Here is a 49104-nt window from a genome sequence, read left to right on the forward strand (position 1 = left end):
CTCCTCGATCTGCTCCAGCGCGGCCGAGTCGACGACGGAAAATTGCTCGTTCAGCTTCTCCTCCAAATTGATCTCGGTAAAGATCGACACTTTGATGCGAGCTTCCCCGCCTTCCATCGTTACCTTGAAGGTGGACCTGCGCGAGGTCGCGTAGACCATTACCGCGTCGGACTTGCCGCTAAGCTTGACCACCCCTCTGTAGCCGGCCGGATTCATGCCCTTGATCGACATGTAAGCCGCCATCTGGAACGGCTTGGTCGTCCCCTGCAGCTTGTCGTTCTTGAAATAAGCAATTCCCTTGACCTCGATGTTCTGCTGACTCTTCAGCTCGATGTAGGGGAGAAAGCCCTCCTGACCTTTTTTGGCTGCGTTGCTCCAGTACATGCCGACGTAGTTTTCGGGGAATTTGCCCAGCTTTACGGCGTTGTCCATCGTGGACAGCAGGTACAGAGCGGGAACGCGTTCCAGCTCGGGAGAAGCGCGCATCAGCCTCTCCGCCCTGCCCTTGCTGATCATCATCCAAGCCATTCTTCGGACCTCGGGATTGCGATGAAAATAATCGTTAATATTTTGCATCCCCCGACGGGCCGCATCCTCGGAGACGACGATAACGCGCAGATGGCCGAAAAAAATTCTTCCCGATATTTGCTGCTGCAAATTCATAATCGCATCGTCAAGCGTATGTCCTTCCGTGCCGATCACCCACACCGTCTGCTCCGAGCCCCTGCTCCCTCCCCCGTTCTCCCCGGGGCCAAGCGGAATTTTGCCGGGCAGGGCAATCTGCAAGGTCACGCGGATCATATCCGTCGCGGGAACCGGAAATCCTTCCGCCGTATGCGTAATCTCGTCCTCTTTGCGAGCCGCCTCCTGGGGAGCGGTATCCACGGACACCCCGAGCACGACGGCCCGCTCCTCGATCTCCAGACGATCCCAGCACCCTGTCAGCAGAGGAAGGAGCAGCGCCAGCAGCAGATGCAGCTTAAACAACCTAACCCGAAGATCGCCGCTCACTCGACTCCCCTCTCTTTTTCCGCAGGATAGCGACCAGAAGCAGAAAACCCGGATACACGATCGTGACGTACAAGCCGATTCTGCCCACGTTCTGAATGGTTTCGTACATATTAAGGATGTTATACGGCACCATCGCCATGGAGAAAACGACCGGCAGCAGAAAAAACGAGAACAGCTTGTGGTCGCGCAGGCGAAACAGCTTGCTCATCTCCCTGACCGCCAGAAAATAGCTGGAGTATAGCGTCGTGAATACCGCTGTCACCCACACGGCCAGAAAAGCGGCGTCGAGCCGTTCCAGCACGTTCGCGGGCAGCGAGGTCGCCTTGGCCAGCTCCAGCGTCGGCCACAGCAGATTTTTCGTCTCCTCCGAACCGAATACGCCCACCGTTGCCGCGACGATGATCACGTACATTCCGCCCGAGATGACAATGCCGGCCACGGCGGCCTTCATTGCCCCCTGGGGATGGCGCATGGACGGAATAACCGTCGTGATGATGAACGAGCCTTGAAACAGCGCCGCGATCGTCAGGATGCTGGCCGCCATGCCGTCGTGGGAATTGCCCCAGAGCGGCTGCAGATTAACCGCATCGGCATTTTTTAAGGATAAAGCGACGATTAGCAGAGCCGGCCCGAGCAGCAGCGGAAAATAAAACAGATGGATGTAGGCAAACGTCGTAATGTCGTTGCGGGTGGAGATCGCGGCCAACGCCAGCATCACGATAACCGTAACCTCCAGAGGCGTCTGCGTGAGCACCGACGTGATGACCACCTCTCCGAATTCCCTGGCCGCCAGCGAAGTCAGAATTGCGAAAAAGCCGATGATGCCCGCGCTGCCGATCCAGGACAACCACTTGCCGATAATGACCTCCCCGTATTCGACGATCGACTGGTCCGGAAATCTCATTCCTAGCCGGGTAATGAGGAACAAGCCGACGAACGCGAGCAGCCCCGCAAGCAGGGTCACAAGCGGAGCGCCCGATTCGGCCCCCCTCACGGCGAACAGCGGGATCGGAAGCACTCCGACGCCGATGATCGTGCTCGTTAAAATGGCGGCGACCTGGACCGTCGTAATTTGCCTGGCATGCTTCATCGTTTCTTGCCCCTTTCGTTTTCCTTCACGACCGCCGGCTCAAGCACGTTGTTCGGGGGTTCCTTCATCGCTTCGATAGACGCGTCGCTGATCCGGGTTTCATCCTCGGTAAACAGGAAGTGCGGCCGGGTTTTCATCCACCAGAGCGGACCGCGGAGGAAAAGATCCTTCATGCCCCAGCGGCTGCCGGGGACGAGCGGGCTCAAATACGGAACGCCGAACGACTTCAGCGACAGCAGATGGTTGGCGATCAGGATGAGGCCGATCATGACCCCGTACAACCCGAATATTCCGGCCAGCACAATAAGCGGAAAACGAAGCAAGCGCAGAGCCAGCGCCGCATTGTAAGCCGGAGTCGCGAAGGAACCGATCGTCGTAAGCGCGATAATGACGACGGTAATCGGACTGGCGAAGCCGGCCGCGACGGCCGCTTGCCCGACGACGAGCACGCCGACGATCGACAGGGCGCCCCCGACCTGCTGCGGGAGCCGAATTGTCGCTTCGCGGAGCACTTCCATCGAAATCTCGATCACCAGCACCTCCAGAATCGCCGGGAACGGGACGCCGGCCCGTCCGCCGGCTACCGCCACGGCGAATTCCGTCGGAATCAGCTCCGGATTAAACGAGATGATCGCCACGTAGAGCGAAGGGAATACGAGGGAGAAAACGAGAGCGATCAGCCTGGCCCAACGAACCGCGCTCATCATCAGGAACCGTTCGGTATAATCCTCCACCGTCTGATAGAACTGGCTGAATACGGTCGGCACGACCAGGGCCATCGGCGATCCGTCTACCATAATCGCGACCCGGCCCTCCACCAGATTCGCGACGACTTTATCCGGCCTTTCGGTATACTGCACCTGGGGAAACGGGGAGATTTGATTGTCTTCGATGAACTGCTCGATATAACCCGAGTCCAGAATCGCGTCGGTATCGATAATCTCCAGCCGCCGGATCACTTCGTCGACGAGCTCCGGGTTCGTAATGCCTTCCATGTAGCAAATGGCGACCTTTGATTGCGATCTCCGTCCGATCTCCATCATCTTCACGCGCAGATCCGGGGTTTGAAGGCGATAACGAATCAGGGAGATGTTGGTGGACAGCAGCTCGATGAAGCCTTCCCGCGGTCCGCGAATGACCTGCTCCGTCGCGGGCTGGTCGATGGAGCGCTTGTCGATGGTGCGCGTTCCGAACAGGAGAGCTTCCTCGACGCCCTCGATGACGACGGCCGTCTGGCCGCGGAGAATTTCGGAGACGGTTTTGGCGACAAGCGTCGTCGTGTGGACTTCGCTGTGGTACAGCGTCGTGTTCAAGATGAAGTCCCGCAGAAGCTCCCCCTCTCCGGGATGCCATTCGGCGTGCGGCGGACCATACATAAGCGGCTTTAAGATTTCCGAATTCAAAGTCGTTATGTCGATCATATTCGGATAGAAAAACATCGCGGCGGGATACCGCCCGAACACTTGGAATCTGCGAACCGTAAAGTCGTCGTTCTCTCCGAGCACGGCTTGAATCTGTTCGACCACGCGCTCCAGGTCGCCGTCTATCGCGGCGTCGTTCAGCCGTTCGGCGGAATACCGGGGAGGTTCTCCTCCCCCGCCGCCGTGAGGAGGCTTTCTTTTTCTTTTCCCGAACCGGATCACGAGATCTTTCACCGCCATTCCAGGATGAGGATTATTGAAAATGCAAGTGTTATTGTTTGGTATTTCTCCCGTTTTTAAACCTTCATGCTCCGCCGAACGCAAAGAAACCGCTCTTTGGCGAAGGGGCGGCGAGCAGCCCTTTGCGCTAAGAACGGTCTCTCAGTATATTCTTCAAGCAGGCTGAAGCAAATTCCGGCCGACCGGAATAGAGCCGTCGTTCAGCCCATCAATCGTGATCCGGAAAGGGTTTCGTTCGCCAAGCTCTGTTACAGGCTCCAGTCGAGCTTGACTTCCCCGCCCGTGCGCGAGGATTCGTAGATCGCGTCGATAATCAGGTTGCTGCGCAAGCCCGTCTCCGCCGAGGTCCAAGGCTGACGGCCTGTGCGGACGCAATCCAGGAAGTGACGGCTCAGGCGCACGCGGGCTCCCTCGCTATCCTCAGGAGTCGCAAGCGGCAGGTCGATCGTCTGATCGAACCGTTCGGTCAGGAACTTGCCCTCCGAGCCGCGAAGCGCGATTCCTCCGTCGGAGCCCATCAGATGCAGGAACGGAGCGCTGTCGGTGTCCATATGGACCGCCCAGCTGACTTCAAGCGTAAGCGAAGTGCCGTTGTCCATCTTGATGATCGCCGTAGCCAGATCCTCGACGTCGTACGTTCCGTTCCAGTCCGGCTTGCCCCAGGTTCCGATGCCTTTTTTCCTCGGACCGAACTCCGCGTAGGTGGAGCCGTATACCGATACCGGCTTGGGCTCGCCCATCAGGAAAAATGCCAAATCGAGCATATGAACGCCGATATCGATCAGCGGACCCCCGCCGGATTGATTGTGCTGCGTAAACCACGTTCCCCAGCCCGGAATGCCTTTGCGGCGATACCAGCCCGTCTTGGCCGTATAAATATTGCCCAGTTCGCCCCGCTCCACCTGCTCCTTCACTTTGAGAGAGAGCGACTCCCACCGCATCTGGTGAGCGACCATAACCGTTTTTCCCGTGCGTTTCTGCGCCCTGACGATTTCCTTGGCCGCCGCGGAGTCCAGCCCCATCGGCTTCTCGACGAGCACGTGCTTGCCGTTCTCCAGCGCCAGAATCGTCAGCGGAGCGTGAGCCTGGTTCGGCACGCCTACGATAACCGCGTCCACGTCCTCCCTGCGGATCAGCTCCTCCGGGGAAGGGGACACGACCGGAATTCCATATTGCTTGGCCCGCTGCTCCGCGAGCGGAAGATAAGCGTCGGTAATGGCGACGAATTCGCACTCCTCGCCAAGCTTGCCGAATTCCTGAAGATGAACGTTGCCGATGTTGCCCGCACCGATCAGACCGATGCGAATTTTGGTTGAGCCTGCTGCCATATCGAATGATTCCTCCAATGAATTGCGATTTAAGCGCTTACCTTCATCTTATCGATAATCCGCTGCCGCAGACAGAACCATTTTGGCTTTCTTCTTATGGTCTTTTGTTCGATAATGGCGGCTCTTCGCAGGGCGTGTATGCATACTCCGAGGAAAGCAGATATTGCCGAATTTTCGTGCCATGCCAGGAACTTTTGTGAAGGCGTACCGGGGGTACGTCAAAGGGTCGAAGCAGGGGGCGAAAAGGCGGTGAAAGATGCCCCCGAGCGGGTTTGCATACACGCCCTAGACTTTGTTATCGCGAAACGAGAAATAAATCAGGGAAATATCGCTCGCAAGCGGTATGAAATACTTCACGATCTCCGCGTCGAATTGCGTTCCGGCATGTTTCTGCAGCTCCTCCATCGCCTCGTCCAACGACTTGCGGCGGCGATAGGGCCGCGGGGACATCATCGTATCGAAGGCGTCGACGACCGAGCAGATTCTTGCGTTCAACGGAATTTCTTCTCCCTTAAGCCCGCGGGGATAGCCGCCGCCGTCCCATCTCTCGTGGTGACAGAGAACCAGCTGCACGATCTCGGCGTCGAGCTCTTCCTTCCCCTCCAGAATATCCGTTCCGAATTCCGGGTGGCGCTTGATCAGAGCCCACTGCTCATCCGTTAAAGGCATGGTGCTGTCCAGCACCTCGTTGGGAACGAGCAGCTTCCCGATATCGTGAATAAAACAGCCTCTGACCAGGTTCCGAATGCTTGCCGCGTCCAGCCTCATCGCCGAGGCCAGCTTCTCGCTCAGCAGGGCGACTCGAACGCAGTGACGGTACGTCTCTTCATGCTTGTACCGCAACAGCCTCATCTTCTCCGAAATGTCCGATTTGTGATCGAAATGATGGGGAAAATCTCCTAAAGCTCTAACGGCTCCTCCCATTTTCCAGCACCCGCCCTGATTTAATGTTCGCCAAGCTAGCCGATATAGACGACAATGCTTTACCAATTCGCGCCGATGTCGGACAATTTCTGTTATACGACATTCAAGAGGAGGATCAATACATGAATACAATGACGTCGTTGACATCGAACGCCGTACTTTCTTTGGAAGCCCGAGACGAATATGATAACGGTTCAAATAACCGCGACGATCGAATCGTTGAAATGTTTCTTGCCGTATGCGGGTATTCTTCCCATACGCTCCGCAATTACAGAAGAGCTATCCGGCTGTTTAGAGAATTCATTCCTCATTTGTCTCTTCGCGAGGCGACTTGGAGGGAGATTGAGGCTTACAAGCTGGGCCTGATGGGCGGAGCGGCCTGTTTCAGTCGCAAGCCTCTCGCTCCGGCGAGCGTCTCCGCTCTCATCGCACCGTTAAAATCGTTATATAAATGGGGAAGCGACGCCAACGTCGGCTTGTTCCCCCATAATCCGACCAGTTCCATTCGTCTTCCCCAGGTGCGGATAACAAGCCGCAAGCATTATTTGACCAAAGGAGAGGTCGGAAGCTTGCTCAACCAACTGCAATGCCAAAGCTTGCGCAATTACTTGATCGGCTTGTCCCTCGTTATGCTCGGGCTCAGAGTATCGGAGCTGGTCGCCGTGCAGTGGGGGGATTTCCATACGGATCCGCTGGGCAAAACGGTATGGCTGAACATAAAGAACGGAAAAGGCGGCAAAAGCAGAGACGTCAAAATTCCCGTCAGCCTGTGGCCGATCTTTCTAAATTACCGCGCTCAAACCCAACAAGAGGATTCGAAGCGGCATCCGGAATCGGCGGCGGTATTTCCGATAACGGCCCGACAGATCGAGCGAATCATACTCGACGCAGGCAAACAAAGCATTCAAGCAAAAAAGCCGACGCCTCACTGGCTGAGACACACGAACGCGACATTGGCGCTGCTTAAAGGCGCAACTCTCCAGCAGGTCCAGGAAACGCTCGGCCATACTCACATCAATACGACTCAACGCTATTTACATACGGTCGAACAGCTAAACAAAGCCGCTCCCGATTTTGTCGAAGAAACTTTGTCGGATTTTATCACTTATCGTTATCCAGTGGATAAATAAGGGATAAAAGAGGAAATAAAGGGTTGTAGAATTGAGCGAATTAGCCTAATATTTTAGGTGTCGCCAGAAATATTTGGGAATTGGAAGTTCTTTAGACATGGGGCAAATGTCGTATAACAGAAATTGTCCGACATCGATTTCAGCATACCCAATCGCAACTCAGGCCTCCATTCTATATTTGCCATATACGCTAAGGACTAGCATTAATCGTTCATTCCGCTCTTTATTTCTCGTTGCATTTCCATTTTCTGCTCGCGTCTCTCGCCATCGCTTATGTCGTTTTCTTCCGACCATTACATGCTCTAATTTTCTCCAAAACCGCAGCAAGTAAACTACGAATGAGACATTGACTCGCGAGCGCACCTTATAAAGCAGAAATTCCGGGGGGAATAGCAGAACCAGTCGTACATCGACGCTCTTATGGAGCCATTTTGGAGCGGGATACTCGAAAAAGTCGTACATCGGCGCTCCCATGGGGCCATTTTGGAGCAGGATACTCGAAATAATCGTACATCGGCGCTCCCACGGGACTATTTTAGAGCGGGATACTCGAAAACGTCGTACATCGGCGGTTGCTTGTCACTCTAGCCGCTTGTAACAAAAAAACGCCTGCGATCTCTCGCAGGCGTTTCATCGTTGTATTCGTTATCTGTCCAGCAGCACCAAAAATTCGGAGCGAAGCGCCGAGTTCGTGCGGAATTCTCCCCGGACCGCCGACGTGACCGTCTTGCTGCCGGGCTTCTTCACGCCGCGCGCGCACATGCACAAGTGCTCGCCCTCGACGACGACCATAACGCCGTGCGGCTGAAGCACCTCTTCCAGAATGTCCGCGATTTGCGAAGTGATTCTCTCCTGCACTTGCAGCTTTCTGGAGACCGCTTCAACCAGTCTCGCAAGCTTGCTCAGGCCCGCGATCTTCCCGCTGGGAATATAGCCGATATGCGCCTTTCCGAAAAACGGCGCCATATGGTGTTCGCACTGGCTGTAATAAACAATATCCTTGACGATAACCAATTCTTCGTGCCGCTCGTCGAAAGTAACGCCGAGTACGTCCCGCGGATCCACCGCGTAGCCCGCGAAGATTTCCTCGTACATGCGCGTGACGCGCGCCGGAGTCTCCAGCAGACCTTCCCGCTCGACATTTTCGCCGATCAGCTTCAATATTTCCCGCACATGGAATTCAATTTGCTCGCGGTTTTGGTCGACTTGCGCATTAGAGTAATCTTTGGCTCCCGCCATGTCAACGCCTCCCCCTGCTATCTGCGAAACTTCGGATTGTTGCGGTTCGTGTTCGTGCCTCCGCCCTGGTTCGTCTTGCCGCCGGAGCCTTGGTTTTTCATCATCTGCTGCGCTTTCGCAAGCTGTTGGCTGTTCATGTTATAGCCCATCTGCTTGGCCATCTTCTGCAGCATCTCGGGATTGCTTTGCATCTTGGTCATTTGCGAGCGCAGGTAAAATACCCCGATGATAAACCCAACGATCATGCCGACGATTAGCGTCACAATCGGAATAATATAGGACCACATTTGTCGAAAACCTCCGCGTATCATAAAATAAAGCCCCCCAAACGCCGCAATGCGTTGAGCAGGGCTGCTGTACTATGATAGCATGGCCGAACAGAGTGCGCAAACCGTAGCTTGCAGCGTTAGACGCACGGTCTTTCCGCCTCAATCGGCTCCGCGCCGGAGCCCCTGCATTACGTCAGCACGGTATCGATGAACACGGTCGGATGCTGAGCCAGGTCAAGCTCGCTGTAGCCGACCGCTTCTTCGCCTTCCTTGTCGATGATTCGCACGACCGGGCGTCCCGGGAGACCGCGATGCTGACCGACCACGACGCCCGTCTGGCGAGTGGACAGCCGAACCGATATGCCGTTCGGGTAGATCGAGACGATGCGCATGAAGTGGACGAGCACTTCATGGTCCAGCAGCGTGCCCGAATAAGCGTTCAGACGCTCGCAAGCTTCGTGCGGCATCAGCGGCGCCTGATCTCCGGACGGATAGATCAGATTGTCGTATATATTGGCGACCGCCGTAATTTTCGCGTAGGTATGAATGTCGTCTCCGGTCAGCCCCCTCGGAGCGCCGCTTCCGTCGATCGCCTCGTGATGCTGGAAAGCGACGTGCGCAATGAGCAGGCTGTACTCGCGCTTGTTTTTAAGCAAATCGAAGCCCCGCCAGGAATGATGCATGCGCCCCTCCTGAACCTCGGGAGCGCCCAGCTTGCCGATATCGTGCAGCAGCGCGCCCATCGCCAGCTCCTTAAGCTGGAGCATATTGAGCCCCATATTCAATCCCACCAGCGAAGCCATCATGCAGACGTTCATGGCGTGCAGGAACATCGCATTGTCCGCCGTCCGGATATCCGAGAGGTGAATCATAATATTCTGGTTTTGCATCACGTCTTCCAGCAGGTCGTCGATCGTCTGGCCGATCGCCTTCGAGCTGAAATTTTTGCCCGAGCGAAGCTGCTCGAACGTCTCCGACATCTGATGAATGACCGCCCGCTTCGTCTCCTCCGACAGCAGCTCCTCATGCGAAATATCGCGAAACATCGGATCGTCGATATAGATCGTCGTGACGCCCAACCGTTTAAGGGTACTGATCATATAGACGGTTAAATGTACGCCCGTGGAAAGCAGTATGGCCCCGTTGGAAGAAAAAATCGTCTTGCCCAATATTTGTCCCGGTTCAACGGTCTCTATGTCGACTAATTTCATCTTCTTCTCTCTCCTGCCTCTGTCTTGATGTTCGTTCCTTGATGCGCTTAAGCAATATTTCGGCAAAAAAGAAGAGGAAATGAAGGCAAGGACGAAGAATCGCCTCTCATTTCCTCGGAAATAATCTATTGGCCGTCCGTCCGTTCGAGCGCCCTGTCGATCGAAGCCAGCACCTCGGCGCTCTCCTCCCCTTCTCTCGCCTCTCGCAGCCCGTCCAGCGCCTCGGCTGTGCCGATCCGTCCGAGCGCCCAAGCGGCCGACTCCCGGAGCTCTGGCCGGGGATCGGCGCGCAGAACGGTCAAGATGTCCGGTACCGACTCCGCGTCCCGGAAGTTGCCCAAGCCGATCAGCGCGTTGCGCTGGATCGGCTTGCGTCCCCTCCACGCCGCCGAACTGGAGCCGAGCTTCTCCCGGAACTCGCGATTGCCCATCGAGAGCAGCGGGCGCAGCAGCGGCTTGACCACTTCCGGGTCGGGCAGCAGCTCGGCGTGATGACGGATGTCGATTTTGCGATTGACGGGACAGACGATCTGACAGGTGTCGCATCCGTATAGGCGGTTGCCGATCTTAAGCTTCATCTCGTCGTCGATAAAGCCTTTGGTCTGGGTGATGAAGGAGATGCAGCGCTGCGCGTTCAGCTGTCCGGGTCCGACAAGCGCGCCCGTCGGACAAGCGTCGATGCACAGCGTACAGTCCCCGCAATCGTCCGGCAAGGCGCTGTCCGGAGGCAGAGGCAGGTTGGTAATCGTCTCTCCCAGATACATCCACGATCCCAGCTCGGGATTCAGGATCGAACAGTTTTTGCCGCTCCAGCCGACGCCGGCCCGCTCCGCTACGGCCCGGTCCGACAACGCGCCCGTATCGACCATCGACACGAGCTTCGCTTCCGGCACCCGTTCGAGAATCCACTCCGACAGCTTGGCCATCCGCCTTCTAAGCGCCTGGTGATAGTCTTCTCCCCATGCGGACCGCGCCAGAATTCCCCGTCTTTTTCCCGGCTCCGACACGGGGGCGTTTTTCAGCTTCGACGGATAAGCGACGGCGATCGCGATAATCGACTTCGCGTCCTCCAGGTGCAGCGACGGGTCCGTCCGCAAATCGAGATCCGGCTCCTCGAAGCCCGATTCGTGTCCTCGCTCGCGATGGCGGATCAGACGCTCCTTCAACTCGTGGAAAGGCTCCGCGGTCGTAATCCCTACCTTGTCGATGCCCAGCTCGGGCGCGACCTTGAGCAAGTCCTCCTTCATTTGCAGCCAAAAACGCTTGTCCCTGTTCATCTCCGGACCGCTCACAGCTTCTTGATTCGGCTGATCGGCCAGACGATCAAGTCGGCCCGGCCCTGGACGAGCTCCCCGGACACTTCCTTGAACGCGCGGCTGTCCTTGCTTGCGCTGTGGTGGCGGTTATCCCCCATCACAAAATAATGACCCGGACTGACCGTCGTCGGTCCGAAATCGCCGTCCTCTATTTTCGAATCCGTGTACGGCTCCACCTTCAGCTCCCCGTTGAGATAAAGCTCTCCGCCGCGAATTTCCAGCTTGTCCCCCGGAATGCCGATAATCCGCTTGACCAGAAAGTCCTTGCCTTCTCCGCCTTCGCTCGGGTCCTTGAAAATAATGACGTCGCCGCGATCCAGATCCCCGATCCGCAAGGCGATTTTGTTCACGAACAGCCATTCGTTCTCGTGAAGGGTCGGCTCCATCGAGATTTTCCTTACCGTCGACAGCTGGAAGACATACGCCTTAAGCAGCAGCACGATCGCCGCGGCGACAATCAGCGCTTTCGCCCAATCCCACAGCTCCTTGCGCCATCCCGTCAACAGGGGACCGCGGCTTTTATCCGCCTTGGGAGCTTTCTGAACCTTGGTCCTGGAAGCCGAACGGCTTCTGCTGCCGGGAATTTCCGTATCCATTCCTTCCGTCATGTCGTCTCCCCCTCCTCTTCGGCGGTCATTCGCCTTTTCCACTGTTCATAGTAGGATCGAGCTTCGGCGTCGTCGAACGGGAACGAGCCGGCCGCGATCGCCGCTCGCAGAGTCCGCAGCTCCGCTTCGAGCCGCTCCTCTATCGCCTCGCCGTAACGATAGGTCTCTCTGTGCAGATCGTATTCGTCCCGGTCCAGCTCCATCGACGTCCCGTCCGGCATAACGACGACATCCAGATCGTAATCGATGTAAGTGAGCACACCTTCGTACCGGTACGGGGGGGAAGCCATATTACAATAGTAGCGAACGCCCTCTTCCTCCAGAAGAGCGACGACGTTATACCATCTATCGGGAAGAAAATAAGTGACGGCGGGGACGCGGCTCGACCATTCTCTTCCGTTCGACTCCTGCACCGTCGTATACTCGTTGATCAACACCCAGGTCTTCGACGGGTCCTGCCCCGCATGAAGCCGCTTGGCGGGCACCTGCCAATTTTCGAGCCATACTCTGTGCAGGGAGCCGTCATGCTTAAAGCTTTTGATGACGCACTTCGAATATTGCCAATCGGCGCTTTCCGTCACGCCTCTTCCCTCCTTGCGGTTCTGGTTGAAGGAGCAGCCGCCGAATACCTGCCCGTACCTTTGCGTAATATAAGAAAAGCATATCTCTCCGCCAAAAGCAATGGCGCCAAAGATATGCTTTCCATGAATCCGTTCGCTTGTTTCAGCCTGCCACGATCGCAAGCGGCTGAGTTAACTGTACGATATCGACGGATCTGATGCCGAGAGAGTCGTAGAAGGGACGAAGCAGCTCGTTGTGCTTGTCCTCGGCGATAAGAACCTTCAGAACCTTGCGCTGTTTGAACCGCTTGCCCATCTGAGAGACCAGCTGCCTTCCGACGCCCTGTCCTCTGAAGCTGTCCCGAACCGCGATGCGATAGACGTAGCCTTTATGATGGTCGATCGTTCCGATCAATACGCCGACGATATTCCCGGCCGATTCCGCCACGAGCACCAGATCGCTGTCCCAGGACAGCTGGCGGGCGAAAGCTCCCATCGTTTCCTCGCAGCATTCTTCCGACAATACTTCCTCCAGAAGCTCCGCGACCAATCTGTAGTCTGACAATTGGAAAGAACGAATCTGCATGCTGTCTTATCCTCCGAGCATTCAGTTTTACATCCAGTTAACAACGGTCTCTTCATTTTACGACAATTTGGCGAAAATTCTAGCTTTTTTATTAAAATAAGCTAATTTTTTTCGTAAAACTGCTAGATAGCGCGATGAAAACGCTTAATTAACAAGAAAACAACCTGTAACTTAATATAAATGCGGAAATTTAGGCGAAAATCGCTATAAACGGTGAATACAAGCGTTCGAGAATGGAAAGTTTAAAGAGGCTGCAATTCACACGAAAAGGGTTGCCTTTTGACCTCTTCCGGACTTTTTATACCTTTATGTTGATTTAATCGGAAGGATATTGGATAATAAAGATTGTGAGCGAATAAGCTACATATCGCAATCCCATTTTAGGAGGTAATTGACCATGGCACACGAATTACCGGCACTTCCTTACGCGACGAACGCGCTTGAGCCGCACATCGACGCAACGACGATGGAGATCCATCACGGCCGTCACCACAACACTTACGTAACGAACCTGAACAACGCGCTGAAATCCGCTCCCGAGCTGGAAAGCAAAAGCGTTGAAGATCTGATCTCCGACCTGAACGCCGTTCCGGAAAGCATCCGCACCGCGGTTCGCAACAACGGCGGCGGTCACGCCAACCACAGCCTGTTCTGGAAAACGATCAGCCCAAGCGGCGGCGGTCAACCGTCCGGCGCTCTGGCATCGGCAATCGACGCGGAGCTTGGCGGCTTCGACAAGTTCAAGGAATCGTTCGCAGCCGCGGCTACGACTCGTTTCGGCTCCGGCTGGGCTTGGCTGGCGCTCGGCAAAGACGGCAAGCTGAAAGTATACAGCCTGCCTAACCAGGACAGCCCGATCATGGAAGGCGACACGCCGCTGCTCGGACTGGACGTATGGGAGCACGCTTACTATCTGAAATATCAGAACAAGCGCCCGGACTACATCGCCGCTTTCTGGAACGTCGTGGACTGGAACGCAGTCGGCGCGACTTACGACTCGGCTAAGTAATCGGAATAAAGCAGGGGCTGTCCCCCAAGCAGAACGTACAGAATTATCGATGAACAAGAAGAAGCATCTATCTCCCGGAGACTGCCTCATGCGGTCCTGAAATCACCTTTTGACGGGTTTACTATTCCCATTTCAGGATCGCATAGCAGCGGAGGGAGATAGATGCAGCTTGCATCATTCCATCGATAATGGTTCGGTACGGCTCTCTTGCTTGGGGACAGTCCCTTTTTTAACTCCCTTAATGAACGACTTCCTCTTCAAGCAAACCGTTCAAATCCGCCGCGACCGTGTCGATCATGTTCACGAAGGAAGACAGCTCCTGCGAGCTTGCCGCTTGCTCCCGCGAGAACTTCACCGTCTCCTCGCTGCCGTGCTTGACTTCGTCGAGCGCCGAGCGAATTTCCTTCAGCTTGCCCTGAATCGTAAGCAGCGACTGCTTGGAGCTCGTCGCCAGCTTGCGGATCTCGTTGGCGACGACCTCGAAGCCGAGACCGGCCTCTCCCGCCCTGGCCGCTTCCAGCGCCGCGTTTAAACCTATCAGATGCGTCTGGTCGGAAATCTCCCGCATCGCCGTGCCCAACTGGCCGATTTCGTCGATGCTGCCCGCCAACTCCCGCACCTTCTCGTTGGAATTCTCCTGAACGGACGCCGTATGGGAAGCGTTCGAGGCCACGAGATTGCTGCTGGCGTTTAACTGCACCATCATCGAGGACAGCTCTTGCACGACGGAGCTCACCTTGGCCAACATATTTTGACGCGATTCGACCAGCTTCTCGATTTTCGCCTTCTCGTCTTCCTCGTAAGCTTCGAGCACGATCTGGGAATCGAGGTTGAACATTTTGCTAAGCGCGTGAACCGATCTGACCCAATCGTCGGGATCGACCCGTTTCAGATGCCTGGTCGCCAGATCCAAATACAGAATGTAGGTTCCCAAATACCAATTCGTCGTTAACCCGATTCTGGAGTGAACTTTTCCGATATACAGCCTCTTGTCGAAGAAAGCGTCGTCGAGCTCGCCGTCCGTCATCGATCGGAAGTACCAGCGCTGCGTCTCCTTGAGCCGCTCGATCGTACTGTTGGCGTTGATCAGCTCCAGCAGCTCGGGCTCCCCGGTAATTCGTTCGTAGAGCTCGTCCACCACTTGATCCGTGATTTCGGCGAACTGAACTTGCTTCGACTTCAGCAGAGCCAGATCGTCCTCCGAAATGCCGATGTAATTAAGTTGCTTAAATCTCGAATCGCTGACTCGAATCTAGCAGCTCCCTCCTGTCCATTGCCCCGATAGTTTGAGTAAAGCGCTTCCTCATCTACTAGAGTGGCTTGAAAAAGCCCTTTCGTCAAGCCCCGATCTCCTTCGGCAGGCGAACCGTTTATCCGCGCCGGACAAGCAGGAAATATTCCGTTAGCAGCTTGCGGAAAACGTTCGGCCAGGCATAGTTCTCGAACTCCTCGGGGCCGATCCAGCGGTAGCCGGTTCTGTCCGCCACGTACCGCTCCTCGAGAGCGGCGGCGCCCAGCACTTTGATTTTCCATACGAGATGGGTGAAAATATGCTGCGCTTCCCCTACAACCTCGTTCGACGCCTTCACGCGCACGCCATCCTCCGCCAGAGCCGCCTCCAGCAGCCCGGCCCCCTCGTCCAGCCGGTTCCAGATTTCCTCGTCCGGCGCCTCGATATGGGGCAGCTCCCACATTTGCGCCAGCAGGCCCGTCTCCGGCCGCTGGCGGACGAGCACCTTGCCGGCGTAGGCGCCGGTCCCCTCGATCAGCGCCGCCAAGCGGAAGACCGGTCTGGCCTTCTTCGCCTTCGTCTTTACGGGAAGCTCCCGCTCCCGGCCCTGCAGTCTGCCTTCGCAATGCTCTCCGACCGGACAAACCGGACACGAAGGCGATTTCGGCGTGCACACCATCGCCCCGAGCTCCATCAGCGCCTGATTGAAGTCCGCGGCCTGACCTTCCGGGATCAGCGACTGGGCCAGGCTCTCCATCGCCACCCGCGTCGCGGGACGGGCGATGTCGTCCTCCAGACAGAAGTACCGCGACAGCACCCGCATCACGTTGCCGTCCACCGCCGGCTCGGGCTGGTCGTACGCGATGCTGAGGATCGCCCCGGTCGTGTACGGCCCGACGCCCTTCAGTCCCGACACCTCCGCCTTGCCGCGCGGAACCTCGCCTCCGTAATGCTCGACCACCTCGCGCGCGGCGGCTTGCAGATTGCGGGCCCGGGAATAATAGCCCAGCCCCTCCCAATGCTTCAGCACGTCGTCCTCCGGCGCCTCGGCCAGATGCCGCAGCGTCGGAAACCGTCCCACGAACCGGTTGAAATACGGAATGACCGTATCCACGCGCGTCTGTTGAAGCATAATCTCCGACACCCAAATATGATAAGGATTCCGGCTTCTTCTCCAGGGCAGATCGCGCCTCTCCTTGCGATACCACCGCAGCAGGCCTTCGCCGAAATACCGTTTGTTCCCGATGTCCGTTAACTCTCCGGCTGCCGTCGCTTTATCCGTCAACGTCAATTCCCCTCTTCCCGGTCGGTACTTTCCGCTTCGGACGAAGCGGCGATGAACGCCGCCTGCTTGCGGAAGCGGCTGGGCGTCAGCCCCGTGTGCGCTTTGAACATTCTGGAGAAATAGTAGATTTGCATGCCGACCTGCCCGGCGACGGAAGAGACGTTGCTGTTCGGCTGCAGGAGCAGGTTTTTGGCGATTTCCATCCGCCGGAGATTGACATACTGAATTGGCGAATATCCGAGAATGCCTTTGAAGAACACAATAAAATAATTCGGATGCAGGTAAACCTGCTTGGCCATATTTTCGACGGTAATGTTGTCCCCGAGATGTTCGTCGATATATTTGAGCACCATGTCGATCTTCTGCAGCTCGTCGGTCGGCGCGTCGTTGTCGATAAGAGAAAGGCTGTCCAAATAGTAGCTGATCAGCTCCAGCATCGCCGCTTTGATTTTAAGCTTGGAGGTCAGGCCGTTGCGCGCCGATTCCTCGAACACGCGGACGAAAATTCCGGAGATCGCCGCCTCGTCTTCCACCTGGATATAGTACGGAATTTGCAGCGTGCGGTATAGATCCCGATCCTCGTAGCTGCTGCGAAAATGGCACCACTGCAGCGTCGCCGTCTCGCCCGCCTCCAGCACGATCCGATGAGGCATCCCCGCCAGCATAATGAACAGCTTGCCTTTTTCCAGCGGAATCTCCTTGTTCTGGGCGAACAGCTTGCCTGTCCCGGACTTCACGAACAGGAAGCGGTGGCAATCGTACACAGCATCCTTGTCCTTCAGAGACGAAGCGTCCAGCACGGTCTCCGCCGCGGCAGCCACTTCGACATGCATCTGCTCGAAATGCTTCATCATAATCGTAATATAATTCGTTTTCATCATTTAAGCCCCACTATCCGGATAGACTAATGTATTTCATCCCATTAGCATTCTTCCATTATACGTCACGAATAGATAGGCGTAAATTACCAGACTCCAAACTTCTAATCCAATAAATAACAGTCCGACCACAATAAGCTATCGGACTGTTGTCGCTATCGTTTTTCGATTAGTGCGGTAGCCGCCGCCATGGAACGCTCGTGCGTAATCGCGACATGCAGCCGGAAGCCCGAGCCTTCCCAGCCGAGACGGGCGATCGCGGCCGGGGACAACGTGCATTCCGGCTTGCCCAGCTCGTCCGGGAGCACCTCGATGTCCTGAAACCCGACCGCGGCCCCGATTCCGCATCCGAGCGCCTTCACGACCGCTTCCTTGGCGGCGAATCTGCCGCTGGCGTACTCTACGGCCCGCCGGGGCGGCAGCCCCTCCCAAATCTTGCGTTCTCCGGGGGTCAGCACCTTGTCGATAAACCTCGACCCGCTCCGTCCCGCGAGAATGTTCGCCATTCGCGCCAGCTCGACGACATCCAGCCCGATTCCGACGATCATGCCGCCGGTCAGATCCCCGGAATCGGCTGCCGCTTGTGCTGCGAGCGCAAGTAATGCTTCTCGAGAATTTCCCTGGCCTTCGGATCGACGTCCTTGCCCTCCAGGTAGTCGCTGTTGTCCTCGTAGCTGACGCCCAATTCCTGCTCGTCGGTCTGGCCTTCCCACAGCCCGGCGGTCGGCGTCTTGTCGACGACGCTCGCGGGCACGCCGAGCCGGCGGGCCACTTCGCGGATTTGACGCTTGTTAAGCGTACTGAGCGGGGTAATATCGACGGCGCCGTCTCCCCACTTCGTGAAAAAGCCGGTCAGCGCTTCGGAAGCATGGTCCGTTCCCACGACAAGCAAGTTCAAATCGAAGGCCAGCGCGTACTGGACGACCATTCTCGTGCGGGCTTTGACGTTCCCCTTGCCTCCGCGGCTGATATGACGGTGGATGCTCAAAGCCTTGAAGGCATGCTCGGTCTCCAGCGCGATCTCGTCGACCGCATCCTCGATGTTCGTCTCGACTTTGTGCGTCAGTCGGAACGCCTCGGCCACTTCGTAGCTGTGGTGGATGTCCTCCTGCTCTCCGTAAGGCTGGAATACGCCCAGCGTGATGTACTCCTTGCCCGTCTCCTGCGACAGCTCGTCCGTGGCGAGCTTGCACAGTCCGGCCGCCACGGCGCTGTCCACCCCTCCGCTGATCGCGATCAGCAGCCCGGTCGCCCCCGCCTGCACGACATAATCTTTCAGAAACCGGACTCTCCGCCTGATTTCCTCGTCGGCGTCGATCGTCGGTCTAACCCCGAGCTTCTCGATAACCTGTTGCTGAAGCGTCGTCATTTACGTCATCCTCCCTAAGCGCAAAAAATATCCCGGCGACTCGGGCGCGAGCGGCCTCTGCCTCCGGGAACGACTTCATTAACGGCAATAACGGTCGAAGGCATCGGTCAGATCGGCCGCGATCTCCTCCGCGCTGCGATTCTCAATCTGGTGCCTCTCGATGAAGTGCACGAGCTCCCCGTCCTTCATCAACGCGATCGAAGGCGAGGATGGCGGGTACGGCAGGAAATACTCCCGCGCTTTCGCCGTCGCTTCCTTGTCCTGTCCCGCGAATACCGTGAACAGATGGTCGGGAACGACGTCGTGCTGCAGCGCCTCGGCAACGCCGGGACGGCATTGTCCGGCCGCACAGCCGCACACGGAGTTCACGACGACAAGCGCGGTGCCGGCAGCTCCCGGAAGGTTCTCTTCCACTTCCTCGGGGGTTCTCAGCTCTTGAATGCCGACTCGCGTCAAGTCGTCGCGCATCGGTTGGATCATATCCAGCATATATCTTTCGAAAGACATCGACATCATAAGGCGCCTCTCTTTCCGTACGAGAATTGGCGGCATGCATATTCCGCTAAGCTTCATTATAACGCGCTGCCGCAAGCTCCGTCAAAGCCGATTCGGCAGTCCGCCGCCCATTCTCGCTCAATCGCCCTCCGTCCGCTACGCCGTTCAGGGCTCGTCCAGCACTTCCGGCACCGGATAACCCGTATCGTCATCCGGGTCGATGCTCGAGGCGGACGAATGCGTCGGGTGCGCGAACGGGCGGGACGAGGTAACGCCCCGCTCGAACAGCTCGCGGTTCTCGCTCGTCAGAAACCCGACATCCTTATAGGGATGCACCCACTGCTCTCCCGCCATGACGGACGGGTCCGTCTCCTCGCTCCACTGCTGCAGCGGGGAATTTTCGGACTCGTAATCGTGGTCCCCGATCACGACTTCGTGCTCGTTCACGAACGGCTCCCTCGGTCCGCGGCTTTGGCGGAATTCCGGGAGGAATTCGATCTCGAACGGATCCAGCGCCGGGTCGTCGCGGCCCGGCGCTGGCTTCGCTCCGGCATAGGGCTTGGTCTTCTTCCCGCGGCCGCTCATGATCAGGTGGAAGGACGGTTGGGACCGTCCAGCTTCTTGTCGTAGGCGGGAGATAACGGGGAAGCTTTGCTCTTGCCGCGGTCTTCGGCCTGCCGTCCGGACTTCGACGCACCTTCGTTTTTGGGCATGGGAACCTCCTCCTTGTCTGGTCGATTCACCCGTAGTGTAACCGAAACAAGGGCGGTTATCCGTACGGCCGAACGAGGAGTGATCCGGGCAGCAGGGCAAGAAGACGATTGCACCGTCGAACAATGGAGATGTGCGCAACCGGGACCAAGATACGATTCGCACCGTCGAACAATTGGGGGATACGCGCAGCCGGCAGCAGGGCACCCGCCTTACTTTGCGGCGGGCTTGTTGAAGGCGGCGATAAAGGTCGTCCCCTCGCCGACGGTCGATTCCACTTGGATTTTGCCGTTGTGGCGCTCCACGATGCTTAAGCACAGCGCCAGGCCAAGCCCGGTTCCGTTCGTCTTCGTCGTGAAGAACGGCTCGAACAGCTGCTTCAGCTTCTCCGGCGGGATGCCGACGCCGTTGTCGCTGACGCGCAGTTGGACGACGTCCGGCAGGTTCATCGTTTCGATCCTCAGCACGCCCTTATCGTTCATCGCTTCCATCCCGTTTCGCGACAAATTCAGCACGAGCTGCTTCATCTCTTTGCTGTTCATCGGAATCGACTCTATATTTTCGTCAATCCGCAAGTCGATGCTCTGGCCTCTCATGTTCGCGTCCGCCCAGATCAGCGGAAGCAGGTCGTTCAGCAGCTCGTTAAGATTGGACGGTTCCTTCTCGATGATACGGTTCTGGGCCAAGGATAGAAAATCGTTAATGATCGAGTTCGTGCGGTCCAGCTCTTCCAGGACGATGTGAAAATAGGTTTTCTGCTCTGCGGGACTTCGCTCGTTAAGCAGCTGCACGAACCCGCGGATGACCGCCAGCGGATTGCGGATCTCGTGCGTAATGCTGGCGGCCATCTGTCCGACCAGGCTCAGCCGCTCCATTCTGTCGACCTCTCCCTGGAGACGATGGAGCTCGGTCACGTCGTGCCCGATGAGCAGCATGCCGTCCGTCCCCTGCGCCGGCATGTCTTTGATCGAACAGTAAATCGTATAAAACATGCGATCGTTCAGTCTGACGATCTCCGTCAGCTTCTCCTCGCCCTGCAGAATCCGCTCCATCGGATCGGAATCGACGGTCGTCCCCAGCCTTTCGAGAAAAGCGGAGAAGGTTAGCTGCAGCAAATCCTTGCGTTCCAACGGGGCGACGATCTTGAGCGCCATATCGTTCACATGCGTAATGCGCCCTTCGTTATCGAAAAAAATAACCATCAATGGGGAATTGTCGATAAATTGCTGGAGCCTGCGCACCTCCTTGCGGTACTTCAGCGAGACGTCGCGCAGCTGCACCTGCAGTTGAATCCGTTCGAAGCCCAGCTCGATAAAATGGGCGCACAGCAGCGTTACGACGCTGAATACGGATACATACACGAACGAGACGCTCAACACCTCGGTCGCGTTGCCGGTCAAGCGCCGCGGCATTTCGATGAGGTACGATGCGATCTGGAACACGGAAAGAAACAAGCAAAAATAGAGGACAAGCCTGAGCCTTCCCCGACGATTGAGAGTTCCGAAACCGGGTATCTTCGCGTACAGCACGGGAATATAGATCGCCAGAAAACCGATGAGCACGACATATTCCCATCGAAACGCAATCTCCCCTAATCGCGAAACGACATAGACAACCAGCAGTCCAAAAGCGATCGGAAGACCTCCGTACAGAGAACCGATCAAAAAAGGAACATGGCGCAGGTCGAAATGGACGCCATGATTGGTTACCGTCGTATAGTTCATATTCAAGAGCATAACCAGTCCGCAGCAAACTCCGATGAACAAACGCGAAGAACCGAATCTTTCAGGCTTGGCGTACCAGACCATGAACATAAAAACGGGAAGAAATGCAATCAGGATCTGCAGCAGCGACTCTTTCCACATCCAAGCGAACCTCCCGCAACAACGGATCGGCCTCTACCCATTCTTAGCCATACTAAATGTAATACCGTTTTTCTATATGAATCAATTAGATTAAAGCACATCTCTCCATCCGTTACAATATAAGGGAGTAATAATATTAGCAATTTATCCAATTCCGCGAATCTCTTTGCGTTCCGGACTTTGAGATTGGGATTCCCGATGATACACTTTAACCACAACGACCAATCAGGAGAATCGATATGGACTACGACGCAATCGTCATCGGAGGCGGTTCGGCGGGCTTAATGGCCGCTATCGCCGCCAGCAAGCACGGCGCAAAAACGCTGCTGCTGGACAAGGGGGACAAGCTGGGGCGCAAGCTCGGCATATCCGGCGGCGGCCGATGCAACGTGACGAACAACAAGGAACCCGACGAGCTGATCCGCAACATTCCCGGCAACGGCCGGTTTCTGTACAGCTCCCTGGCCAATTTCGACAACAAGGATATTATCGCTTTTTTTGAAAATCTGGGCATTCGGCTGAAAGAAGAAGACAACGGCCGGATGTTTCCCGTCACGGATCGGGCCAAGACGGTCGTCGATACGTTGGTCGGGCAGGTGCGCAAGCAAGGCGTCGACATTCGCGTGAACGCTCCCGTGGATGCCGTGCGGTACGACGACGGACGCGTGTCGGGGGTGCGGCTGCGCTCCGGAGAGACGATTGACGCGCGCGCGGTCATCGTCGCTTCGGGCGGCAAATCCGTGCCGCAGACGGGCTCCACCGGGGACGGCTATGCATGGGCGGAGAAAGCCGGGCATACGATCACCGAGCTGTTCCCGACGGAAGTTCCCCTGACCTCCAACGAGCCTTTTATTGCGAGCAAGGAGCTTCAAGGGTTGAGCCTGCGGGATGTCACCTTGTCGGTCTGGAATCGCAAAGGCAAGCGAATCGTCGAGCATCGGGGAGATATGATATTTACGCATTTCGGCCTGTCGGGCCCGATCGCGCTGCGGTGCAGCCAGTTCGTCGTCCGGGAGCTCAAAGCCTCCGGAGCCGGCAACGTCGAAGTGTCGATCGATCTGATGCCGGACAAGAGCGCGGACGAAGTTTATGCCGAGACGCTGAAGCTGGCGGAGCTGGAGCCGAAGAAGGCGGTCAAGAACGTGCTGAAGGCTTGTCTCCCCGAGAAAATGATTCCTCCGCTGCTGCGCGGAGCCGAACTGGCGGAGGCGGTCACCTACGACAACCTGCCGCGCCAGGCGTGGAGCCGTCTCGCCGGGCTGATCAAACGCTTCCCGGTCCGGGTGTACGGCACGCTGTCGATCGAGGACGCTTTCGTGACGGGCGGAGGCGTCAGCCTGAAGGAGATTGACCCGAAGACGATGGAGTCGAAGCTGACGAAGGGACTATACTTCTGCGGAGAGGTGCTCGACATTCACGGCTACACCGGCGGCTACAACATTACGGCGGCCTTCTCGACCGGGTACACGGCGGGAATGCACGCAGCTCGCGGATAAACATACGATGACTGACCGACGGCGGACCAATTCGCATGCTTGAACGAAGGAATCGTGCACACACCTCTCCAACCGACCGTTCTTGCGGCCCGGCGGACCGCTAAGCGTGCCGATTCGGGCGGGTGACCGCTTTTAACGGTCCGACAGACCGTTAAACGTGCCGGTTCGGGCGGGTGTCCGTTTTTAACGGTCCGACGGACCGCTAAACGAGCCGATTCGGGCGATTGACCGCTTTTAACGGTCCCGGTCCGACAGACCGCTAAGCGGGCCGATTCGGGCGGGTGACCGCTTTTAACGGCCCGACAGACCGCTAAGCGTGCCGATTCAGGCGAGTGACCGCTTTTAACGGTCCGACGGACCGCTAAACGTGCCGATTCGGGCGGGTGACCGCTTTTAACGGTCCGACGGACCGCTAAACGTGCCGATTCGGGCGGATGACCGCTTTTAACGGTCCGACAGACTGCTAAGCGTGCCGATTCGGGCGGGTGACCGCTTTTAACGGTCCGACGGACCGCTAAGCGTGCCGGCTCGGGCGGGTGACCCCTTTTAACGGCCCGACAGACCGCTAAGCGTGCCAGTTCGGGCGGGTGACCCCTTTTAACGGTCCGACGGACCGCTAAACGAGCCGATTCGGGCGATTGACGGTTTTAACGGTCCGATGGACCGCTAAAAGTGCCGGTTCGAGCGGGTGACCGCTTTTAACGGTCCGGCAGACCGATAAACGAGCCAGTTCGAGCGGATGACCGCTTTTAACGGTCCGACGGACCGCTAAACGTGCCGATTCGGGCGGGTGACCGCTTTTAACGGTCCGATGGACCGCTAAACGGGTCCATTGGGCGCCTGAGAAGTGAGAAATGCGCGAAGGTGATCATACTCGGAGCACGGGTACGATAGTTGGAGAAGATTAACTTACAGCAAGGGACGCACAGGAGCCATAACCGGCCCGGCGCGTCCCTTGCGCTTTTATTTGGTGCCGGTGGTGGCCCAAACCCCTTCCCGGACATCGGCATGAGCGGCTCCAGAACCGATCGTAAGGGCCTTCATCGGATAGATTGACCAGATCCCCGCTCGTTCGCTCGAATCGAGCGCAGAAACTGTTGTCCGCCGGGCAGTCCCATTCGCTACATGTCTCGAATCGATCGTAGGACTCATCGTCGGTCGGACAAGCCCATTCGCTACGTGTCTCGAATCAATCGTAGGATTCATCGTCCGCCGAGCAGCTCCATTCGCTACGTTGTCTCGAATCGATCGTAGATCGTAGGAGCCGTCGTCGGTCGGACAGGCCATTCGCTATGTGGTCTCAAATCGATCGTAGGATTCATCATCGGTCGGACAAGCCCATTCGCTATGTGGTCTCGAATCGATCATAGGAGCCGTCGTCGGTTGGGTAAGCCGATTCGGGATTGGCGTTTTTGCTCTCGTTTTGGCGATAGTTCTCTATCCAATCCTCATTCACCGTATGGGCGGGAATCGGAATAGCGTCCATTCCGTAGGCGAAATCCGTCACGGTCACGGTCTCCGCCGGCGCGTGCTCCAGAAGCTGTCCCGAATAGCATTGCACGATCTCCAGCGCGGAGGTCAAATCTTCGTCCTCCACGTGAATATGCAGACGCCCTCCATCGTGCAGCTGGGGCTCGTAGCCCAGCTCGTCCAGCGTCTCGGCGGCCAAGCGGGCTTGGGCTTCTCCGGGAAACTGGAACAGAAGCGCGGCATGATTCATCGCATTCATTCCCTCCGTTGTTCGATAGCTCGTCGCTTGCGGTTAGCATCTCCCGGAACGGGGTTCGCCTATTCCCTTCGGCGCCGCGATGCCGCGAACGAGGCCGTGATCTCGCTCACCGTCTTGAGCCAATAATAGGCTGCGACGGGAGCCGCAGCGACCGCGAGCCAAGCCCATCCGCCGATTGTCCATCCGATCCGGAGCGCGATCAGCAGAGCCCACAGCAGCACAAGCGGCAGGGCGAGCCGCAGCGCCGCTTTGCGGGAGGCTTCTTTCTCCGCAGCGTCCTGCCAATCGAACAACGCAACATATGGCTCGGACATCCATTGCTTCCACTGCCTCCGGAGCGAGGCCGAGACAAGAAAAGGCAGGGCAAGCCACACAATGACGGCCAGAGGAATCGGAGTCAGCGCGATTGCGGCTGCGCCGGCCCACAGAAAATAAAGGAGCTGCTTCAACAGGTCCGGACGGCGTACGACCGACTTCATCCAACTGTCGGCCAGCCGATCGACGTCGTTATTGCGGTGCTTCAACAGCGGCTGCGACCGGGAAAACAGAATTGGCTTGCTCCGGCGCGGAATCGGCTTTTTCTCCAGCGTATCCATCAGAATCCAACCCACGAATGCCGCGTAAATCTCGTTTTCGGTCGCGATTTCGTGCAGCAGCGTCCCCCGCTTGCGGAGCCGCAGCAGCAAAAGCAGGCAAGCGGCGGCCAGGAACGCCGCGCCCAGCAGTAGCGTCATGCCCGGATTCGCCGCTCCCTTCGCCGCCAGCTCGGCCGCCCCGAAGACAAACGCGGCGCCGGCGGGCAGAGACGCCAGCCACCTGCGCCAGCCTCTCCAGCTTAACGCGATTCGGTCCCGAAGCATCGTCCATAGCAGACCCGCTGCGGCATAATAGACGGCGAGAGCGGCCAACGAAGCCGCGGACAGTCCGAACACGGGCAGCAGTATCGGAGACAGCGCCGCAGCCGCCGCGAATGAGACAAGCAGCCGGCTCGCTCCCCCATAGACGAACCCCATCCTTCCGAACCCGCGCCTCCATCCGGAATTGCGATAAAGGAACAGACCGTCTCCGGCTTCGGCGAACGTTCTGTATTTTCCCGCCAGTTGCAGCAGCGTCAGGAACAGCAAGATCGGATACAGCGGAAATTCCGCCAACACCGCAGGCGGATCGCGCATAAAATCCCTATACGTCCCGACGGCGATAAAAATACCCGGAAGCAAAATATACAGGCACACCGTCCAGTCCAGCACCGTCCGCCAGCAGCCCCAGATCGCTTTCCAGAAAGCCGCCGCCCGTTCGGCAAACAGCCTTGCCGGAGTAAAGCTCCCGATCCGCTTCGGCTCGTCCGGAGCCGTTTCTTGAGGGATCATGCTTCCACCTCATCGTCGACGGCCGTAAGCCGATGGAAGCAATCGAACAGGCGCGCTTCCGGCCCCAGGCCCGCCATTCGTCCGATCTCCTCCAGCGTCCCCGAAGCCGCCGTGCCTCCGTCGTGCACGAGCACGAATCGGTCGCACAGCCTTTCCGCCGAGTCCAGGACGTGCGTCGTCATCAGAATGGCGGCGCCCCGGCTTCGCTCTTCCTCCAGCGCGTCGATCAGCTCCAGCACCGCGCCCGGATCGAGTCCGATGAACGGCTCGTCCACCAGATACAGATCGGGCTTCAGCAGGAAGCCGACGATCAGCATCGTTTTCTGCTGCATGCCTTTGGAAAACTTCACCGGATAATGATGCCGGAATCCGTTCAAGCGAAAACGGCGCAGCAGCCTGTCCGCCCGCCGGTTCAGCTCGTCCTCGGACAAGCCGCTCGACGCCGCGGCGAGCACGAGATGCTCCCACAGCGTCAGCCTTTCGTAGACGATCGGCTGCTCGGGAATATAGGCGATTTTCGAGGAGATCGCGTTGTCCCGGGCCGCATTTTCCTCCTCGCCGCGCCAGAAGACTTTCGCTTTCCAATGGGGCAGGTGGCCGAGCAGCCCCTTCATAAGCGTGCTTTTCCCCGCGCCGTTCGGTCCGATCAGGCCGACCCGCTCGCCGGGCCGAACGTCCAGAACGACGTTCCTGACGATCGGATGTCCCGGCTCGTAACCCGCCTCGTCGATGTCCGCTCTCAGCAGATAGGGGCTGTCCGTTTCTTGTCCGTTTCTTGCCGCATCGTCGTTAGTGACAGTCAACGTCTTCCCTCCGCTTCATTTCCTCTGTGCGTTTCCGCACCTGTTTTCTACCCTAATTATGCACAATCTCGATAAATTACGAAATCCCGTGCCCGGAGGTTTCCCCGACAAAATAAAAAGAGCCCTCTCCCGTTTACCGGCCGGGAATTGCGAAGGCTCTTGAAGGAAAGGGAGGCATCCCTTGCCCATCTATTATTTTATCCGATTACACTAGTTTCGAAAAGCGTACAGCGCATGGTTGATATCCGCCGTCTGAGCGTACACCTGGCGATAAAGCTCGAACAGCTGCCCGTAACGGGCGCTGGCCGTCTCGTTCGGACGGTATACGCGCGCGTGCTTCACGAACGTCGCGCCGCATGCGTCCAGCGACGGGAACCAGCCGCAGCCGACCGCGGCCAGCATCGCCGCTCCGAGTCCGGGTCCCTGCTCGTTCTCGAGCGAAACTACGTCGGCCTTGAAAATGTCGGCCTGCATCTGCAGCCAGAGCGGATTTTTCGCTCCGCCGCCGATCGATACGACTTTGTCGACCGTTTTGCCTGCCGCGCGGAACATCTCGATCGACTCGTTCAGGGAGAACGTAATGCCCTCCATGACCGCCCGGGCGAAATGCGTTCTCGTATGGCTTCCGTCTACGCCGATGAAGCTGCCGCGGATTTTCGCATCGGCATGCGGCGTCCGCTCTCCGACGATATAAGGCGTGAACAGCAAGCCGTTCGAGCCCGCCGGAATCTCCTCCGCGCCCTGCAGCATCGCGTCGTACGATTCTCCCTTGGCGAACGTGTTGCGGAACCAACTGAGCGAGTAGCCCGCGGCGAGCGTGACGCCCATCGCGTAGAAGGCGTTCGGCTTCCCGTGGTTGAAGAAGTGCACCTTCCCCCGGTAATCGGCGGAAGCGTCCTCTTCGTACGTCAGCACGACGCCCGACGTTCCGATGCTGCACAGCGTCAGCCCCGGCGACAGAATGCCCGCCCCGATCGCTCCGCAGGCGTTGTCCGCGCCTCCCGCGAACACCTTCGTCTCCTGCCGCAGCCCGGTCGCGCTCGCCGCTTCGGCGGTCAGACCGCCGACGTGCGCTCCCGCTTCGACGAGCGGCGGGCAGAAGCCGGACGGAATCGAGAACGCGCCCAGCACGTCCTCGCTCCAGACGCGGCCCGCGACATCGAGCATCAGCGTGCCCGCCGCGTCCGACAGATCCATATGCTTCTCGCCGGTAAGGCGCAGCCGCACATAATCCTTGGGCAGCAGGAAGCTCGCCGCTTTCGCGTAAGCCTCGGGCTCATGCCGCTTCACCCACAGAAGCTTGGGCAGCGTGAAACCCTCCAGCGCAGGATTGCGGGTCACGGACAGCAGCTTGTCTCCGAGCGTCCGCTCGATCTCGCGGCATTGCTCCGTCGTGCGCGTATCGTTCCACAGAATCGCCCTGCGGACCGGCTTGTCGTACCCGTCCAGCAGCACGAGTCCGTGCATCTGGCCCGAAAAGCTGATCCCTTCGACGTCTTCCGGATCGGTGCGGGAGCCGGCCAGCAGATCGCGCAGCGCGGCGGTCGTACCCGTCACCCAATCCTCGGGGTCCTGCTCGCTCCACCCGGCTTTATCGTGGTAGAGCGGATATTCCCGGGTCGCTTCGGCGTACACGACGCCGTCCTGCCCGACGAGCAGCGTCTTGACCGCGCTCGTTCCCAAATCTACGCCAATGACATATTTCATGGAGAGGTCTCCTTCTTATACGCCGAAAATAATGTCGTTCAGGTTGGCTTTGATCTGCTCCAGACGACCGGATTCGTTGCGAATCGGCTTCGCTTGCAGCGCGTACGCTTCCAGCGACTTCAACGTCGCTTTGCCGGATACGATGTCGGCGCCGATGCCTTCGCCGAAGCTGGCGTAACGCTTGGCCACGATGTCGTCGATCACGCGCTCTTCGATCAGCTTCGCCGCCGCTTTCAGACCGCGGGCATAGGTGTCCATTCCGGCGATGTGGGCAAGGAACAAGTCCTCGTCCTCGAAGGACGAACGGCGTACCTTCGCGTCGAAGTTGACGCCGCCGCGGCCCAGGCCGTCGTTCTTCAAAATCTCGTACATCGCCAGCGACGTGGACACGAGATCGGTCGGGAATTCGTCCGTATCCCAGCCGAGCAGCAGGTCGCCCTGGTTCGCGTCGATGGAGCCGAGCATGCCGTTGATGCGGGCTACGCGGAGCTCATGCTCGAACGTGTGGCCGGCCAGCGTCGCGTGGTTCGCTTCGACGTTCAGCTTGAAGTGGTCCTTCAGGCCGTAGTTTTGCAGGAACGCAATCGCCGTAGCCGCGTCGAAATCGTATTGATGCTTGGACGGCTCCTTCGGCTTGGGCTCGATCAGGAACTGGGCGTCGAAGCCGATTTCCTTCGCGTAATCCACCGCCATGTGCAGGAAACGCGCCAGATTGTCGAGCTCCAGCTTCATATCGGTGTTCAGCAGGGATTCGTAGCCTTCGCGGCCGCCCCAGAAAACATAGTTTTCGGCTCCGAGCTCTTTGCCGACCTCAAGTCCTTTTTTCAGCGTAGCCGCCGCGTAAGCGAACACCTCGGCGTTGCTCGTCGTGCCGGCGCCGTGAACGTAGCGCGGGTTCGTGAACAGGTTGACCGTGTTCCAGAGCAGCTTCTTGCCCGTCGACTTCTGATAATCCTTCAGCATGGCGACGATGACATCGAGATTTTTGTTCGTCTCGGCCAGCGTAGCGCCTTCCGGAGCGATGTCCGCATCGTGGAAAGCGTAGAACGGAACGTTCAGCTTCTCCAACAGCTCGAAGTTGGCTTCCACGCGGGCTTTCGCCTTGTCCAGCGGAGCAAGGGAATCCCAGCTCCGAACCGCCGTGCCGGCGCCGAACGGATCGCTGCCGTTGGCGTTAAACGTGTGCCAATAAGCGACGGCGAAGCGCAGATGCTCCTCCATCGTTTTGCCGAACACGACCTCTTGCGGGTTGTAATGACGGAATGCGAACGGATTTTGCGAATCGCGTCCTTCGTACTGGATCTTGGGAACGTTAGGGAATTTGCTCATAACGGATATAGGCCTCCTTGAAAGCGGTGTCAGTTTTGTAACCTGATAACAGCATACCACCTCGAACTTAGTTTGTCTATCCAATAAACTAAGTTTGAGCGAGTGAAGGAGATCCTTGTTTTGGATAGCTGCAGGGCCACGAAGGTTTTTCCGCTTTTTACTTCTGTCATCAAAATATCCTGCCTCGGAAAATCGGAACTAAAGCGGCCGTTATTCGCGGGGGAAGGATCTGCCGCCTTGCGTTTTTTAACGTTTTGGCGACAGAAATTGACCCGGCTGAATTCAAAATTCCAGTCCGCTTCCTGATTCGCTCCGTAATCAAAATTGGATTTTGGGAACAACCTCTTTAAACGTGTTGAAGGCTTTCTGCAGCCGCTTGTTCCCTTATGCTTTGGATATGCTGGAGCGCAAGCAAGATCTTCATCACAGTTTTGTATTCTGGGAGAACTTTGCCACTCTCTACTCGGGCAATGACAGGCTGCGAAAGACCCGTGATTTCTGCGAGTTGGACCTGGGTAATGCCCAGTTGTTTTCGCAGTACCACGCATCCGTTAACCGCCTTGGCGGTCTCTTCAATAGCTTGCTTTTCAATATCGCTCATAAAGTTCAGACTTTTTTTGAATTCTTCCCAGTTGGACATTATGCTGTCACCTCGATTGTTTTTAACGGAGATCAAATATCCTCTCAACCCTTACTTTCCATAGCGCCGTATCCAATCTTTCATTCGCCGAATCGCTTTTTTTATTTCTTCGGGGGATGTCTTGCCGGACTTCTTTCGGAATTCGGACAAGAGGAGTAGCTTGTTCCGCCAAATGATATAAGGAATTCTGTGCCATTCTGCGCTGTTGCTTGGCCGAAGTTCAAACATTCCCTTCGTAAGGGGGCGACTATATGGCATTCCTTCAAACGCAAGACTGACACAATAGTAAAAGTTCTTTACTAATTCCTGTGCATCCCGATCACCGGCATTTGCTTTCTCAACCAAATCGTCTAACCACTCCTTAACATCCGAGTTCCCCCTTTCTGTATAATAAAACTCAAAGTCCATTTTTCCAGCAATCCCCTTCTCTATTCATTATGCCTTTTGAGTTATATTTTATGCCTTGGAAGTTATATTGTCAATAATAACCAACCGGGATGGCCTCGATATTTGCGAGCATTAAATAGCCCCTACTATCGACAGGACAATGAGGATATAATTATGGATGGCTTAATGTATTTTAAAAAATTATTCATATTCAAGGAGCTTCTGCCCCGCCATGACGACACCTACGGGCGATCAAGCGCTCATTAAACGAATCAATACGGCCATCGTGCTGGAATGTATATTGCGGGGAGCCCCGCTGTACCGTGCGCAAATCTCCGAGCAGACCGGGCTCAACAAGGCGACCGTCTCCAGCCTGGTGCAGGATCTGATCGACGGCTCGCTCGTGCGGGAGATCGGAACGGGCCAATCGAGCGGCGGGCGCAAGCCGGTCATGCTCGAATTCGTCGCCGCGGCCGGCTACGCCATTGGCATCGATCTCGGCGTCAACTATATTCGCGGCGCGCTCGTCGATATGCGCGGCGCCATCGTTGTCGAGAAAACGTCCGTTCTTCGGAATTCCGAGCCCGGAGCGGTATTCGAGCAGTTGTGCGGCTGCGTCGAAGCGCTGATCGCCGAGGCTCCGGCCAGTCCTTACGGAATCGTCGGCATCGGGGTCGGCGTTCCCGGCCTGGTCGACGAGGACGGAACGATTCTGTTCGCCCCGAACCTGAAATGGCGGGACGTTCCGCTGCAGCGCCAGTTGTCCGAGCGCTTCGGCCTGCCTGTCACCATCGACAACGAAGCCAACGCGGGCGCGCTTGGCGAGCAAAAACACGGAGCCGGACGCAGCATCGCCAATCTGGTTTACGTCAGCGTCGGCATCGGAATCGGCACCGGACTGATTTTGAACAAATCGCTCTATAAGGGCGCAACGGGCTTTTCGGGAGAGATGGGACATCTGTCTATCGAAGCCCATGGCCAAAGCTGCACCTGCGGCAACCGGGGCTGCTGGGAGCTGTATGCCTCGGAGCAGGCGCTGCTGAAGCAGGCTGCGCCGCTCGGCTTCGACGACTTGGAGCAATTGCTGGCCGCGGCCAGGTCGGGGAGACAAGACGTTCAGGAGCTGTTCGCCGGCATCGGCGAGTATTTGGGCATCGGAATTGCCAACATCGTCAACATCTTCAACCCCGACGCCGTCATCATCGGCAACCGCATCAGTCAGGCCCGTCCCTGGCTGGAGGACGCCCTGCGCCGAACCGTCGTGCAGCGGGCGCTTGGCTTCCATCTGCGCAAAGCGCAATTCCTGTTCGCCGAGCTCGGAGAGCGCTCTGCCATAATGGGTGCCGCCGAAATGGCCATCTCCGGCTTCTTTAACCGCATTAAATCCGCTTGATGCCGCTGCCGACTGAGGACGTCGCGGCAGCGGCGCGCATTCGGGCGGCGCATGTTCGGCAAGAAGCAAGAAGCCGCCCTGGCCTTCCGTCCGCCATTGGCACGCCACACGGCTCTATCTCCACCCGATCGCCCTTCTCCCTCGCCATTAGCACGCCACACAGCCCTATTTTCTCGCATCCCTCCATCCCCCTCCGGACACATTTGAGATGTCTCTCAACCCTTTATCTCATTAGTCTTTTATGATATAAATTAATATATCATTATGTGCGAATCTATCGCTTGCATCATAGAGTTCTGGCGAACAAAAGGAGTTGGGGAATATGAGCGATCGGTTGGGAGAAATGGCGGAACTGCTGAAGCTTCTGGGGGATCGTACGAGGTTGGCTATTTTGGGCTTGCTGCAGGAAAAAGACCTGTGCGTTTCGGACATCGTAGAATTGCTGGGCACGAGCCAGCCCAACGCGAGCCAGCATCTCCGCAAGCTCCGGACAGCCGGACTCATCAGCGAGGAGAAACGCGGTCAGTGGGTCTACTATACGTTGAACCTGAGCGATTTTCCCGACCTGCGCATCTTTCTTTCCCAACTGCCCGGACGCAAAGAACGGCTCCGCTCTCTGGCCGATCTGGCGGAACGGGCTTAACCGTCTCTCCGAAATGCCTTTTGGGCTTCCTATCCTCTTCTGAATAGAGAACGCGGATTTTTCTCGCATTGGCCTGTCAGCTCCCTTAGAGCGGCGGGCTTTTTCGTATTTCTGCAACTGCGGCTATGCGACTGTGCGCGTGCCGTTATCGGCAGCCGAAAGATGAACGAACGCCCAGCGCTGCAGCCATTGGCAGCCCGCTCCAAAGATGGGCCTGGTTTTAAGAGACGCTGTCAACTTTGCAACTTTTATATTCGAAAACCCGTTTTATGTACGTATGCATGCTTTTACTCAGACATCACGGGAGGACATCCATTATGAAGCATCTCAAGAAGTCGACAGGCGCCGCGCTCTTATCGGCAGCGGTAGCATTAGGGATCATCGGAGCTTCAGATCATTCGTTCTCGCCCCAAACCGCATCCGCGGCCGCTGCTGTCAAAGACGATCAGGCCCAGGCTCAAGCTCAAGCCCTGCAAACCTTGAATAGCTTTTATAAACCGGCGCTTAAGGGCCAATTTCCCGGAGCAATGGCCGGTCTGACCGTCGGCGTCAGCACGCGCCAGGAGGTGCGGAAGCAAATCGGCGACCCCGAACTTCCCGGCCAGGATTCCGACGCCTTCGATATTTACCATGCGGAAATGGGACACCCGGGCTATGCCGTCAGCTATAAGCTGAACAAAATACGCGAGCTCCGTTATTTCGGCACGAACGTGGAGCGCCAAACAAATATCGGAGGAATCACCCTGAAAATGCTCATGCATAATTGGGGGGCTCCTGCTGCCACGAAAACGATAAAAAACGGCAAGCTCGTCCAGAAAAAAGTCGTCTATAACCGCGGAGATTACGTGTTATCCTTTATTTTCAACGATAATACCCATCTGGATCACATCAATTTGACCGCGAAATAAGCAGTTACGGCGTTTTCCCGCAGCTCGGTCCGGGAAGGGGCAGGCATAACGCCTGCCTCTTTTTTGCCCCCATGGAACCCCCTCCCGAACGCAACGCCGTGCCGATCTAAGTTCGTCGCCCCCGACGATTTCTGGTATCATGGGGACAACAAGATCAAATCAGGAGTCCAGCTTATGAGCTTCCAATTGACGAAACGAACGATCAAAACGATATGCGGCGCCTATTCCTACGAACGGGGAGAAGCCGACTGCCGCGCGGGCAAAGTGACGATCGCCGAATACGATCCGGAGCTTCGCATCTGCTCGGCGACGGTTAAAGGCACGCACTCGCTATTTCGCGTCGATATTCGCGCCGACGACAACGGGGACATCCGCACCGATTGCGAATGCCTCAGCCTTAACCTGTCCGCCAGCCAAAGCTGCCGCCATATCGCCGCCACGCTGCTGAGCCTGTACGAGCTTCAACAATCGGGACCGTCCGCCGCAGCCGCCAAGCCGTCCAGGAGCATTGCGCAATCCGCAGCTCGCCCCAATCGCTTGAGCCAGTCGGGCCGGCCCGGCTCCTCAAACGGTACGGCAGCTTCCAGCGCCTCTACGGATGCCGCGCTAACGAACGTTATGCTCGATTTGTTCGCCCCCAAGCCCGTACGCCCCAGCCGCGCGTCGACGATCTACGATCCGCGCGAGCCGCTTGGCGTGGAATTCATCGTCAGCTTGTTCCATTACGGGTTTCGCAAAAATATGTTCTCCATCGAGCTGAAAATCGGCTCCAAACGCACTTACGTCGTCCCGAAGCTTCGGGATTTTCTGGAACGTGTCGCCCTGCGCGAACGGTACGAATGCTCCAGATATTTTACGTACGATCCGGAGCTGCACTGTTTTCACGAGACGAACGACGCCATCATTCGCCAGCTGATCGAACTCCAACGCAACGAGAAAATGTACCGCGACTCCTCGGGAGGTTACGCCGCTCACGCGACTCCGGTCGGCGGAGAACGCGCGCTGCTGATCCCGCCGACCGTGTGGGAGGAGCTCGCTCCCCTGCTGACCCAGGCGGCATCCGTAAGACTCGAATACGAAGGCTTCTCTTACGAAGGCCTCCGCTTCTCCGACATGCCGATGCCGCTGCTGTTCGAGCTTGAACGGAACGACGGCGCCTCCGGGACTGAGCCGGCGGGATATCGCCTCAACGTTCAAGGACTCGATCGCCTTATCGTACTGGAACCGTACGGTCTTGTCCTTGCCGACGGCGCGCTGCTCAAGCTGAAGCCCGAGCCGTGCAGACGACTTTTCGAGCTGCAAAAAATGCTGACCAACGCGCGAGACGCCCGCACCATCCGGGTCTCGTCCGAGCAAATGGCCCCGTTTATGGAGAAAGTCGTGCCCGGCTTGATGGGCCTCGGCAGCGTCTGTCTCTCTCCGGCCGTCTCCGAGCAGGTCATTCAGGCGCCCCTGAAGGCGAAGCTGTATTTGGACCGCATACGAGACCGGCTGCTGGCCGGACTCGAATTCCATTACGGCGACATCGTCATCAATCCGCTGGAAAACGGCGGTTCGGGACGCGGCATCAACCGTATTCTCCTGCGCGAGAGCGATAAGGAGGCGCGAATTCTCGATCTGATGGAGCAGGCGAACTTCATGAAAACGGAGAGCGGCTACTTCATGGAGGACGAGGAGGGGCAGTACGATTTTCTGTACCATATCATTCCGCAGCTTGAGAAGCTGCTGAAAGTATACGCGACCACGGCGATCAAAATCAGGCTTCACGTCGGGCACGCCCCGCCAAGAATCCGCGTCGATGTAGACGAGCGGACCAATTGGCTGGAGTGCAAATTCGAGCTGGACGGCGTGCCGGAGACGGAAATTCGCAATCTGATCCTGTCGCTGAGCGACAAGAGGAGATACTACAAGCTTCCGAACGGGGCGCTGATGCCGCTGGAGACGCCCGACTACGAGGCGATCAACCGTTTTATCGCCGTGATGAAGGTAGACAAGGGCAGTCTGACCGGCGCGGAGTTCCAGCTTCCCGCCGTACGCGGGCTGCACCTGATCGACGGGGATAACCGCGATCCCGTTCTGAAGCTGGGCAAGTCGCTGCGCAGTCTGCTGGACAATATGCGCAATCCGGACAGTCTTGATTTCCCTGTTCCGGATTCCCTTGCCCCCATTATGCGAGACTACCAGAAATTCGGCTACCAATGGCTCAGAACGCTGGCTCATTACCGGTTTGGCGGCATTTTGGCGGACGATATGGGATTGGGCAAAACGCTGCAAAGCATCGCCTATCTCGTCTCCGCTCTTCCCGAGATCCGCAGCCTCGGGCAGTCGGCTATCATTGTCTGTCCCGCTTCTCTCAGCTACAACTGGCTGAACGAGCTGCGCAAGTTCGCCCCCGAGATTCGCGCGGTCGTCGCCGACGGCGACAAAACCGAGCGTGGGCGCATTTTGGCGCAGCTCTCCCGGATAGACGTGCTGATCACCTCGTATCCTTTGCTTCGCAAGGATGTCGAGGCGTATGCCCAGGCTTATTTTCACGCGTTGATTCTCGACGAGGCGCAAGCGGTCAAAAACTACGCGACCCAGACGGCCCAATCCGTCAAAGCTTTGCAGGCCCGTTATCGATTCGCTTTGACGGGTACGCCGATCGAAAATTCCCTAGAGGAGCTGTGGTCGATCTGCGATGTCGTGTTTCCGGAGCTGTTCCAGGATCGCCGAACCTTCTCGGAGCTTACGCGGGAAGCCGTCGCCAAGCGCATCCGGCCGTTTCTGCTGCGCCGCCTGAAGACCGACGTGCTCGCGGAGCTGCCCGAGAAAATCGAATCGGTGCAATCCTCCGTCCTGCTGCCCGAGCAGAAAAAGCTGTACTTGAGCTACCTCGCCAAGCTGCGCAAGGAGACGCTGAAGCATCTCGACGAAGAGGGCTTCGGACGCAGCCGAATTAAGATTTTGGCCGGGCTGACCCGGCTTCGCCAGCTCTGCTGCCATCCCGGCTTGTTCGTCGAAGGCTACGAGGGCGGTTCGGCCAAGTTCGATCAACTGCTGGAGCTGATCGAAGAATGCCGCGGGGCGGGCAAGCGGATGCTCGTCTTCTCGCAGTTTACGGAAATGCTGGGCATGATCTCCCGGGAGCTTGCCTATCAGGGCGTATCGTTTTTCTACCTGGACGGGCAGACCCCTTCATCGGAGCGCGTGGACCTGTGCAGCAGGTTTAACGATGGCGAGCGCGAGCTGTTCCTGATCTCGCTGAAGGCCGGCGGAACCGGACTGAATCTGACCGGCGCCGACACGGTCATCCTCTATGACCTGTGGTGGAACCCGGCGGTCGAGCAGCAAGCGGCGGACCGGGCGCATCGCATGGGGCAGAAGAACGTCGTCCAGGTGCTGCGCCTGATCGCCCAAGACACGGTGGAAGAGAAGATGTACGCGCTCCAGCAGCGCAAAAAACATCTGATCGACGAAGTCATCGAACCGGGCCAGGAAGCCCTGTCCTCGATCAGCGAGGAAGAGATCCGGGAGCTGTTGATGATCTGATCGGAGGCGAGACGGGCGGGGGGGCGCTACTGCGCTATTAGTGTCGCGGACATTCGGGTACGGACCCATATCGTGCCTCGCGCAGCGGGCTTATCCCCCTCCCTCAGGCTCGATCGGGCTTTCAATAGAACCGCGCGGCGGGCCTAACCCTCTCACGGGGGGCCCGATCCGGGCCAATAAAGCCGCAACGACAATAAGCCGCAGCCTGCTCTTCGCACTGGAAGAGGAAGCTGCGGCTTATTAGACGAGCGGGTAATGTGCAGGCGCAACCGTTATTGCGCCTAGCTCCTTCAATTGATAGTCCGGGAAAGTTTCAAGAGAACGACGATCGCTTCCGCGCGCGAGGCGGTAGCCATAGGCGCGTATCGGTTGCCGCCTCTTCCTTGCACGATTCCTTGCTCGGCGATCGACCTGATCGCGCCCTTGGACCATGCCGGGATTTCCGCATCGTCTGCGAAGGTTGTCGATCCATTGGTTTCCGGCTTCGCATGCTGCGCGTTGGACAGCATAACCGCCATCTCGGCACGCGTAATGAGCGCGTTGGGGCGGAAAGCGCCGTTGGAATAGCCGCTGATAATTCCCGCTTTCACCGCCAGGGCGATTTCATTCTTCGCCCAGCCGCCGATAGCCGAATTGTCGCTGAAACGCAATTCCGTTCCTTCTCCCCGAATCCCGAGCGCCTTGACCAGCATGACCGCGAATTCCGCTCTTGTGATCGGAGCATTCGGGCGGAACGTACCGTCCGAATAACCGGAGGCGATTCCTGCAGCCGATGCCTGCACGATGGCTGACGCAGCCCAATGTCCCTCTACATCGTTAAACCGCCGAGACGTCGCCTCATTATCCGAATCCACGCGGACAGGCAGCACCGCGTACTTGGCCCAACGATCGATCTCGACTGAGAGGCTGCTGCCTTCGACGACACCTCCGAGCTCTACCCAATCCTTCTCTTCCTCGTCGTAATAGAAAACGGCCGGCCTCTGGCTGCTGCTTAACAATGCGGGATTAAAGCTTAGCCGGAGCAAAAGTTTCTTCGTAAAATTTCCCGACGATTTGGGAATCAGCTCGTACACCGGACCGATTATTGTCTTGCCGTTAGCCTGCAGTCCCGATACGTCGGTAATTTTTTTCACCTGCACGATCATATCCCGCTCCGTTGATCCGTCCGGAACAACCAGGCTTATTTCTCCTGCGCGGCTGAAGGTTCCCGATTGCCCTGCTTTGATGATGATTTCGTCGTCGGCTGTCGGCGCATTATCCGCAGGACCGTCGTTATTCCCGCCGCCGCTCCCTCCATTGCCTCCGCTGCTCCCCCCGCCGCCATTGCCGCCGCCCGACGACGGGTTTGCGGCTATGGTCACCGTCACCGTATAGTCCTTCGTACTGCCGTCCTGCGCAGTTACGGTATAGATTACCGGAGACGTAAAATTGTTCGCCGTCGTTCCGCTCGCTTGAGTCTCGGTCCCAACCGCGACCGACGCTCCCGTACTCCCGAACGTCGCCACCAAACCCCTCACGTTCGTTCCGTAAGGCACGGTCGCCGCGATGTTCGTGCCGCTGATCACGCCCGTCACCGGAGGCGTCAATCCGGCGAAACCAAACGACGTCATATCCTTCGACGTACTCGCCGCCACGCTCACCGTCACCGTGTAGTCCTTCGTACTGCCGTCCTGCGCAGTCACCGTATAGGTTACCGGAAACGTAAAGTCGTTCGCCGTCGTTCCGCTCACTTGAGTGTCGGTCCCAACCGCGACCGACGCTCCCGTACTCTCGAACGTCGCCACCAATTCCCCGACATCCGTTCCGTAAGGCACGGTCGCCGCGATGTCCGTTCCGGTGATCGCGCCCGTCACCGGAGGCGTCAATCCTTCAAAGCCGAACGACGTCATGTCCTTCGACGTACTCGCCGCCACAACGACCGTCACCGTATACACTTGATTTGCCGTGCCATTTTCCGCCGTGACCTTATAAGAGACGGCGGAGCTGAAATCGTTGGGCGTCGCTCCGCTGGTCTGCTCTGCGCCTTCGACGGTTACCGCAGACCCGGGCGAGCTCGCGAAGGTCGCCACCAATTCCCCGACGTTCGTCCCGTAAGGCACGGTCAACGAAATATTCGTGCCGCTGATCGTGCCCGTCACCGCGGGAGACAGCCCTTCGAAGCTGAACGCCGTCAAGTCGCTCGCCGTGCTGGCGCTGCGTGTCACCGTAATCGTATAAGTTCTCGACGTAACCCCGTCTTGTGCCAGCACGTAAATTTGAATCGTGTTGGAGCCGGCGTTCAAATGCAGAGCCGGGCTGTCCGTTCCGCTCGAGACGGCTACCGGATCGCCTCCGTTGACAGTCGCTGTAATCGTCGCGCCCGAATTCGAAGCCGTCGGCCTGACGGTTACGTTGAAGAAGCTGCTGGCTGCCGTTGACGTATACGCAGTGCGACTGCTGAGGAAGCCGGGACTGAGCGATCCGGAAGACAGCGTGAGCCCGCTTAACGTGGCAACCGTGCTCGCCGCCCTCGTTACGGAGATGGCATAGTTCTTTCCCGTCCCGTCCTGCGCCGTTACCGTAATCTCGATCGTATTCACGCCGACATTCAGGGCAAGCGCGGAGCTGTTCTGACCGCTCGTCACGGGGATGGACGTTCCGTCGTTAACCCGGACGGCCAGCGTCGCGTTCGTGTCCGCCGCTGTCGGCCGCACGGTAATGGTAGAAGTCGTGTTGGATACCCCGGCGGCGGTATAAGCGATCGTAGCCGCATTAAATGTCGGACTGAGCGCCCCGCCCGTCGTCGTTAACGCGCTCAAATTGGCGTTCGAGCTGCCGGACGCCCGGCTCACCGTCAACGTATAGCTTCTCGTGTTCGAGCCGTCCTGGGAGGTAACCTCTATTGCGATGATCGTGCTCGCGCCCGCGGCAAGTCCGATATTTCCGCTGGCCTGGCCGCTGTCGACCCCCGTGCCGTTCACTGTAAGCGTCGCCCCGACGTTCGCGGCGTAAGGAGCAACGGTCAAAGCCGACGTCGCATAGGGAACGCTGACCGTATAATTTGTCGTTGCCTCCGCGAACGCCGGGCTAAGCGTGCCCGCCGACAGCGTTATACCGCTTAAGCCGGCTCCGGAAGGATCGGAGCGGACAACGTTGAGCGCGTATTCGCGGCCGACATCTCCGTTAGCTCCCGTCACGGTTACGGTAATCGGATTATTGCCGACGGACAGATTGGAGCCTCCGCTTACGGCAACGACCGCGGCAGGATCGATTGCCGTTCCCGATACGGTTACGCTTTGCACGTCGTGCGCGACCGCAACCGCAGAGGAACGCGTCAGATTATCCGGCGCGGGAGCGCTGACGGCGCCTCCCGTATTGCCTGTAACGGTCAAATCCGTCAGCCACAGCGGCAGCGGAGCGCCGCGTAAATAAGGCGTCGTTGCCGGCGCAATGCTCCACGTGCCGCTGAAATCCCAGCCACCGAAGCTGGAGCCGATTTTCATCTGGGCGGTCGTATATCCCGTCAGCCCGGTGACGGCCCCGGAGCCGACGGCCGCGCTTTGTCCGGTCGTCTCCGTATTCCAGTAGCCTCTCGTGAAGGTCGAGCTCGCGCGGGTGCCGACCAGGCCGCCGACCGCGCTGCTTCCTTGCACCTTGCCCGCGGCATAGACGTTCGTGTAGGTTCCCTGGCTGCTTCTTCCGATCAAGCCGCCGGCCGAAGCCAGATTCGCCTTGACGTCCCCGATCGCAAAGCTGTTCGATATCGTGCCGCCGATATCTTCTCCGACCAATCCGCCGACTTTGTTCGCGCCTTGCGCACTGCCTTCCGCGTAGCTCGTTTCAATGCCGGAATAGCCCTGTCCGACCAATCCGCCCACGGCGTCCCCGCTGCCGACCACCTCTGCCGTGGAGCTGCTGGCCTTTATCGTGCCGCTGTGCAGGCTGCCGACGAGGCCTCCCACGTTGTTCCGCCCTTTAACCGACCCCGAAGTCCGCACCTTCGAAACCGTGTTGGAATTGTGCAGACCTGCGAGTATTCCGACACTGTCCTTGCCGATTACGGAAGCCTGAACGATGTCCAGGTTGGATACGCTGCCGATATAGATATATTGGAACAAGCCGACCACATCCTCATACGGCCGATCGATCTTTAAGCCCCTGATTGCGTGCCCGTTGCCGTCCAGCTTCCCTTCGAAATAAATCGGCTCCCAGCCGGCTCCGTCGTTGGCGGACGCATAGTCGGAAAGATCGATGTCCGCGATAAGACGGTAGGCTTTCTGATAATCATTGCGGATATCGTTGAACTGCTCGGCATTTTCGACGAGGTAAGGCGAAGCCTCCGTTCCGCTGCCCCCTGCAAAACGATTGCGATTAATCGTAATCGTATACGTCCGGGTCGTCCCGTCGGAAGCGGTCACCGTCACCGCAACGGCGTTATCCCCCATTTGCAGATTGCTGCCGCCCGTTACCGTGTACGTCGCATCGGGATGATTCGGAGCCGCCGTTATCGTCGCGTCGGTCGTTGTATTCGGAACATAAACGGTATAAGCGGACGTTCCCGCGCTGAATCCGGGAATTGTGATTCCGTCGATCCGCAAGTCCGCCAGACTTGCGTCGGAGGACAGATCGTTCGAGGTCAGCTTATGAATATTGATCGCATACGCTTGCGGGCTCCTTACCCCTTTGGGGTCGTTGAGCGATATCGTCGCCGTATGGGTGCCGGCTTCCAGGCCGTCCATTCCGGACACCTGCACGATTGCATCCGCGTTCGCCATGGACGGAACGGGGGTTAACGCGTATACGTCGCCCGTTACGCTCAGATCGTATTGATGAACGAAGGCGTGCCAAGCGGGCGCCACGTTCCCTGCCGTGCCCGCGTCGGGAATTACAGTCAGATCGGTCAGCCATAAGGGAGCGTTCTCCCGCAAGTAAGGATAGCTCTTCCCCTCGGCAATCGCCCACTTGCCGGCAAAATCCATGCCCCCAAAGCTCGCGGATTTGAACAGGTCGATGCTCGAAATTCCCGTTATGCTTCCTGCGCTAAAACCGAAAGCCGACCAATAGGCGTCGGAATTCCAGTACAACCGATCAAACGTCCAGTTGTAGGTGTATCCGGCGAATCCGCCCACGCTCGAGTCGCCCGTTACGGCGCCTATGGAATAGCTGTCGCTGAACTCCGATTCGTAGATATTGCCCGCGAATCCGCCGACTGCCGAATTTCCGCGCACCGTGCCAAGCGCGTAGCTGTCCCGGATGACGCTGCCATAAAAAACGCTCCCGACAAACCCGCCCACTTCGTTCTCGCCGACGACCTTGCCCGAGGCGTAGCTGCTTTCCACCGTCCCCGTCATTAGAAGACCGATGAGCCCGCCCGTATACGTTCCTTGTCCCTCGACATCGCCTTCCGCGTAGCTGTTCATGATGATGTTCCCGTTGGTTGAATTCGTGTCGGCTCCGATCAACCCGCCCACATGGGTGCCGGTTCCCTTGACGGCTGCGGATGAGCCGGAATTACGCACCTGCGAGTGCTGGATTTCGCCGACCAGGCCTCCGACAAAGGATTCGCCCTCCAGCTCCCCGGAGACATGCACGTCATCCGCGGTGCCCAGATACATGTAGCCGGCCAGAATCCCGGTCTGGCTGCCCCCGACGACATCGGCTCCCACGATGCTCAGATTGTCGATTTGCCCGCCGACATACTGGAACAATCCGACCCTGCCTTCATCTCCGCGCCGAATGACCAAGCCGGTAATCCAATGGCCGTCCCCGTCCAGTTGTCCGGAAAATGGGCCCTCGATCGGTTTCCAGCCCTTCCCTCCGTCCGCCGAAGCATAGGAGGATAAATCGATATTTTGCATGAGCTTGTAGGAAGCGCCGAGATTGTTGCGAATTTCGTTGAATTGATCGGCATTCTCGATCAAATACGGGTTGCCGGGCGAACCGTCGCCGTCGGCGAAGGCCGACACCGCCGCGACGGGATGCAGCGGGACGGCCGCCCACAGCACCAGTCCGATCAACTGAACGAGCCAAACGCGAGAGAGTCTCTGTACGGAAAACCACATTTCGATAAACCTCCATAATAAACTTGGTAGTAGATACGATAACCAGCCCAAGTAAAATGGAGGTAAAGTGCGATGAAAAACGACACAATTCCCGGTCTATAGTGGTTGCAAGACGGCCGCGGACGATCCGTCGCCGGCGGAATTCCTTCCTCCTTATCATAACTTTATTCGGGCAGCGCGATATTTTTTTCGACAAATCATGATAAAATCAAGCTGTATTCATTGTTTGGGAATCGAGGGGGATCGCTGTTGAAAGCCAAGGTCATACTCGTCGTCGACGACGACGCCGATCTTCAAAGCCGGGAGGAATCGTTCGTCATGTCGGTCAGCTCCAAAGCGTCTTTTTTTCGCGATCCGTTATTTCCGTTCCACATCGATCGGTATACGATCGGCCGGGGAGAATCTATCCCTTCGCACACTCACGAATTTATCGAGCTCGTCTATGTCCTTAAGGGACATGCCCGCCATGAAATGGCCGGCCACGGCTACGTGCTGAACAGCGGGGATATTTTCGTCCTTGAGCCGAATGTGTACCACAGCTATCATGGGGCGGAAGACGAAGACACCATCGTATACAACGTTCTGTTCGATTCGGATCTGCTGCGCAGAGAGCTTGAAGTGCTGCTGCAGATGACCCATTTCGTGCATTTCTTTTATTTTCTCCCGTTCCTCCGCAAGAACGCCTCCTTTGTTCCCCACCAGTCTCTGGACGAATCCCAGAAACGAAATATCGAAGGCCATCTGCAAGCCATTCTGGACGAATATCAGGAGCAAAGAGAAGGCTATCGGCTCGTCGTCAAAACGCGGTGGATCGAATGCCTGGTCTGGCTGAGCCGGTATTTGCAGCCGCAGGCGGCGCATTCCCCCGCGGTCTCCAACGATCGCGAGCGAATCGAGCCCGCCCGGCAGTTTATCGAACAGCACTACCATCAGAACATCGCCCTGGCGCAGATCAGCCGGCTTTGCGGAATGAGCGTGTCCTCCTTCACGGCCCAGTTCAAGGAAGCGGTCGGGAAGAGCTTTCTCGATTACAAGCAGGAGCTCCAAATCCGCCATGCCTGCGAGCTGTTGGCGGAGACGGATCGCAAAGTGCTGGATATTGCCTACGAGGCCGGATTTAACGATATCAGCTTTTTCAACAAAACCTTCCGCAAGCATATGGGCATATCGCCGAGAGAGTATCGCAGCCGCCGCTGAGCGCATGTCTCTTAAGCATGGGCGAATCAGATCGCCTTATTGATCTGTCAGATCATCCAAGTAAATCGGGATTCCGTTATGTACAATCCTCTTGTACCCATCAAGAAGGAGGATGACAAAATGGAAGCTGTCGGTACAACGCTCGTCCGGTCGGCGGGCTCCTTGGAGGAAGCGCTGGCCCTGGTCGGTAAAATGGGGTTTCATCTCGTCGAGCTCGGCATCCAGAGCTGGTGCGATCTGCGGCCGCAAAATCTCGTGAGCGACTATGAGCGGGAATCCGCGCGTCTTAAAGCTTTGCTGCGAAAATACGATCTGACGCCGGTAGCGTTTAACGCGGGGCTCGGCGACAACGGGCTGGAGGAAGCGGCCGCGATTGCCGCTCTTGCCTCCGAGCTGTCGGTTCGGGTGGTGACGATCAATCCCGGGTCGGCCGAGGCCGATTTCGAGCAGGAAGTCGAACGTCTGCGCAAGCTTGTCGGCATTTTCGCGGCCAGAGACGTCCAGGCGTCCCTGGAAACCCATATGTTCTCCATGACGGAGCAGCCCGAGGACGCCCTGAAGCTCGTGCGCGAGGTCGAAGGTCTCGGACTCACTCTGGATGTCTCCCATTATTATTGCAACGGCTCCGAAAATCGTACCGGTCCGCTCATGCCCTATGTGAGGCATGTGCATATACGAGACTGCGGAAGAACCTGGGAGCGAATTCAAATGCCCTACGGGGAAGGATTGCTCGAGCTTGAGCGCTGGAGGAACGGGCTCCGGGACGCCGGGTACGAGGGCCGCGTCGCGGTCGAGTATATCGATCTTCCGAACGTGGCCTTCTCCGTGGAAGAAGCATCCGTCCGCTGCAAAACGGCGATTGAATCCGTATGGGGAGGAGCGAATCATGATTAAGAGAAAAGCGGCCGTTATCGGCTGCGGCGGAGCGGGGAGCCAGCACGCCGGCGGATACGTCAAATTGCCGGGAGTCGAATTTGTGGGAGCGGCGGATATCGACCTGTCCAAGGCGGAAGCGTTAACGGCTCAAACGGGGGGACGCGCCTACGCGTCGTACGAGGAGCTGATCGCGGCCGAAAAGCCGGACTTCGTCTCCGTCTGCACGCGGGAGTACGATCACGAGCAGCCCGCCTTGTTCGCTCTTGAACACGGCTGCCATGTCCTGTCCGAGAAATTGATGGCGCACAGCCTGGATGCCGGACGCGCCATGCTCAATACGGCCCGCAAACACAACAGGCTGCTGGGCGTCAATTACAATTATCGGTTCATCGACAGCATCCGGCTGTTGAAGGAAAAGCTGGATTCGGGCGTCATCGGCGAGATCAAAACGGCGTCGTTCCAAGTCCACGCCTACTGCCATCATCACGCGCTCGATTTGATTCGCTATCTGTTCGGCGATATGGACGGTCTGAACGCCACGTTGACGGAAATCGATTCGGAGCGCCATTATCCGTGGAACCTGGCTCATGAGATGCTGTATATCCCGTCTTACAACGAAGCAACCGTCCTGCGCGCCGGCAAAACTCTGGTCACCTTGACGGCCAGTCACCGCTCCTTCGCGTTCCCGCTGATGGAAGTGGAAGTGACCGGCGCGAAAGGACGCATTCTGATCCGCGACATGAATGTCGATTCCATCAACGGCGAGATGAGAGTTCAACTCGAGAACCAGGACGAACGCTTCCTTCCGGGCCCCTTGACTCTCGAGCATACTTTTCACCGGTCCATCGACAACTGGGTGAAACGTCTGAACGGCTTGGAGACGGACAGCGCTTCCGGCGAAGACGGTCTGCAAGCGCTCCTTCTCGAATCCGCCATTGCCCGCTCCAATCGGGAACGAAGCGACGTCAATCTTCGGTCTGAATAAGCCATGCCCTTCCCCGCGCTCGTCACGCCATCCGGACGAGCGCGGCACTCCGCCCTCTCCTCTGCAAGAGCGATTTATCCCTTGATTCGTTCAACCACCTTCTGCGTAGATACGACCCGTCTGCTCCATCCCGCCGACGATTCCTCGACAGGCACCCGATCCGACGCGCCCGCTGCATAACCCATCGAAAGCCCCCCTCATTTATCATTTCGCAGCCATTTTACGCATTATATTGTTGTTAACGAGAGAAATTAGAGTTATATTATTACGTATCGAAAATAAAATCAATTATTATCTTCCCTTTAGAAGAATATCCGAACCTCTAACAGACGTCATTCGAGGATAGACAGGAAAGGCGGTATCCCCATGCCCATAGACGATATCGATCGGCAGATCATCAAGGCTCTGAACGCCAACGGGCGAATCTCCTACACCGATCTGGCCAAGGAAATCGGGTTGTCCCGCGTGGCGATCCAGACACGCATTAACGCTTTGATGGATGATGGCGTCATCGAGAGATTTACGGCCGTCATCAATCCGGAGAAAATCGGCATTCACGTATCGGCCTTCTTTAACGTGGAGGTAGAGCCTAGGAGCCTGCAGAGCGTGGCGGACGCCTTGGCCGGCGAGCCCGTCGTCACGAGCCTGTACCATATGACCGGCCCGAGCAAGCTGCATATGCACGCGTTATTCACGAACAATACGGAGATGGAGCAGTTTCTGAACGAGAAGCTGTATAAGCTCCCCGGCGTCGTCAGCGTCGATTGTCAGGTGCTGATTACCCGCTACAAAAGCCGCATGGGAATGAGGTTGTAAACGTGGAAGGACATTCCGGGAAAAAATACGCTCAGCTTGCGTGGGCGATGGGCAAAACGGGCATTCTGGGCTACGGAGGCGGCCCGTCCGTCATCCCGCTCATCCGGCACGAAGCCGTCGTCAAGTGCCGCTGGATGAACGACGACGAGTTCGGAGAGACGCTGGCGATCGCCAATGCGCTCCCGGGGCCGATCGCCACGAAGATGGCCGCTTATCTCGGCTACCGCGAGAAAGGCGTGCTCGGCGCCATCGTCGCCATTCTCGCCCACATTCTGCCTTCCTGCGTCGCGATGATCGCCCTGCTCTCTTTTGTAAACTTTCTAAGCCATTCCCCAGTCGTTCAAGGCATGATCGCCGCGGTTATGCCCGTGATCGCGGTCATGCTCGGCGTCATGGCTTACGAATTTGCCAAGAAAGCGTATCAGGGCCTCGGCAGAGGAATGGTAGTCGTCTTCTGCGCGATATCGTTCCTGCTGCTGCAGGTCGTGCCGATCCATCCCGCCATCGTCATCGCCCTGTTTTTGGCCTATGGGGCCGTACATTATCGCGTTCTGGACAAATTCAAGAAGAAGGCCAAGGGAGAGGCTTCATGAACCTGCAAGATTTGATCGACCTGTTCGTCGGCTTTTTCCTGTCCAACCTGCTCGGCTACGGAGGCGGTCCGGCTTCGATTCCGCTGATGTACCAGGAGATCGTGACGCATTATCATTGGACGAACGATACCGAATTCTCCAACTTGCTCGCTCTGGGCAACACGCTGCCCGGTCCGATCGCCACCAAGATCGCCGCCTTCGTCGGCTTCGACGTCGCCGGCGTCGGCGGCGCGCTCGTCGCGCTGGCCGCCACCGTCGTCCCCTCCGCCATCATGCTCATCGTGCTGCTCAGATTGATGGCGCGGTATCGCCACTCCTCCGTCGTCAAAGGCATGACGCTGCTCGTGCAGCCGGTCATCGCCGTCATGATGCTTCTGCTGACCTGGCAGATGGGTAGGACGTCGATTGCCGCCCTCGGCTGGTGGCAGGCGATTCCGATCGCCGTCATCGCGCTGTGGGCGATGGAGAAGCGCAAGATCCATCCCGCTCTCGTCATCCTGTGCGCATTCGCCTACGGCGGACTGGTCGTTCCCCACATTTAATCGCGGCCCCTCCTTCCCCGCTCTGGCGCCAGACCGCTAATGGGCTGATTTCGGCAGAATAGACGAAATAACGGTGCGCCAGACCGCTAATGGGCTGATTTCGGCAGAATCACCGGAATAACGGTGCGCCAGCCCGTTAACGGGCTGATTTCGGCAGAATCACCGGAATAACGGTGCGCCAGACCACTAATGGGCTCATATCGGCAGGATAGACGAAATAACGGTGCGCCAGACCGCTAATGCACTAGCCATGCGTAAAACCTGACATAAAAAAAGACAAGCTATATGTTACTAATTATGGTAATTGTTAATTGTTTTACCTGTCCATCCATAAAAAAATCTCCT

The 49104-nt window shown here is 57.5% G+C and carries 42 protein-coding genes (1 of these 42 only partly in view); 13 read left to right on the plus strand and 29 right to left on the minus strand.

Going from position 1 to position 49104, the window contains the following annotated elements:
• From ACFFT4_RS08190 to ACFFT4_RS08210, 5 genes are all read right to left on the minus strand, one after another.
• On the minus strand, window positions 1-1011 hold the 5' portion of the coding sequence (locus ACFFT4_RS08190; RefSeq protein ID WP_378046623.1) for a Ger(x)C family spore germination protein. 225 nt of this gene lie to the left of the window's left edge; only the first 1011 of its 1236 coding nucleotides appear in the window; it begins with the start codon at window positions 1009-1011; its stop codon lies off the left edge, out of view.
• On the minus strand, window positions 989-2101 hold the full coding sequence (locus tag ACFFT4_RS08195; RefSeq protein ID WP_378046625.1) for a GerAB/ArcD/ProY family transporter: 1113 nt from the start codon (window positions 2099-2101) through the stop codon (window positions 989-991). The genes ACFFT4_RS08190 and ACFFT4_RS08195 overlap by 23 nt, the downstream gene beginning before the upstream one ends.
• Window positions 2098-3762 carry a spore germination protein gene (locus tag ACFFT4_RS08200; RefSeq protein WP_378046626.1) on the minus strand — a complete coding sequence of 555 codons (1665 nt, stop codon included), beginning with the start codon at window positions 3760-3762 and terminating at the stop codon, window positions 2098-2100. The genes ACFFT4_RS08195 and ACFFT4_RS08200 overlap by 4 nt, the downstream gene beginning before the upstream one ends.
• Window positions 3763-4010: 248 nt before the next feature.
• A complete protein-coding gene (locus ACFFT4_RS08205) occupies window positions 4011-5090 on the minus strand; it encodes a Gfo/Idh/MocA family protein (RefSeq protein ID WP_378046628.1) in 1080 nt (359 codons plus the stop codon).
• 285 nt (window positions 5091-5375) lie between these two features.
• Window positions 5376-6014: an HD-GYP domain-containing protein gene (locus tag ACFFT4_RS08210; protein WP_378046629.1), complete on the minus strand. Its 639-nt coding sequence runs from the start codon at window positions 6012-6014 to the stop codon at window positions 5376-5378.
• A 122-nt stretch (window positions 6015-6136) separates the two neighbouring features.
• Between ACFFT4_RS08210 and ACFFT4_RS08215 the strand changes: the two genes are divergently transcribed.
• A complete protein-coding gene (locus tag ACFFT4_RS08215) occupies window positions 6137-7144 on the plus strand; it encodes a tyrosine-type recombinase/integrase (RefSeq protein WP_378046630.1) in 1008 nt (335 codons plus the stop codon).
• A 645-nt stretch (window positions 7145-7789) separates the two neighbouring features.
• Here ACFFT4_RS08215 and folE read toward each other — a convergent pair.
• From folE to ACFFT4_RS08250, 7 genes are all read right to left on the minus strand, one after another.
• Window positions 7790-8383 carry a GTP cyclohydrolase I FolE gene (gene folE, locus ACFFT4_RS08220; RefSeq protein ID WP_378046632.1) on the minus strand — a complete coding sequence of 198 codons (594 nt, stop codon included), beginning with the start codon at window positions 8381-8383 and terminating at the stop codon, window positions 7790-7792.
• 17 nt (window positions 8384-8400) lie between these two features.
• Entirely contained in the window at window positions 8401-8670 is a 270-nt protein-coding gene (locus ACFFT4_RS08225) for a YneF family protein (RefSeq protein ID WP_378046634.1), read from the minus strand.
• Between the two features lie 170 nt (window positions 8671-8840).
• Window positions 8841-9863, minus strand: coding sequence for an HD-GYP domain-containing protein (locus ACFFT4_RS08230; protein ID WP_378046636.1), 1023 nt, complete (start codon window positions 9861-9863; stop codon window positions 8841-8843).
• A 125-nt stretch (window positions 9864-9988) separates the two neighbouring features.
• Window positions 9989-11140, minus strand: coding sequence for a tRNA epoxyqueuosine(34) reductase QueG (gene queG, locus ACFFT4_RS08235; RefSeq protein ID WP_378046638.1), 1152 nt, complete (start codon window positions 11138-11140; stop codon window positions 9989-9991).
• Between the two features lie 11 nt (window positions 11141-11151).
• Window positions 11152-11787 carry a signal peptidase I gene (gene lepB, locus ACFFT4_RS08240; RefSeq protein ID WP_378046640.1) on the minus strand — a complete coding sequence of 212 codons (636 nt, stop codon included), beginning with the start codon at window positions 11785-11787 and terminating at the stop codon, window positions 11152-11154.
• On the minus strand, window positions 11784-12368 hold the full coding sequence (locus tag ACFFT4_RS08245; protein ID WP_378046642.1) for a DUF402 domain-containing protein: 585 nt from the start codon (window positions 12366-12368) through the stop codon (window positions 11784-11786). Before ACFFT4_RS08245 ends, lepB begins: the two co-directional genes overlap by 4 nt.
• Window positions 12369-12510: 142 nt before the next feature.
• Window positions 12511-12933: a GNAT family N-acetyltransferase gene (locus ACFFT4_RS08250; RefSeq protein WP_378046643.1), complete on the minus strand. Its 423-nt coding sequence runs from the start codon at window positions 12931-12933 to the stop codon at window positions 12511-12513.
• 397 nt (window positions 12934-13330) lie between these two features.
• Between ACFFT4_RS08250 and ACFFT4_RS08255 the strand changes: the two genes are divergently transcribed.
• Entirely contained in the window at window positions 13331-13942 is a 612-nt protein-coding gene (locus tag ACFFT4_RS08255) for a superoxide dismutase (RefSeq protein ID WP_378046645.1), read from the plus strand.
• 238 nt (window positions 13943-14180) lie between these two features.
• On the opposite strand, the gene ACFFT4_RS08260 is transcribed toward ACFFT4_RS08255, so the two are convergent.
• The 9 genes from ACFFT4_RS08260 to ACFFT4_RS08300 all read right to left on the minus strand — a co-directional run bounded on the left by ACFFT4_RS08260 (window position 14181) and on the right by ACFFT4_RS08300 (window position 21776).
• The gene (locus ACFFT4_RS08260; RefSeq protein ID WP_378046698.1) at window positions 14181-15194 is read right to left on the minus strand and encodes a protoglobin domain-containing protein; all 1014 of its coding nucleotides are present in this window, start codon (window positions 15192-15194) and stop codon (window positions 14181-14183) included.
• A 118-nt stretch (window positions 15195-15312) separates the two neighbouring features.
• The gene (gene mutY / locus ACFFT4_RS08265; protein WP_378046647.1) at window positions 15313-16458 is read right to left on the minus strand and encodes an A/G-specific adenine glycosylase; all 1146 of its coding nucleotides are present in this window, start codon (window positions 16456-16458) and stop codon (window positions 15313-15315) included.
• A gap of 2 nt (window positions 16459-16460) precedes the next feature.
• A complete protein-coding gene (locus ACFFT4_RS08270) occupies window positions 16461-17336 on the minus strand; it encodes an AraC family transcriptional regulator (protein ID WP_378046648.1) in 876 nt (291 codons plus the stop codon).
• Window positions 17337-17491: 155 nt separating this feature from the next.
• Complete coding sequence (acpS, locus tag ACFFT4_RS08275) at window positions 17492-17884, minus strand: holo-ACP synthase (RefSeq protein ID WP_378046650.1); 393 nt, start codon at window positions 17882-17884, stop codon at window positions 17492-17494.
• An 8-nt stretch (window positions 17885-17892) separates the two neighbouring features.
• Entirely contained in the window at window positions 17893-18705 is an 813-nt protein-coding gene (gene nadE / locus ACFFT4_RS08280) for an NAD(+) synthase (RefSeq protein ID WP_378046652.1), read from the minus strand.
• Between the two features lie 78 nt (window positions 18706-18783).
• The gene (locus ACFFT4_RS08285) at window positions 18784-19218 is read right to left on the minus strand and encodes a BrxA/BrxB family bacilliredoxin (RefSeq protein ID WP_378046699.1); all 435 of its coding nucleotides are present in this window, start codon (window positions 19216-19218) and stop codon (window positions 18784-18786) included.
• A 147-nt stretch (window positions 19219-19365) separates the two neighbouring features.
• Complete coding sequence (locus tag ACFFT4_RS08290; protein ID WP_378046654.1) at window positions 19366-19785, minus strand: DUF3905 domain-containing protein; 420 nt, start codon at window positions 19783-19785, stop codon at window positions 19366-19368.
• 2 nt (window positions 19786-19787) lie between these two features.
• Window positions 19788-19913, minus strand: coding sequence for a hypothetical protein (locus ACFFT4_RS08295; RefSeq protein WP_378046656.1), 126 nt, complete (start codon window positions 19911-19913; stop codon window positions 19788-19790).
• Window positions 19914-20123: 210 nt separating this feature from the next.
• Complete coding sequence (locus ACFFT4_RS08300) at window positions 20124-21776, minus strand: ATP-binding protein (protein WP_378046657.1); 1653 nt, start codon at window positions 21774-21776, stop codon at window positions 20124-20126.
• Between the two features lie 239 nt (window positions 21777-22015).
• Here ACFFT4_RS08300 and ACFFT4_RS08305 point away from each other — a divergent pair, with 239 nt between their 5' ends.
• Window positions 22016-23272: a BaiN/RdsA family NAD(P)/FAD-dependent oxidoreductase gene (locus tag ACFFT4_RS08305; RefSeq protein WP_378046658.1), complete on the plus strand. Its 1257-nt coding sequence runs from the start codon at window positions 22016-22018 to the stop codon at window positions 23270-23272.
• Window positions 23273-24617: 1345 nt separating this feature from the next.
• Here ACFFT4_RS08305 and ACFFT4_RS08310 read toward each other — a convergent pair.
• The 7 genes from ACFFT4_RS08310 to ACFFT4_RS08340 all read right to left on the minus strand — a co-directional run bounded on the left by ACFFT4_RS08310 (window position 24618) and on the right by ACFFT4_RS08340 (window position 31255).
• Window positions 24618-24992, minus strand: a complete 375-nt coding sequence (locus ACFFT4_RS08310) for a hypothetical protein (RefSeq protein WP_378046660.1) — start codon at window positions 24990-24992, stop codon at window positions 24618-24620.
• A gap of 68 nt (window positions 24993-25060) precedes the next feature.
• Entirely contained in the window at window positions 25061-26368 is a 1308-nt protein-coding gene (locus ACFFT4_RS08315; RefSeq protein WP_378046662.1) for an ABC transporter permease, read from the minus strand.
• Window positions 26365-27171 (minus strand): ABC transporter ATP-binding protein, encoded by an 807-nt coding sequence (locus ACFFT4_RS08320; protein ID WP_378046664.1) that lies wholly within the window; start codon window positions 27169-27171, stop codon window positions 26365-26367. The genes ACFFT4_RS08315 and ACFFT4_RS08320 overlap by 4 nt, the downstream gene beginning before the upstream one ends.
• A gap of 210 nt (window positions 27172-27381) precedes the next feature.
• Entirely contained in the window at window positions 27382-28878 is a 1497-nt protein-coding gene (xylB, locus tag ACFFT4_RS08325) for a xylulokinase (protein ID WP_378046666.1), read from the minus strand.
• Window positions 28879-28893: 15 nt separating this feature from the next.
• Window positions 28894-30207 carry a xylose isomerase gene (gene xylA, locus ACFFT4_RS08330; protein WP_378046668.1) on the minus strand — a complete coding sequence of 438 codons (1314 nt, stop codon included), beginning with the start codon at window positions 30205-30207 and terminating at the stop codon, window positions 28894-28896.
• A gap of 346 nt (window positions 30208-30553) precedes the next feature.
• On the minus strand, window positions 30554-30847 hold the full coding sequence (locus tag ACFFT4_RS08335) for a helix-turn-helix domain-containing protein (protein WP_378046670.1): 294 nt from the start codon (window positions 30845-30847) through the stop codon (window positions 30554-30556).
• A gap of 51 nt (window positions 30848-30898) precedes the next feature.
• Window positions 30899-31255 carry a type II toxin-antitoxin system RelE/ParE family toxin gene (locus tag ACFFT4_RS08340; protein ID WP_378046672.1) on the minus strand — a complete coding sequence of 119 codons (357 nt, stop codon included), beginning with the start codon at window positions 31253-31255 and terminating at the stop codon, window positions 30899-30901.
• A gap of 211 nt (window positions 31256-31466) precedes the next feature.
• Between ACFFT4_RS08340 and ACFFT4_RS08345 the strand changes: the two genes are divergently transcribed.
• The 4 genes from ACFFT4_RS08345 to ACFFT4_RS08360 all read left to right on the plus strand — a co-directional run bounded on the left by ACFFT4_RS08345 (window position 31467) and on the right by ACFFT4_RS08360 (window position 37709).
• A complete protein-coding gene (locus ACFFT4_RS08345) occupies window positions 31467-32627 on the plus strand; it encodes an ROK family protein (protein WP_378046674.1) in 1161 nt (386 codons plus the stop codon).
• A 322-nt stretch (window positions 32628-32949) separates the two neighbouring features.
• Window positions 32950-33270 (plus strand): ArsR/SmtB family transcription factor, encoded by a 321-nt coding sequence (locus ACFFT4_RS08350; RefSeq protein WP_378046676.1) that lies wholly within the window; start codon window positions 32950-32952, stop codon window positions 33268-33270.
• Window positions 33271-33587: 317 nt separating this feature from the next.
• Window positions 33588-34178 carry a YjgB family protein gene (locus ACFFT4_RS08355; protein WP_378046678.1) on the plus strand — a complete coding sequence of 197 codons (591 nt, stop codon included), beginning with the start codon at window positions 33588-33590 and terminating at the stop codon, window positions 34176-34178.
• 174 nt (window positions 34179-34352) lie between these two features.
• Window positions 34353-37709 carry an SNF2 helicase associated domain-containing protein gene (locus tag ACFFT4_RS08360; protein WP_378046679.1) on the plus strand — a complete coding sequence of 1119 codons (3357 nt, stop codon included), beginning with the start codon at window positions 34353-34355 and terminating at the stop codon, window positions 37707-37709.
• Between the two features lie 290 nt (window positions 37710-37999).
• Here the strand turns inward: ACFFT4_RS08360 and ACFFT4_RS08365 are convergent, their stop codons facing one another.
• A complete protein-coding gene (locus ACFFT4_RS08365) occupies window positions 38000-43750 on the minus strand; it encodes a cadherin-like beta sandwich domain-containing protein (RefSeq protein WP_378046682.1) in 5751 nt (1916 codons plus the stop codon).
• Between the two features lie 249 nt (window positions 43751-43999).
• On the opposite strand from ACFFT4_RS08365, the gene ACFFT4_RS08370 reads away from it, so the two are divergent.
• The 6 genes from ACFFT4_RS08370 to chrA all read left to right on the plus strand — a co-directional run bounded on the left by ACFFT4_RS08370 (window position 44000) and on the right by chrA (window position 48759).
• Window positions 44000-44947 carry an AraC family transcriptional regulator gene (locus ACFFT4_RS08370; protein ID WP_378046684.1) on the plus strand — a complete coding sequence of 316 codons (948 nt, stop codon included), beginning with the start codon at window positions 44000-44002 and terminating at the stop codon, window positions 44945-44947.
• 120 nt (window positions 44948-45067) lie between these two features.
• Window positions 45068-45841, plus strand: coding sequence for a sugar phosphate isomerase/epimerase family protein (locus tag ACFFT4_RS08375; RefSeq protein WP_378046686.1), 774 nt, complete (start codon window positions 45068-45070; stop codon window positions 45839-45841).
• Window positions 45834-46808 carry a Gfo/Idh/MocA family protein gene (locus ACFFT4_RS08380; RefSeq protein WP_378046687.1) on the plus strand — a complete coding sequence of 325 codons (975 nt, stop codon included), beginning with the start codon at window positions 45834-45836 and terminating at the stop codon, window positions 46806-46808. The genes ACFFT4_RS08375 and ACFFT4_RS08380 overlap by 8 nt, the downstream gene beginning before the upstream one ends.
• Window positions 46809-47174: 366 nt before the next feature.
• Window positions 47175-47624, plus strand: a complete 450-nt coding sequence (gene chrS / locus ACFFT4_RS08385) for a chromate efflux transcriptional regulator ChrS (RefSeq protein ID WP_378046688.1) — start codon at window positions 47175-47177, stop codon at window positions 47622-47624.
• A 2-nt stretch (window positions 47625-47626) separates the two neighbouring features.
• A complete protein-coding gene (gene chrB / locus ACFFT4_RS08390; RefSeq protein WP_378046690.1) occupies window positions 47627-48217 on the plus strand; it encodes a chromate efflux transporter ChrB in 591 nt (196 codons plus the stop codon).
• Window positions 48214-48759: a chromate efflux transporter ChrA gene (gene chrA, locus ACFFT4_RS08395; RefSeq protein WP_378046692.1), complete on the plus strand. Its 546-nt coding sequence runs from the start codon at window positions 48214-48216 to the stop codon at window positions 48757-48759. The genes chrB and chrA overlap by 4 nt, the downstream gene beginning before the upstream one ends.
• Window positions 48760-49104: the final 345 nt, after the last annotated feature.

It is taken from the genome of Cohnella cellulosilytica (assembly GCF_042431195.1).
Classification (GTDB): Bacteria; Bacillota; Bacilli; order Paenibacillales; family Paenibacillaceae; genus Cohnella; species Cohnella cellulosilytica.

Coding starts and splice junctions, on each gene's coding strand:
- ACFFT4_RS08195 (WP_378046625.1), bottom strand. CDS start 2,101: ATGAAGCATGCCAGGCAAATTACGACGGTCCAGGTCGCCGCCATTTTA.
- ACFFT4_RS08200 (WP_378046626.1), bottom strand. CDS start 3,762: ATGGCGGTGAAAGATCTCGTGATCCGGTTCGGGAAAAGAAAAAGAAAG.
- ACFFT4_RS08205 (WP_378046628.1), bottom strand. CDS start 5,090: ATGGCAGCAGGCTCAACCAAAATTCGCATCGGTCTGATCGGTGCGGGC.
- ACFFT4_RS08210 (WP_378046629.1), bottom strand. CDS start 6,014: ATGGGAGGAGCCGTTAGAGCTTTAGGAGATTTTCCCCATCATTTCGAT.
- ACFFT4_RS08215 (WP_378046630.1), top strand. CDS start 6,137: ATGAATACAATGACGTCGTTGACATCGAACGCCGTACTTTCTTTGGAA.
- folE (WP_378046632.1), bottom strand. CDS start 8,383: ATGGCGGGAGCCAAAGATTACTCTAATGCGCAAGTCGACCAAAACCGC.
- ACFFT4_RS08225 (WP_378046634.1), bottom strand. CDS start 8,670: ATGTGGTCCTATATTATTCCGATTGTGACGCTAATCGTCGGCATGATC.
- ACFFT4_RS08230 (WP_378046636.1), bottom strand. CDS start 9,863: ATGAAATTAGTCGACATAGAGACCGTTGAACCGGGACAAATATTGGGC.
- queG (WP_378046638.1), bottom strand. CDS start 11,140: ATGAACAGGGACAAGCGTTTTTGGCTGCAAATGAAGGAGGACTTGCTC.
- lepB (WP_378046640.1), bottom strand. CDS start 11,787: ATGACGGAAGGAATGGATACGGAAATTCCCGGCAGCAGAAGCCGTTCG.
- ACFFT4_RS08250 (WP_378046643.1), bottom strand. CDS start 12,933: ATGCAGATTCGTTCTTTCCAATTGTCAGACTACAGATTGGTCGCGGAG.
- ACFFT4_RS08255 (WP_378046645.1), top strand. CDS start 13,331: ATGGCACACGAATTACCGGCACTTCCTTACGCGACGAACGCGCTTGAG.
- ACFFT4_RS08270 (WP_378046648.1), bottom strand. CDS start 17,336: ATGAAAACGAATTATATTACGATTATGATGAAGCATTTCGAGCAGATG.
- acpS (WP_378046650.1), bottom strand. CDS start 17,884: ATGATCGTCGGAATCGGGCTGGATGTCGTCGAGCTGGCGCGAATGGCG.
- nadE (WP_378046652.1), bottom strand. CDS start 18,705: ATGACGACGCTTCAGCAACAGGTTATCGAGAAGCTCGGGGTTAGACCG.
- ACFFT4_RS08285 (WP_378046699.1), bottom strand. CDS start 19,218: ATGTCGATGTCTTTCGAAAGATATATGCTGGATATGATCCAACCGATG.
- ACFFT4_RS08290 (WP_378046654.1), bottom strand. CDS start 19,785: ATGAGCGGCCGCGGGAAGAAGACCAAGCCCTATGCCGGAGCGAAGCCA.
- ACFFT4_RS08295 (WP_378046656.1), bottom strand. CDS start 19,913: ATGCCCAAAAACGAAGGTGCGTCGAAGTCCGGACGGCAGGCCGAAGAC.
- ACFFT4_RS08300 (WP_378046657.1), bottom strand. CDS start 21,776: ATGTGGAAAGAGTCGCTGCTGCAGATCCTGATTGCATTTCTTCCCGTT.
- ACFFT4_RS08305 (WP_378046658.1), top strand. CDS start 22,016: ATGGACTACGACGCAATCGTCATCGGAGGCGGTTCGGCGGGCTTAATG.
- ACFFT4_RS08310 (WP_378046660.1), bottom strand. CDS start 24,992: ATGAATCATGCCGCGCTTCTGTTCCAGTTTCCCGGAGAAGCCCAAGCC.
- ACFFT4_RS08315 (WP_378046662.1), bottom strand. CDS start 26,368: ATGATCCCTCAAGAAACGGCTCCGGACGAGCCGAAGCGGATCGGGAGC.
- xylB (WP_378046666.1), bottom strand. CDS start 28,878: ATGAAATATGTCATTGGCGTAGATTTGGGAACGAGCGCGGTCAAGACG.
- xylA (WP_378046668.1), bottom strand. CDS start 30,207: ATGAGCAAATTCCCTAACGTTCCCAAGATCCAGTACGAAGGACGCGAT.
- ACFFT4_RS08335 (WP_378046670.1), bottom strand. CDS start 30,847: ATGTCCAACTGGGAAGAATTCAAAAAAAGTCTGAACTTTATGAGCGAT.
- ACFFT4_RS08340 (WP_378046672.1), bottom strand. CDS start 31,255: ATGGACTTTGAGTTTTATTATACAGAAAGGGGGAACTCGGATGTTAAG.
- ACFFT4_RS08345 (WP_378046674.1), top strand. CDS start 31,467: ATGACGACACCTACGGGCGATCAAGCGCTCATTAAACGAATCAATACG.
- ACFFT4_RS08350 (WP_378046676.1), top strand. CDS start 32,950: ATGAGCGATCGGTTGGGAGAAATGGCGGAACTGCTGAAGCTTCTGGGG.
- ACFFT4_RS08355 (WP_378046678.1), top strand. CDS start 33,588: ATGAAGCATCTCAAGAAGTCGACAGGCGCCGCGCTCTTATCGGCAGCG.
- ACFFT4_RS08360 (WP_378046679.1), top strand. CDS start 34,353: ATGAGCTTCCAATTGACGAAACGAACGATCAAAACGATATGCGGCGCC.
- ACFFT4_RS08365 (WP_378046682.1), bottom strand. CDS start 43,750: ATGTGGTTTTCCGTACAGAGACTCTCTCGCGTTTGGCTCGTTCAGTTG.
- ACFFT4_RS08375 (WP_378046686.1), top strand. CDS start 45,068: ATGGAAGCTGTCGGTACAACGCTCGTCCGGTCGGCGGGCTCCTTGGAG.
- ACFFT4_RS08380 (WP_378046687.1), top strand. CDS start 45,834: ATGATTAAGAGAAAAGCGGCCGTTATCGGCTGCGGCGGAGCGGGGAGC.
- chrS (WP_378046688.1), top strand. CDS start 47,175: ATGCCCATAGACGATATCGATCGGCAGATCATCAAGGCTCTGAACGCC.
- chrA (WP_378046692.1), top strand. CDS start 48,214: ATGAACCTGCAAGATTTGATCGACCTGTTCGTCGGCTTTTTCCTGTCC.